This window comes from Synechococcus sp. N19 (assembly GCF_900474045.1).
Lineage (GTDB): Bacteria > Cyanobacteriota > Cyanobacteriia > PCC-6307 > Cyanobiaceae > Parasynechococcus.
This window is the reverse complement of the sequence record NZ_UCNR01000016.1, coordinates 1-55543: the sequence shown is the minus strand read 5'-3', so window position 1 is coordinate 55543 and position 55543 is coordinate 1. Positions and strand designations below refer to the sequence as shown.

The following is a 55543-nucleotide window of genomic DNA, read 5'->3' as shown; positions in this document are numbered from 1 at the left end:
AAGGTGGTTGGTCACAGGGTCCTGCACTCCAAGGTCAGGTGGAGTTGCTGCTGGCCCTGGGGGATGCCCCGAACCTCCGCAGCAATCCGCTGAAACGGATGGGCCAACAGCAGCTTCGCCTTCGCGCACGACCGGATCAATTGGCTCGTTTGGGTTGGCTCGGACCGGGCTGGCCGCGGGTGGTTGGCAAGGCACCTCAACTGGAGCTTGAGATGACGGCACTGCCGGAGCAGCAACAGCCCGGATGGCTTCGGCTTCAGCTGGACGTGCGTTGAGCCTGCTCTTCCAAGCGACGTTCCTTCTTGCGCTTCTCGGCAGCGATGGTCTCTTCCACCAGTTCAACGGCCTGATCCATCCGTTCACTGTTGGAGCCAAACAGCGTTAGATCCTTCTCAACGCGATCGGTGGGCAAACCGAGTCCCTCAGCAAGTTCCTTGCTCTGTTTGACGATGGCCTCGGTGTCCGTACCGGTGGCATCCGCTGCAGCCGCCTTGAGCAGGCTCATCAGTCCAACGGCCATCAAACGGGAGTAGTGGCTGCCCTCGTTGAGGCTGTGGGATGACAGCAAGCTTTTGAGGCTTTCGAGATCCTTCCCTTTGGCCTGGTCCACCAGAGAGGCGTTGGTTTTGCGCAGCTTCGCTGCGTCGAAGCCATTGCTGCTGCACAGGGCACTGAACAGTGCCTCGGTTTGCGCTTCAGGCCGATAGCCCTTGGTGAAGGTGTCGAACACTGTGCAGAGCCCAACGCTGAACAGCCCGTTGGCTTCAAACCGACTTTGATGGCTCAGCAGATGCAGCTCCACCAGCAGCTCATCAGCAAGGCGGCGGTACAGCGGCGCAATGACGTGGGGAAAGGCCTGATGAAACGCGCGTTTGCTGTCGGCGATGGTCTGACTTGCGGCCAACGTGCAGTCCAAGAATGAATGGCCGGAACCCTAGCGTCGCAGACATCGCCGTTAGGATTGCTCGACCCTAAAGATGCTCAGATGATCCCCATTGTGATTGAGGAGTCCGGCCGGGGAGAAAGGGCCTTTGACATTTATTCCCGGCTTCTGCGCGAGCGAATCATCTTCCTTGGTGAGGCTGTCACCAGTGACTCCGCCAACCGGATCGTGGCCCAGATGTTGTTCCTCGAAGCTGAGGATCCCGAGAAAGATATCTACCTCTACATCAACTCTCCCGGCGGTTCGGTTTACGACGGCCTCGGCATCTTCGACACGATGCAGCACATCAAACCGGATGTGCACACGGTGTGTGTCGGCCTCGCCGCAAGTATGGGAGCTTTCCTGCTCTGTGCCGGCACCAAGGGCAAGCGCAGCAGCCTGCAGCACTCCCGGATCATGATTCACCAGCCGTTGGGTGGTGCCCAGGGCCAAGCCAGCGACATCCGCATTCAGGCGGACGAAATCCTTTTCCTCAAGGATCGCCTCAACAAGGAACTGTCCGATCGCACCGGCCAACCCCTTGATCGGATCCAGCAGGACACCGACCGTGACTTTTTCATGTCACCCACCGAAGCCGTGAACTACGGCTTGATTGATTCGGTGATCGACAAGCGTCCCGTTCAGGCTGTTGCTTGAAGAAGGGAAGTTCTAAAAACAACCGTCCCAGCAAGATCTGTCCGGTCTGCGAGCGCCCCTTTGAGTGGCGCAAAGCCTGGAGAAATTGCTGGGATGAAGTTGTGTACTGCTCCGAGCGTTGTCGACGACGCAAGAACAAATCCAATCCATAAAAAAACCCCCGTCTGAGCAAGGCGGGGACTTTCTATTGCTGGACCCAGAATCAGTCGAGGGTTACGACGGTGCGGTCTTTCTCTGGAACAGCGGTGAATTCAGCCAGAACAGCCTTGAACTCATCACCATCCATGGTTTCCTTTTCGATCAGCAGTTCCACCAGGCGATCCATGGCTTCGCGGTTGGCAGCCACGATCTCTACGGTCTCGTCATAACAGCGCTTCACCATGTTGCGCACTTGAACATCGATCTGTTGGGAGATCGATTCCGACACGTCACTGCGTGACATCAGGTCGCGCCCCAGGAACACTTCCTGACTGCCGCCCTCGAGGGCTACTGGGCCGAGATCACTCATGCCGAGTCGGGTCACCATGTTGCGGGCCATCGACGCCACCTGTTGGATGTCGCCACCGGCTCCGGTGGTGACTTCCTGGTGTCCGAACACCACGTCCTCTGCGGCACGACCACCCAGGGCTCCCATGATGCGTGCCTTGAGCTGGGCACGGGTGACCAGGGTTTGCTCCTCATCCGGGGAGAACCAGGTCAGGCCTTGGGCCTGGCCACGGGGAATCAAGGTGACCTTCTGAACAGGGTCGTGGTCTTTGACCAATGTGCCGATCAGGGCATGACCGACTTCGTGGTAAGCGATCAGACGCTTGCTGCGACCGTCTGTGAGGGGACGACCCTCCATACCGGCGATGATCCGATCCACAGCGTCGTCGATCTCGCTCAAGCCGATGGCTTCCTTGCGGCGGCGGGCGGTGAGGATGGCCGCCTCGTTCATCAGGTTGGCCAGGTCTGCACCAGTGAAGCCAGGGGTGCGGCGGGCGATGCTTTCGAGGGACAGCTCCTCTTCGAGCCTCTTGTTGCGGCAGTGCACATCGAGGATGGCCAGGCGACCCTTGATGTCGGGGGCGTCCACGGTGACCTGGCGGTCAAAACGACCGGGACGCATCAGAGCTGAGTCCAGAACGTCGGGGCGGTTGGTGGCGGCAATGATGATGATGCCGCTGTTGCCTTCAAAGCCATCCATCTCCGTCAGGAGTTGGTTGAGCGTCTGTTCGCGTTCGTCGTTGCCTCCACCAATGCCGGCACCGCGCTGGCGGCCGACGGCATCAATTTCGTCGATGAAGATCAAGCAAGGGCTGTTTTCTTTGGCCTTCTTGAACAGATCGCGGACGCGGCTGGCACCCACGCCAACGAACATCTCAACGAACTCAGAACCAGAAAGGGAGAAGAACGGAACGCCCGCTTCACCGGCAATGGCCTTGGCCAGGAGGGTTTTGCCGGTGCCGGGAGGGCCGACCAGCAAAAGGCCGCGGGGAATCTGAGCACCCACTGAGGTGAATCGCTCGGGCTGTTTCAGGAAGGTGACCACTTCCTGGAGTTCCTGCTTGGCCTCGGTAACGCCGGCCACGTCATCAAACATGACGCCGGTCTCCGCTTCCATCATGAAGCGGGCTTTGCTCTTGCCGAACTGCATGGCCTGGCCAGGGCCGCCAGGCATGTTGCTGTTGCGACGGGCCAGGAAGATCAGGGCACCGATCAGGAGCAGCGGGAAGGCCAGATTGCCCAGCACGCCGAGGGCCGGAGGTGCTGTGCGGGGCGGATGGATATCAAAGCTGATGCCTTCGGTCTTCAGCGTGTTGATCAGCTCAGGGGCCAGACCAGGAAGGTCAACGCGCAGGCGTTGAACGCGGTTGTCGAGGTCGGGATCGACGGCTTCGATCACAGCGTTGCGGCCACCGTCGTAGATATCAACGGCTGTCACGCGACCGGCCTCGACGTAATCGAGAAAGCGGCCGTAGCTCATCCGTGCCACCGCAGCATTGCGGGGAGCGACGGTGGTGCCATTGCTGTCCTGGCTGAGGCCGTTGATGCCTCCGTTGCTCACCACCTGCCAGCCGATCAGCAACACGACGCCAATTGGCAACAGCCAGAGGGCAAGAAGGCGCCAGCGCTGATTCATGAGCTGAAGAAATTCGTTAACGAGTGTAAAGGAGTCGGACTGATTTCTGAGGCCTGCTCAAAGGCTTCTCAGGGCAACAATCGGGTCGAGCTTTGCGGCGCGTCGGGCTGGAACAACTCCGAAGAACAGCCCGATGGATCCTGAGAGTCCAACGGTGACCACCACCATCGTTGCGCCGATCGTCGCTGGCAGGGGCGTGACCGCCGCCACGAGGCTCACCGTTGCAAGACCCACCAGCGTGCCGATGGCGCCGCCAAGGCTGGCAAGCACCAGGGATTCCACCAGAAACTGCTGCAGAACATCACCGCTGCGAGCCCCCAGGGCTTTGCGCAGACCGATCTCCTCGGTGCGTTCGCTGACGGACACCAACATGATGTTCATGATCCCGATGCCTCCCACCAGCAGGGAGATCCCACCAATGGCCCCGAGCATCAGGGTGAGTCCTCCGGTGATGGTGCCCACGATGGTGAGAGCGTCCTTCTGGGATCGCACCACGAAATCGTCGTCCCGGAGAATCCGGTGCCGCTGCCTCAGCAGGTTGTTGATCTGAAAGCTGGCTGCGTTGATGCTTTTTTCATCCCTGGCTTCAACACTGATGGAGTTGAGGCTGACGCCATAAATCGGATCCCGACCGGTGATCCGGTTCACCATCGTGGTGATGGGGATATAGGTGTTTTCGTCCTGGTTGCTGCCGAACACGGCCCCTTTGGGGGCCATCACACCGACCACCTCAAAGCTTTGATTGCCGATGCGCACCTGCTGGCCAATCGCTGAGCCAGTGGGAAACAACTTGGTGCGTAGATCCGAGCCGAGCACGGCGATGGCTTTCGCACCGGCCACGTCCTTGGCGTTGATGAAACGGCCCTTGGCCACGTCGAATCCGCGCACAGGGGGGAACTCCGATGTCGCGCCGAAGACCGCACCCGTGGAGCTGCGGGCTCCGGCCTGCACCACCTGATTGGTGTTGATCACGGGCGCCACGCGCTTGACGCTGGGAACCTGGGTGGCGATGGCTTCGGCATCGTCCAGCACGAGCGTTTTCGGTCGCGTAACCCCTTGGCGTCTGGCATTTGTGTTGCCCGGAACCACAAACAACACATTGGCGCCGAGGTTGTTCAACTGGCCTTCAGCCAGCAATTGCGCTCCCCGTCCAACCCCAACAAGGGTGATCACCGAGGCATTGCCGATCACGATGCCCACCATCGTGAGAAGGCTGCGCAGGCGGTTGCTGCGCAGTGTGGACAGGGCCATCCGCACCGTTTCCGTTGCGGGCATGCGCCGGTTCATGGTGTGGCGTCGCTCAGATCAGTGTCGCCTCAGCTTCGTTGCCGACGATGCTCACCTTGACCAGATCTGTGGATCCGGAAACGCCGGTATGCGTGCCTGCGGACTGCACCACGAGATCACCCTTCTTCAGAAGATCGAGCTCCTTGGCTTTGACCATCGCCGCCTGGAAGGTCTGCGTGGTGCGTTCGCCCTGGGGAATCACCAGCGGTGTCACGCCCCAAACCAGTTGCAGACGACAGGCAACCGTGCGATCGGGAGTGATGGCAAGGATCGGTGCCGCAGGCCGGAACTTGCTCACGTTGCGAGCAGTGGCCCCGCTTCGCGTGAGGGGAAGAATCGCGGAGGCATTGAGCTGGCTGGCGATGGTGCTGACCGCACCGCTCAAGGCATTGGGGATGGTGCTGGGCAGGTGGCTGTCGATCGAGCGTTGGGGGTAGTCCTTCTCGATCCGTCGGGCAATGGTGGCCATGGTTTGAACGGCCTCCACGGGGAAATCCCCCACCGCGGTCTCGTTGGAGAGCATCACAGCGTCGGTTCCATCCAGGATGGCGTTGGCCACGTCGCTGACTTCGGCTCGGGTGGGCCGGGGGCTGGATGCCATGGAATCCAGCATCTGGGTGGCCGTGATGATCGGGATGCCCAGGCTGTTGGCCTTGCGGATCAGTTCCTTCTGCAGCAACGGCACTTCCTCGGCCGGCATCTCCACGCCAAGGTCACCGCGGGCAACCATCACGCCGTCACAGAGCGGCAGGATCGAATCGATCTGATCGATGGCCTCAAACTTTTCGATCTTCGCCACTACAGGGGTCTCATGGCCCTGTTCGCGGATCAGTCCGCGGATCTCCTCCATGTCGGAGGGATTGCGCACGAAGCTGAGGGCCACCCAGTCCACGCCCTGGCTGAGTCCGAAGGCCAAGTCGGTTTTGTCCTTGTCCGTGAGGGCGCGAACGGACAACTGAACGTCCGGGAAGTTGACGCCCTTGTTGTTGGAGAGAACACCGCCCACGGTGACGGTGCAATGCAGGGTCTGCTGCGCTTTATCGACGGTGTCGACCTTCATCTCAACGCGGCCGTCGTCGAGCAGGATCCGGCTTCCTGCGGTGACTTCGTCCGCCAGCTTGTCGTAGGTGACCGTTGCGATCGTCTTGTCGCAGCTCACCGGCCTTGAGGTGAGCGTGAACGGATCACCGTTGGCCAGGGTGATCGGCCCCTCAGCGAACCGCCCGAGCCGGATCTTCGGCCCCTGAAGGTCCTGGAGGATGCCGATGGTCTGCCCCAATTCCTCAGACACCTGACGAATCGTGGCGATGCGAGCGGCGTGTTCGCTGTGGTCCCCGTGGGAAAAATTCAGCCTGAAGGTGGTGGCACCAGCCTTCACCAGCTCCTTGATCCGCTCCGGGCTCTCGGTGGCAGGGCCGATGGTGGCCACGATCTTGGTCCGTCGGTTCAGGTCGAACTGGCCCATATCGCGGCTGAAAATCCTTGCGGAAACTACCATCCGGGCGTTTCCCAACTGGCCCTATGGAGATGAATTCCTATCAGGACGCCGCCCGAAAGACGGCTGCCTACCCGGATGTGGGCCGTAATCCCATCTATCCGACCCTCGGTTTGACCGGTGAAGCCGGCGAGGTGGCCGACAAGGTGAAAAAGGTGATTCGCGACCGTGGCGGTGTGTTTGACGCCGACACCCGCGAAGCGATCAAGTTGGAGCTGGGAGATGTGCTCTGGTACGTGGCTCAGCTGGCCAGCGAACTGGGTTATGACCTGAATGAGGTGGCTGACGCCAACCTGCAGAAACTGTCGAGCCGGGCTGCCCGTGGGCGCATCGGAGGCAGTGGTGACCAACGTTGATCTCCTGATGCTCCGTCGACTTTTTTCCGTGTTGTTCTGCCTGCCCCTGCTGCTGGGGCTGGCGCTTCCCTGTGACGCCGCTGAACTGCAGCTCAGTGAGGTTCGCCTGGATCCCTGCGGAGAGCTGGATGCCGGCAATCAACCTGAATTAAGACGCCCGGTTGGTGCCAGCTGTTATGTGTTGACGGGAGACGTTGAGAACCGCAGCAAGAACAGCGTCATCGACACCGATGTGTACGCACGGATCCTGGATGCCAGTGGTGAACCGGTTCTTCCCAACAGAACCCGGGTGGGTTCCATCGGGGATGTGAACCCTGGTCACTCCCCGTTCGCCCTGAGAATCTCAGTTCCGGCCGGAACCCCAGGACCGTTTGTGATCAAAAATCCCCGTGCCCGTGGATTCAATGCTCCGGTCCGCAGCCGCGTTGATGTTGACGAGGATGACCTGCTGCCGTTGGAACGGGGCATTAATCAGCAGTGATTACCCAGACGTGATCACCAGCTGGAGCCCGACATGTAGAAGGCGCTGATCGACTGCCCCACCAGGCTCTGCAACAGGTTCAGGGCCAGGAAGGCCAGGATGGCGGAGAGATCAATGCCCCCCAGGGGTGGGATCAAACCCCTGAAGGCGTTCAGGTAAGGGTCGGTGATCGCACTCACGCTGCTGAGCACCGGATTGCCCCAGTCCAGATTCGGGAACCAGCTCAGCAGAACCCGCACGATCAGCACCAAGGAATAGATCTGCAGGGTCTGGGACAGCACCTGCAGCAAGGTGACGGGTAGAGATTCCATGACGGGAGCTGATCTGCTCCGACTTTATGCAGCTTCCGTCAGATCGGTTGCTCCGAGATCAGGAAGCACTGAGAAGGTGCGGTGAAATTTTTCGGTGAGGGTGAGCCAGTAGGACCGCCCCTCGCTCTGACGACGCCGTTCGATGAAGTCCTGCGCCAGCAGCTCCTTGATGTGGTCGTAGGCCCCCGAGCCCCGCAGATCCACAAGATCCGATTGAAGAATGCGTTTCTTCAGGGCAATGGTGGCGAGGGTTCGCAGGGTTGCTGTGGAGAGGTTCACAGGCAGCAGGTCCTTGACCAGATCGCCCATGCCCGGACGCAGCTGCAGCCCATAGCGACCGCTCTGTTCAACGACCTCCAGGGCACTGTCCCGCTGGGCGTAGGAGGCCGTCAGGGCGACGAGAGCTTCTTCAACGGTTCGGCGATCGGCGTCGGCCAGCTCGGCCAGTTCGCCGATGCTGACGGGCCGACCCTTGAGATAAAGAATCGCCTCGAGCCTGGTGGGCAGGGATGGAGACGTCATCACAACCCCTTTAGAGCACTCAAGTTACCGCCCTGAAACTCAGAGGAACAGGCCATAGGCCGGGTTGTTGGTTTCATCCCAGTGGCGATAGCCCAGGGCATTGAGGAATTCGGTCCAGCCCTGCATGTCCTGTTCCGGCACCAGCACGCCAACAACGATGCGCCCCACGTCAGCACCGTGGTTTCTGTAGTGGAAGATGCTGATGCTCCAGCTGGGGTGGAGAGCATCCACGAAGCTCATCAAGGCACCCGGCCGTTCGGGAAATTCGAAGCGATACAGCAGTTCTTTGCATTCGCCGGCACAGGCAGTTCGGGCTGAAGCCGGCAGACGGCCGCCCACCATGTGGCGCAGGTGGACCTTGGCAAATTCGTTGTCGCTGAGATCCAGGCAGGGGAAGCCGCCACGCTCCAGCTGGCCCAGTAGGGAAGCTCGGTCGTTGTCATCGCTCACCTGCACACCGATAAAGATCTGCGCCGAGGCGCCATCAGTCATGCGGTAACTGAATTCAGTGAGACTGCGCTCCCGCAGCAGTTCGCAAAGCCGCCTCAGGCTGCCGGGTGATTCGGGAATCTCCACGGCCAGCATTGCTTCCCGCTCTTCCCCGAGCTCAGCCCGTTCGGCGATGAAGCGCAGCCGGTCGAAATTCATGTTGGCCCCGCAGGCCACCGCCACCAGATTGCGCCCCGCCAGCTGGCGCTCGGCTACATCCTGTTTGAGTCCTGCTACCGCCAGGGCACCGGCGGGTTCCAGGATTGAACGGGTGTCTTCAAAGACGTCCTTGATCGCGGCACAGATGGCATCGGTGTCGACCCGCACCATCCGATCGACGAACTGCTGGGCCAGCGCAAAGGTGTGCTCCCCAACCTTTCTCACGGCGACACCATCGGCAAACAGTCCCACCTGTTCCAGTTCCACCCGCTGCCCTCGCTCGAGGGAGCGGCTCAGGGCATCGGCATCCACCGGTTCCACACCGATCACCTCCGTTTCCGGCCACAGCCGTTTGACGTAGGCGGCGATGCCCGCGATCAGGCCACCACCACCCACTGCCACATAGATCGCGTTGGGTGGCTGCTCGGCCTGGCGCATGATCTCCATGCCTATTGTTCCCTGGCCTGCGATTACTTCCGGATCGTCGAAGGGGTGAATGAAGGTGAGCCCCTCAGCCTTGCAGCGTCGCTGTGCCTCTGCGGAGCACTCGTCGTAGGTCTCGCCATGGAGAACCACGTCACCACCCAGGGCACGCACGGCGCGCACTTTCACCTCGGGTGTGGTGCTTGGCATCACGATCACGGCCCGACAGCCAAGCCGCTGGGCACTCAGGGCGACGCCCTGGGCATGGTTTCCGGCACTGGAGGCAATCACACCGCGCTTGAGCTCGTCTCTGCTGAGCTGCGCCATGCGGTTGTAGGCGCCGCGCAGCTTGAACGAGAACACCGGCTGGAGATCCTCACGCTTCAGCCAGACCGTGTTGTTCAGCCGGCGGCTCAGATTGGGTGCAGGATCCAAAGGGGTTTCCCGCGCCACGTCGTAGACGCGGGCACGCAGGATCCGCTGCAGGTAGTCGGTCATCTCACCATTCTTCCAAGGGTTCGATCCAGACAGGATCCGGGTTGGTTCCCGTAGATTGCACGTATTGGAGTTGGCAGTGCATGCATCTCGGAGATCTGAAGCATCCGAATGAGCTGCACGGACTCAGCCCGGCCCAGCTTGAGGACGTGGCTCGGCAGATTCGTGAGCGGCATCTGCAGGTGGTGTCCACCAGCGGTGGCCACCTTGGGCCTGGCCTGGGGGTTGTGGAGCTGACCCTGGCGCTGTACCAGACGCTGGATCTCGACCATGACCGTGTGATCTGGGATGTGGGCCATCAGGCCTACCCCCACAAATTGATCACCGGCCGGTTCAATGATTTCGACTCCCTGCGCCAGCAGCACGGGGTGGCGGGTTACCTCAAGCGCACAGAGAGCGATTTCGACCACTTCGGAGCGGGTCATGCCAGTACCTCCATCTCAGCGGCGCTGGGCATGGCCATGGCGCGGGACAACCGGGGCGAGTTGTTCAAATGCGTTGCCGTCATCGGTGATGGAGCCCTGACAGGCGGCATGGCTCTGGAGGCCATCAACCACGCCGGACACCTTCCCAACACACCTCTCCTGGTGGTGCTGAACGACAACGACATGTCGATCTCCCCGCCGGTTGGTGCGCTCTCGAACGTGCTTAACCGTGCGCGGCTCAGCCCACCAATGCAGTTCCTCTCAGGGAGTGTTGAGGAAAGCGTTCGGCATCTGCCCTTCATGGGTGGTGAGATTCCTGCGGAACTCAACCGCCTCAAGGGCAGCATGCGTCGCCTCGCGGTTCCCAAGGTGGGTGCCGTGTTCGAGGAACTTGGCTTCACCTACATGGGGCCGATCGACGGCCACGACATCGGTGAAATGGTGCGCACCTTCCAGGCGGCTCACCGTGAGGGTGGCCCTGTGCTGGTGCATGTGGTTACCAAAAAGGGCAAGGGCTATCCCTACGCCGAGGCCGATCAGGTGGGCTACCACGCCCAATCAGCTTTTGATCTCGGCACTGGCAAGGCGATTCCGTCGTCCAAACCCAAGCCCCCCAGCTACAGCAAGGTGTTTGGGCAGACCCTGGTCAAGCTCTGTGAGCAGAACAGTCGGGTGATCGGCATCACTGCGGCCATGGCCACTGGTACCGGTCTCGATCTGCTTCAGAAGGCCGTTCCGGACCAGTACGTGGACGTGGGCATCGCTGAGCAACATGCCGTCACCCTGGCGGCAGGCATGGCCTGCGAGGGTTTGCGTCCTGTCGTTGCCATCTACAGCACCTTCCTTCAGCGCGCCTACGACCAGTTGATCCACGACGTGGGCATCCAGAAGCTGCCGGTCACCTTCGTGCTCGATCGTGCCGGCATCGTTGGTGCCGACGGGCCGACCCACCAGGGTCAGTACGACATCAGCTACATGCGGGCTATTCCCAACTTCACGGTGATGGCACCGAAGGATGAGGCTGAGCTGCAGCGCATGCTGGTGACCTGCCTGCAGCACGACGGGCCCACGGCGCTGCGGATTCCGCGGGGCTCCGGGGAAGGCGTGCCCTTGATGGAAGAGGGTTGGGAATCGCTGCCGATCGGCCGCGGTGAACTGCTGCGGGAAGGCGACGATCTGATGATCGTGGCCTACGGCTCGATGGTGGCTCCGGCCCTCGCCACAGCAACGCTTCTGGAGGAAGCCGGACTCTCCACCACCGTGATCAACGCCCGCTTCCTGAGGCCCCTGGATCAGGCGCTGATCCATCCCCTGGCACGTCGCATCCCCCGCGTGGTCACTATGGAAGAGGGAGCCCTGCCCGGTGGTTTTGGCGCAGCGGTTCTGGAGTCGTTGATCGATCAGGACATCAACGTGTCGATGTTGCGCATCGGCATCCCCGACCAGCTGGTTGATCACGCCACGCCGCAGCAGAGCAAGGAAGCTCTTGGCCTCACTCCTGCCCAGATGGCTGAACGCATCCTTGAGCGCTTCAGCAACACCTCTGGTGATCTGCCAGCCACCGCTTCGATCAAGGCCCTCCAGGCCTGAAGCTGAGGGCTCGGTGTCCGTCCTGATCGTTGGCGCGGGACCGTCCGGTGCCCGTCTGGCGATTCAACTGGCGCGGGCGGGTGCTGAGGTGACCCTGGTGGATCGCCTGGCTGATCCCCATCGCCATGCCTATTCCAGTGGCGCCCTGCCTCTGAAGGCTGTTCGTCGCTTGGGTCTTCCGGATGACGCCATTGCCGCCACCTGGCAGGGCTGGCAGCTGCACGATCCCTCGGGTCTGGTTCATCAGTGGTGGTCGTCCGGCGATCTGGGGGTGGTGCTCGACTTCGGCCGGCTTCGGTCCTGGCTCTGGGAGGAAGCGCGCCGCCATGGGGTCGAGTTGATCCAGGGCTGCCGGGCCGCGCTGAGCACGCTCACGGCCGATCAAGCCAGCGTGCGGTTGCAAACACGTGATGGGCGTTCGTCATTGCGCTCAGCGCGCTGGCTGATTGATGCCACCGGTGCACGCCGAGATCTGCTGCAGCAGGCCGGCCTCAGCCCCAATCCCGAGGATCCTCTGCTGCAGGGCATCGGCGTTGAGTGGTTGCTGCAGACCGATGATCGTCAGGCGGCTGCCTGGCGGGATCGGATCAGTTTCTTTCTAGGTACCGCCTGGATCCCTCATGGATACGGCTGGATCTTTCCCATGCAGGGGCAACGGCTGAAGGTGGGGGTCTGTCACCTCCCACCGGCGGATCGTCCGACTCCCGGCAGCCTGGCTGGACCCCTTCAGCGCTTGATTCAACGCTGCGGCTTGAGCGCCTGCCCGGTGCTGGATCGCCATGGCGGGCCGGTGTCCAGCAGCATCGCCCGCTCCGAACCTTTGGTGGCGGGTGCTCTGCTGGCGGTGGGGGATGCGGCCAGTTCCGCCAATCTGCTTGGGGGCGAAGGGATCCGCCATGCGATGGACAGCGCGGATCAACTGGCCGAACTGCTGATCGCTGAAGGGATGTCTGGGGACTCCCCGGCCATGGCCCTTCGCTACCAAGAGCAACTCAAGGCCCAACGGAGTTGGCGTTGGTTGGTGTCGGGCCGGCTGGCGCGGCGCACCTGGTGGGGCCTCGACAATCCAAGGGCGGACCGACGTCTGGCACGTTTGATAAATGGGCTGTCTGCGACCGCAGAAGCCCCCGCTCTCTCAGAGCTGTTGTTCAACTACAACTTCGAGCGTTACGGCCTGCGACTGCTGCCGTATCTGCTCTGAGCCAAGGGTTGTTTCAGGGAGGAGACTGGCTCCTCCCTCAAGAGATGTGCTTCAGAGCACGCCGCGGGCGGCCAGACCCTGGATGGCGCCGATGCCGATAATGTGGCCAAGGCTGGTGGTGCCGAGCAGGGCTGCGTGACCCATGCCGCCGAAGAAGGAAGCGTTAGGGAGTGCGGCGCCAACGTTGGGGTGCTTGATCGTGGCCTTGCCGACCATGATGGCAACCACATTGCAGAGGATCATCACCAGGGCGACCTTGGGAGACCAGGACACGGAGGCGGGAGCGATCGCGAAAAGGTGGGTCAGCATTCGAGCCAATGAGCGACACCTCATCTTCCGGCGCTAGCGACGCCTTGCCTGCCTCTCTTAAGAGTTGTTCACCCTTTTTTGGGGGTTGGGTACAACAAACCGATCACCAAAACAGTGTTGCTGAGGGTGAGGAAGGCTTCTGCTCCACCGTGCAACCAGTCAATCTCCACCAATTCCGCTGAGCAGCAGCGCAGGGCGGCAATGGCAGCACCAATCGTGACGGCCACAAACAGCAGGGTGAGCTGAAAGCCCCGCTCCGCAATCAACGGAAGCGCCTCACTTTTCCGCAGCCAGTGCAGAAACAGGAGATAGGGGATCAGCGAGGCGGCGAACAGCGGTGCGGGATCGAAGTTCATGGAGCACTGGCTCCGTCCACCTGCCGGCGACGTTGGAGCTGCCAGGCCGCCATGGCAAGGGTGCAGTTGCCGATCACGGTGAACAGGGCCTGAAGGGTGACAAGACCTCGCAGCGCTTCGCTGTTGTCAAACAGATGCCAGGTGCAGGCAGCCATGGCACTGACGAGGGCCGGAAGCATGGCCCAGGCCAGGCCCTGCAGCCCACGCCGATGCATCAACACGATCGCCACGCACCACTCCACCACGGAGGCGACATGGATCCACCAGGTTCCCAGCGACAACGCGTGCATGCCCTGAATCCTAGGAATCGGTTGATAATGCCCGGAGTGAACAGGCTGCTGCCCGTGGTCCGCCCCACTGCGCCTGTATTGCTGCTTTGCGGCTACTACGGAGAGCACAACCTTGGCGACGATGCCCTGCTTCAGGTGCTGGTGTCGTCCCTTCCCCAGCCGCAGCAGCTGTTGATCACAGCCCGCGATCCAGCCCCCGTTCTGGCCTTGGCTCCGTCGGCGCAGACGGTGAACCGCCGTTCCCTGCGGCGCTGTCTTCGTGCGGCCCTGAGAGCTGATGTTCTGGTGCTTGGTGGCGGGAGCCTGCTCCAGGACAGCACCAGCTTCAGCAGCCTCGTTTATTACCTGCTGCTGATGACGGTTGCCCGTCTCGGTGGCGCCGAGGTGGTTCTCTGGGGGCAGGGCCTTGGACCCTTGCGGCGTCGGATCAGTCGCCTGTTGGTTCGCACGGTGTTGCCCCTCTGCAAGGCAGCGAGTTGGAGGGATCAGCGCTCCCTTGATTGGGCCCTGCGCTGGGCCCCAAAGCTGCCGATGGTGCTGGCCGCCGATCCGGTCTGGCAGATGCCGGCGCGCCCTTGGCTTGGTGGCGACGCCATCGTGCTCAGCTGGCGTCCCACACCATTGCTGGATTCCGCGGGCTGGCGTTGCTTAACCGGAGCCCTGGATCGGCTCAGTGCCGACTTGGATGCGCCGGTGATCTGGCTGGCCTTCCATCACCATCAGGACGCCCCCCTAATGGAGCACCTTGGTGATCAAGGTCTGCTGTCGGCGCGATTGAAGGCGCGCAGCTCAACCCTGGTGCCCCAGTCCCTGGAGGCTGTGTCCGATCTGGTGCAGCGGGCGCGCCTGGTGCTGCCGATGCGGTTGCATGCCCTGATCCTGGCTCGACTGGCCAACAGCCCCATGGCTGCCCTCAGCTACGACCCGAAGGTGGAGGCTGCAGCGGCCATGGCCACGGTGCCCTGCATCCCCTTGCGCTCGCTTCCCTCTGTGGATGATCTGCTGACGCTTTGGTGGTCCGAAGTGGACCGTCCAGCCGATCCTGATCAGACCGAAGCCCTGCGCCGCCAGGCGTCAGCGCACAGCGAGCTTCTCAATCGGATGGCAGCCGATTTGACGGCAGACGACGGCCGCTGACGGCATCGAAGCGATGCTCACAAGCGCTGGGCCAACTGATGCGTGGCTCAGCCTCGATCGCTGTTTCGCCGGGGCAGACCAGCCGCAGGTCGCCGCGATCGCAGCGCACCACAAGCATCTGGTTGGCTCCGAACCATTCACGGCTGAGGATCGTGCAGGGTGAGCCCGCGGGATCGAGCCTTAGATCGTCCGGTCGGATGCCGGTGATCACTCCGTCTCTGGCTGGCAAGAGATTCATCTGCGGGCGGCCGATGAACTGGGCGACGTAGGTGCTGGCCGGTTGCAGGTACAGCTCGCGAGGTGTTCCGATCTGTTCAATCCTTCCCTCGCGCATCACAGCGATGCGATCCGCCAGCGCCATCGCCTCCTGCTGGTCATGGGTGACGTAAACCACAGGTTGCTCACCGCCGATCATCAGGCGGCGCAATTGAGGCCGCAGGTCCTCACGCAACTGGGCATCCAGATTGCTCATCGGCTCATCGAGCAGGTAAACGAGGGGGTCCCGCAACAGGGCTCGTGCCAGGGCGACGCGCTGGCGCTGGCCGCCGGACAGTTGTGAGGGTCGTTGCCGGGCTTGCCCGCTGAGTTGCAACACCTCCAGGACGCCGCGGATTCGTTCATCGCGGGCGGCGGCGCTGCCGCCCCGCATGCGCAGCCCAAGTTCGAGGTTGTCCCACACATTCAGATGCGGGAACAGGGCATAGCTTTGAAACACCATCCCCACCCGGCGACGTTCAGCGGGCACGTCGACCATCTCCGCACCATTGATGCGAATCGACCCTTGATCGGGTTGATCGAGCCCGGCGATCAGACGCAAGGCCGTGCTTTTCCCGCAGCCGCTGGCCCCAAGCAGAGCGACGCATTCGCCGTTGGCCACATCGAGGTCGAGCTGGTGGAGAACATGTCGCTCGCCGAAGCGTTTGTTGATGGCCCGAAGTTGCAGTGTCATCCCTTGATGGCTCCGTTGGTGAGTCCACTGACGATCTGGCGCTGAAACACCAGCACCAGCACCAGAAGAGGAATGGCACCGAGCACGGTGGCTGCCGCATAGGTGCCGTAGGGGACGGAATAGGTGGATGATCCCGCAATTCGGGCCATCGCCACCGGCAATGTGAGCAGATCGCTGCGGCTCAGCCAGGTGAGCGCCACGGGATATTCGTTCCAGGCGAACAGGAACACCAGGATTGCTGTGCTGGCGGAGGCCGGGGCAATCAAGGGGAGCAGCACCCAGCGCAGCCGCTGCCACAACGACAATCCCTCCAGCTTTGCTGCGTCTTCGAGGTCGTTGGGCAGTGCTTCAAAGGCCGCTGTGAGCAGCAGCAGGGCCAGAGGCATCGACAAAGCGCTGTAGGGAAGCGCGATGGCGATCAGGTTATTTCCGAGGGAAAAGGTGCGGGCCAGTTCGAGCAGCGCCAGAAACAGCAGCACATAAGGGAACAGAGCGGCGCCCACCACGGCAGTGCGGAGGATTCCTTTCAACCGCTGAGGAAGCTTTGCCAGTCCGTAGGCGGCGGGGATGGCCAGCATCAAGGTGAGCAGTGTGGTGAGGGAAGCCACCAAGCTGCTGTTGAGCAGGTAACTCCAGAAGGGCGGATCGGTGCTGAGCAGATCCCGGTAGTTGTTCAGCGTCCAACGGCTCCAGAAGCTCAGTTGCTCATTGACCAGAGTATCTGCGGTGGTGAAGGAACTCAGCAGCTGCCACAGCATCGGAGCGAGGGACCAGACCAGCAGCAGAGCAATCCAGAGGGAACGTCGTGTCATCGGTCCACGTGTCATCGATCCACGTGTCATCGGTCCAGGGAGCTCAACAGACCGAAGCTCCTCAGCAGCAACGTGCCCGCAAGAATCAGCGCGGTGAGCAACAGGAAGCCCGCGAGCATCACCGTGGCGCTGTAGCCGAAATCGAGGAAGCGCATTCCGTTGAGGTATGCATAGAGGGCGATGCTTTCGGTGCTGCCGGCGGGACCGCCACCGGTGAGCACCTGAACCAGATCGAACACCCCGAAAGCCTGGGCCAGACGGAACAGAAGACTCAGCAGGATGTAGGGGAGCAGCAGCGGCAGGGTGACCCTGCGAAGCGCCTGAAGGGGCGTTCCCCCTTCCAGGCGAAAGGCGCTGTAGAGGTCGTCGGGAATGCTCTGGAGTCCCGCCAGAAGAATCAGCGTGATGAAGGGCGTTGTTTTCCAGACATCCGCAAACACGGTCACCAGCCAGGTGATCGATGGGGTGGACAGCAGATCCAGGGAGTTGAGGCCAAGGCTTCGTGCCAGCACCTCAATCGGGCCGTAGGGGGTGTTGAAGATCCAGCGCCAGCCCAGGGCCATCATTGTTGTGGGCAGGGCCCAGGGCAGCAGGGTCAGGGCGCGAACAGCTCCCCTGCCGCGCCAGCGTTGATGCAGCAGCAGCGCAATGGCCAGGGCCAACAGCAACTCCAAACCCACTGAGATCAGGGCGAATCGCGCGGTTTGTCCGGCATCCAGCCAGAAGCGCTGATCGGCCGCCAGTCGCCACCAGTTGGCTCCGCCGTTGGCCACCGGTTCGAGGCCAGTGAGAACGGAATCAGCGTGGAAGCTCAGCCAGGCGTAGCGAAGCATCGGCCAGCCGAACACCACCGCGATCAACAGCAGAGCAGGTGCAGCCAGGAGCATCGTCATGGCGTGGCTCCCGCAGCCCGCAACAGAGTCTGGCTCCGCTGCTGACTGGTGGCCATGGCCTCATCGGCAGACCCGGCCGCGGTGAACAAACCGTTGAGTTCCCGCTGCACCACATCGCTCAGCTGGGCATACAGCGGGGTAGGCGGACGAACCACCGCATGGTTCAAGGCCACCAGCAGATCCGGCAGCACGGGAGAGGCCTTCAGCATCTCGGGGTCGTTGAACAGATCCGCATGGATCGGGGTGTAGCCGTTGTTGAGAAAACGCTGCCGCTGGGCGTCTTCGCTGGTGAGGTAGCGAATCGCTTCCACCGCTGCTTCCTTGTGCTGCGATTGGCGCATCAGGCTCAGCCCCCAGCTGCCGAGGGTGGCTCCGGGGCGTTCACCCGGTTGGGCCACCATCAGGCTGATGCCGACGTTGCCCTTCACCGCGCTGTCGTCCTTCTGGAGTTCAGCCCAGGCGTAGGGCCAGTTGCGCATCAGAGCGGCATCACCGGCCTTGAAGGCCTGAAGCGACTCAGCCTCGGCGTAATTGGTCACGGCATAGGGGCTGATGCCTTCGCTGATCAGACCGTTCAACCAGGCTGCTGCCGCCGTTGCCTCAGGCGTATCGAGCTCCATGGCGTTGGTGGTGGTGTCCATCCAGTCACCGCCGAAGCCCTCCAGCACTTCAAGGAAGTCGCAGCTCAATCCTTCGTACTGACGCCCCTGCCAGACAAAACCGTTGGCAACGGCCTGGCTTTCAACGAGGCGTCCGGCAACCTCCACCAGCGCATCGGGCGTTGCTGGTGGCTGTTCCATCAGATCCTTGCGCCAGTAGAGCAGTCCCACATCGGCCACCAGCGGCCAACGGTAGAGATGGCCGTCGAAGTCATTGCCGAGCCGTGCACCTTGCACCAGCTGCTCCTGGTCGCCCTGTCCAAACCAGGGATCCAGGGCTTCCAGCCAGCCGGCGGCGGCATATTTCGGCAACCAGGTGACATCCATCAACAGCGCGTCGAACGGTGCATCACCGAGCAGAAGACTGCTGATCGCCAGGTCTGAAATCGATTCCGTGTCCAACGGACCGCGAATCAACTTGAGATGAATCCGGCCGCGATGCTCGCGGTTGAAGGCTTTCACCAGATCGGAACTGGCATCGGTGAAGGAGGAGGGCATGAGGATGCTCACCTCCTCCGCGCGCGAAGAGGCTGATCCAACTAGAACACCCAGGGCCATCACCAGCGCCAAGGCGCCGCCCACGAGCCAGCGGCGCAGTTTCATTGCGGGGTGGAGGGCGACAGGCCACACATCTGCTCCTCGGCCCAGTCGCTCACCGTGTAGTTCTCCACGGCATCGGTCATGCGGCTCATGCGGTCGCGCTGCTCGTCTTCATCCATTTCCAGTGCCGATTCGATGGCCTCATCCATGCGGCGATTGGAATAGGGATTGGTGAGCACGGCGCCATCCAGCACAACCGAGGCTCCGGTGAATTCCGAGAGCACAAGAACGCCGCCACGGTTGCGTCGAGCAGCGGCGTACTCCTTGGCCACCAGATTCAGGCCATCCCGCAGCGGAGTGATCCAGCAGACATCGGCATGGCAGAACCAGGCGATCATTTCGTCGTAGGGGATCCGGCGGGTGGAAAAGCGGATGGGCACCCAATCGATCTGGCTGAAGCGGCCGTTGATGCGTCCGGCCATCTCCTCGATTGAGCGTTGGGTGTCTTCGTAGATCTTCATTCCACTGGCAGCGGCCACACAGGCCAGCATCAGCACCACCTGGCCGTGCAGATCCTTGCGTCGTTCCAACAGCCGTTCAAACGCCAGCAGCAACTCTTCGTTGCCCTTGGTGTAATCCACCCGACTGGCAGAGAGGATCAATTTTCGACCTTTTTTGGTGTCTTGAACGATCAATTCGCCATGACTTTCAACCGACGGGCTCCAGCACAATTCCTGAATCAGATCCGGTGAGGTGCCCACCGGAGAGCTGAGCAGCTGAATGGTGCGACCGTTGTGCTCGAGGTGACTGGTGACCGTGCCTTCCGAAAGGGCGGTTCCGACCTCAATGAATTTCTTGTCTACCGGCACTTTGGGCCCACGTTTGGCGCCCACCAGGGTTGTGGCGGCACGGGCAAAGTTTTCGGTGTAGCGGGGAATATGGAAGCCGACGACATCACAACAGAGCAAACTTTCCAGGATCTGCTCGCGCCAGGGAAGGATGGCGAAAACATCATTCCCCGGGAAAGGAGTGTGATGGAAAAAGGCAATCTTTAGGTCTGGACGTTCGGCTCGGATGTATCCGGGAGCCAGCCAAAGGTTGTAGTCATGCACCCATACCGTTGCACCCTCGGCGGCTTCAGCGCATGCCGCCTTGGCGAAACGTTTGTTGACCTCTTCAAAGATCTTCCAGTTCGCGTTGTTGACATTGAAATACGTTGGAAACGTATGAAGAATTGGCCAGAAGCATTCTTTGGAAGTGATGTGATAAAAACTGGAGATTTGTTCATCTTCTAGAGGGATTCGGCACAGAGTGAACGGAGAAGGGTGTTCCATCTCAAACCGTTCTGTGCCTTCATTCGACTGATCGTCTACCCGTCTCCAGGCAATCCACGTGCCTTTTTCGTAGCTACGGAAGAGGTTGCGAAGGGTTGGAATAATTCCGTTAGGGCTTTTCTGATCGACCCATATTCTTTTCCCGTTCTTGTCTTTTGATTCGTCGAACGGCGTGCGGTGATAGAGGATTACAAATGAACTCTGACCCGCACCCATTTATTCGAACAACGCTTCGTTCGGTCCACCATTCAGCAAAAGCCCTCTTTTGTCAAACGGCAGCTTTGGTCTGAAAAGACACCAACGAATCCAGCACCTCGCGGGCGTGACCGTTGGGTCGAACAGCCACCCAGCGTTCACGCAAGACCCCGTCCGGATCGATCAGAAAGGTGTGGCGCAGCGAGTACGGCGCCATCCACGACCCGTAGGCCTTGCTCACGGTCCCGTCGGGATCAGACAAAAGGGGGAAGCTCAATCCTTCGCTCTCACAGAAGGATTCATGGTCGTCAACGCTGTCGGCGCTGATGCCGATCACTTCCGCACCGGCCTGAAGGAAGTCGTTGTGAAGGCTTTCGAAGCCCCGGGCTTCGATCGTGCATCCGCCGGTGAAATCCCTTGGATAGAAGTAAACCGCGAGCCAGCGGCCGCGCAGATCACGGCTGCTCCATTGCTTCCGATCGGGTTCGGACTGACTGGATCCGGGCAGATCGAAATCAGGCACAGTTGTACCCGTTTCCAAAACAACACCCCCGAGGGCCGAAGCCCGCGAGGGTGTGAGCGTCAAAGCTGCAAGGAAAAGGCCGGACTTGACCAGTAATTCCCGCCGATTCACCAGTTCAAGATCTCAGATCTTGGCCAGGTTAATGCCCAGAGACTTGGCGTAGGCGCCCAGGCCTTTCTTCTGGATGGTTTTGAGGGCGCGGGTGGTGACACGCAGCTTCACCCAGCGGTTGCCTTCCGCCCACCAGAGGCGACGCTGCTGCAGGTTGGCCTGCTGCAGCTTCTTGGTGCGGATGTGGGAATGGCTCACGGCCATGCCGTTGTTGGCGCGAGTACCGGTGAGCTGACACACCCGTGACATGACGATGTCCTTCTACTGAGAGGTTGTTTGGAGCTGAAAAGCCAGTTCCAAACGACCAATTTAGCAAAAGGTCTTCAGCTCAGAGTCCTCTCTGCATCAAGGCACCCATCAATTCAGCGCTGCGGGTCTGGAAACCGGCTAGTTCATTGGGCTCCAGACCTCCGACGCCCAGGCGCGCCATGTCATACAGATGGCGGGCCACATCTTCGGCCAGGCTTGCGGTCGGCGATGTTTCTGCCGCTCCCACCAGCACGCCACCGGCACGCAACTTCAGCATCCCCTCCACAAGAGGGTGGCGCCGGTTCACCAGCAGGACGTGATGCTCGGGAAGGCCCGGCAGGCGTTGTTCCATCAAGGCGCCCATGTCGTTCAGCCGGCGCATCTGCTCCGGCAGAAGAATCATGGCCGGCGGTGCCCCCTCGGCTTTAAGGGCCTGCACCTGAACGGTCACTTTGTCGTTGGCCAGGGCCGCTTTGATCAGATCACGCAGTCGGTCTGACTCCGTGGTGCCGTCCTGATCGGTGAGTTCGGCATCGTTGTCCTTCAGGCTTTCGTCCAGTTCCGAGTCGACGCGCTGGAAGTTGAGTTCCTCATGGCGATGTTCAAGCCAGGGGATGAACTGGGTGTCGATCACCGTCTCCAGCTTCAGCACTTCCGCGCCCTGGGAGGTCCAGAGGTTGAGCGCACCGGCCTGGGCAACGTCATCGGTGCTGTAGAGCACACGCTTGTTTTGATCCGCGGCCAGTCGGCTGCGGTACCCCTCCAGGGTGGTGAAGGCACGGCCATCGCAGGCGATCGGGTCAGCGTCGTCCCCTTCCCCTGCTGCAGCAGTGGTGGCGAACAGGATCAGTTCAGACACCTGTTCGGCGAACTTCTCGTCCTCCATGGCGCCGATCTTCACGAAGGGTGCCAGGGCATCCCAGGCTTCGGCGTAACCCTTGGGATCCTCCTTTTGCAGGTTCCGCAGCCGGTCGGACACTTTCTTGGCGACGAAGTTGCCGATGGAGCGAACGCGTCGGTCGGTTTGCAGAGCACTGCGGCTCACGTTCAGGGGGATATCGGGTGAGTCGATCACTCCCCGCAGGGGCAACAGGTAGCGCGGAACGACCTCCTTGATCGAATCGCTAACGAACACCTGGTTGCAGTACAGCTTGATTTCACCCTTCTCCCAGTCGGCACGTCCGGTCTGCTTGGGGAAGAAAAGAATGCCCTGGAGGTTGTAGGGATAGTCGGTGTTGAGGTGAACCCAGAGCAGGGGATCGCCCTGGAAGGGATAGAGGTAGTGGTACAGGTCGATGTAGTCCTGATCACTCAGATCTCTGGCGCTTTTGCGCCAGGGGGCATCCATCTTGTTGATGGTTTCCCCTTCCAGCTGCACCGGCACTGCCATGAAGTCGCAGTAGGTGTTGATCAGGGTGCGGACCCGAGCCGGTTCGAGATATTCGAGCTCGTCCTCCATCAGATGGAGGATCACGTCCGTGCCGGGCTGGTCTTTCTCGGCGGCAGTGAGGCTGAAGTTCGGGGAGCCATCACAGCTCCAGCGCACGGCCTCAGCCTCGGGCCGGGCTGAACGGGTCAGCAGCTCAACCCGCTCGGCCACCATGAAGCTGGAATAGAAGCCCAGGCCGAAGTGGCCAATGATGGCGTCGTTTTCCTGCTTGTACTTCTCCAGGAAATCCTCGGCGCTGGAGAAGGCCACCTGGTTGATGTAGCGCTTCACCTCATCGGCGGTCATGCCGATGCCGTTGTCGCTGATGGTGAGCGTTTTGGCTTCGCGATCCACACTGATCCGGATGGCCCCGTCATCCCCTTCACTGCAGTCGCCTGCCATCGCCGCCATGCGGCGCTTGCTGATGGCGTCGACGCCATTGCTCACCAGCTCCCGCAGAAACACCTCATGGCCGGAATAAACGGCCTTCTTGATGATCGGGAAAATGTTTTCGGTGTGGATCTGAATCTGACCCTGTTCCTCCAGCACCGCCATTCCTTTGCTGTGAAAACCAGACACTAGGGACAGGTTTTACCCGGGCTCAACGGCTGTTTCAGGGGGTTCTCCGTACCTTTTACCTACGTCCCTTGGTCCAGATCAGGGTGTCTTCTGCAGGTCGGGGCGCTCTTCAGCAACGATGGCCCCCTCAACGGGACACACCTGCAGGCAGATACCGCAATCGATGCAGGTGTCGAAATTGATCCAGTAGAAGTCAGTGCCCTTCTTGTTCTTTCCTTTGCCTTGGTCGATACAGGCCACAGGGCAGGCATCAACACAATCAGCGATCCCCTCGCAAACGTCAGTGACGATGGAATGAGCCATGGAGGTCCTGCTTCACGGCGGGATCCTAAGGATCGACCCAATCCAGCTGCAGACCACCCTGGACCTTCGCCTGCTGCTCAGCCTCCTGCTTGGACGCCAGGGGCTCCAGGGCCATCACGGCGGTGCGTCCCTGCTCGTGCCAGCCGCGCTGACGCTCCATGGCGGATTCCAGATTCGAGGCCGTTGAAAAAGCAACGAGAACATCGGACTGCTCCTGTTCGGCAGCATCCAGGTCTGAAATCAGTTCGCGGATCGGATCGATCGCGAGGCTGAACCCTGCGCCAAAAGCCCGGTCATCCGTTGCGCCGCAACGGCGCACCAGATCGTCGTAGCGGCCGCCGCGGGCAATCACCACCGGTGAACTGCGGCCATCACAGACCAGCTGGAACACCAGGCCGGTGTAGAGCTCGAAATGGGGTTGAAAGGTTGGATCCAGCTGGATCGTCACCGCCTGAGCCTGAGCTGCCGAGGCGAGATGCGCACAGAGGCGCCGCAGCTCATCGAAGACCGGCTGTTCCCCGCAGAGACTGCCGAGCTGCGTCAGCACCTTGTCGGGGGTGCCACGGCAGTCCAACAAGGAGAGCAGCCTGGTCTTCTCAGCGTCGGCCAGATCGAAGCCCTCTAGGGCCAATCGGTCGAAATCGATCAATGCCGTGCGGATCTGATCACGCAACGCACCGCTGAACGGACGGAGCACCAGATCCATCAGAGCGGTGTGCCCTAGCAAAAGCCTTGGTTTCTGGCTGGCCTGCAGCCCCAGGGTCTGAACGGAGGCCATCAGCAGGCTGAGCAGCTCCATCTCCGCTTCGCTGCCACTGACGCCAAACAGTTCAACGCCGCTCTGAAGGTTTTCCTCAATGCACTGACCACCCTCATCGGCGGAACGGGTGCGAAACACCGTGCCAGAGGCCCAGAGCCGCAGCGGTCTCTGGCGATCCGCAAATCGGGTGCAGGCGGCTCTGGCGATGGATGCCGTCATCTCCGGGCGCAGCCCGAGGGGGTCATCAGCCACCAGACGAACAATGTCTGAGCTGTCGATGGCACCGCCGGCCATCAGTGTGGCCAGGCGTTCCACCCGGGGTGGCGAGACCTCGTCGTAGCCCCAGAGGCGGTAAACCGACGCCAGACGTTCCGTCAGCAGTCGGTTGGTCTCCACCTGACGTGGATTCAGATCCTTTGCGCCAGCTGCAGGTTGCAGCGCCATCTCACGTCCTCTCGGCCACGCCTCAGGATCCCATGGCCGTGACCTCGGGCGCTCCGAAGGCGGCTCCAGGCAGTGGTTGCACCTGAGACAGCCCCTCGGTGATCGCCGCATGCAGGCTGGCGCCAGCGGCAACGACCCGGCCACTGGAGAGATCGAAGGGTCGATTGCCATAGCCGGTGACGGTTCCACCGGCCAGATCCACCAACGCCACGCCAGCGGCCAGATCCCAGGGAGACAGGCCCCGTTCCCAATAGCCGTCCTGGCGGCCAGCGGCCACGAAGGCCAGGTCCACCGCTGCAGCACCGCCCCGGCGCACGCCGTGGGTGCGATGGGTGAACCAGCAGAACTCGGCGTAGTTGTTGTCGAGTCGGGTGTGCCGGTCGTAGGCGAACCCGGTGACCAGTAGGGAGTCTTCGATCCGATCACAACTGCTCACCTGCAGTGGTCTGTCGTTGCAGAACGCTCCGACCCCCGGTGCCCCCCAGTACATCTCCTTCAGAAAGGGCACAGCGATGGCCCCGAGGATGGGCTGCTGGCCCAGGGTGAGTCCGATCGAAGTGGCAAAAAAGGGGTAGCCGTGGGCGAAGTTTGTGGTCCCATCGAGGGGGTCAACACACCACCTCAGGCCGTCCTGCTGACCGGCTGCCCCGCTTTCCTCCGCCAGCACGGCAATCTCAGGGGTTTGCTCCGCCAGCAGCTCCAAGACGATGCGTTCGGCAGCAAGGTCGGCATTGGTGACCAGGTCGCCGATGCGGCCTTTGCTTTCGATGGACGACAGGCGCCCGTAGTGGCGCATCAGTTCCTGGCCACCGGCATCGGCCGCTGAGCGGGCCACGCCGACAAGACGCTCCAGATCGCTTGAGGTGAGACCGGCTTCGTGGGCGGCACGGGTGCAGATCGATTTCGGCATGTTCACTCCTCCTCGAGGGGAATGCGAGCAGTGACGCGCCCTTTGCCGAAGTGGCGACCGAACTGGAGCTCGTACACCTCATCCTCATCCTGGGTTTCAGCCTCCAGGGGCCCGATGGCGCGGGCCACGCAGAGCAGGCCGTAGCCCTTGTCCCTCAGCTCCCGCGACAGACCCATGGCTTCGCGCTGGTCGAGGTTGCCGCTCTGCACGCGAACGGCGCACTCCGTGCAGCATCCGTTTCTGCAGGAGAAAGGAAGTGGGTCACCCTGCTCTTCGAAGCTGTGAAGGATGTAGTCCCCCTCAGGCACGTCGTGGGTGATGGTGCGACCCTCTTGGCGCCAGTGAATCGTGATCCTGTGGCTGGGACGCATGAAGGTCTGCTGGCAGTGCCCTGCTACATTCTCACCTGCCCCATTTAGCCGGTGGAGAGCTGGCCGAGTGGTCGAAGGCGCAGCACTGGAAATGCTGTATAGGGGCAACTCTATCGAGGGTTCGAATCCCTCGCTCTCCGCTTCTCCGGTCCTTCAGGACCGGATTTTTTTTGCCCTTTTCTAGGCCTGAAGGCCCAATCACGGCCTTGCCTGGGGCCGGCTCGGCGATCAGCCGAAACGACCGGAGACGTAGTCCTGGGTGGCCTGCTGTTGGGGGGCGTTGAAGATCTTGTCGGTCTCGTTGAATTCCACGAGGTAACCCACCTTTCCGGTTCCTCCTTCAACGGCCTCTGCGTTGTAGAAGGCGGTCATGTCGCTGACGCGAACGGCCTGCTGCATGTTGTGGGTGACGATCACGATGGTGAAGCTCTTCTTGAGCTCATGCATCGTCTCCTCGATCTTCAACGTTGAGATGGGATCAAGGGCTGAGCAGGGCTCATCCATGAGAATGACCTCTGGCTGAATCGCGATAGTGCGCGCGATGCAGAGGCGCTGCTGCTGTCCGCCGGAGAGCGAATACCCGCTTTCATTCAGCTTGTCTTTGCACTCATCCCAAACCGCCGCCTGGCGGAGGGAGCGCTCAACGAGCTCATCCATGTCTCCGGTGTAGCCATTGATGCGAGCGCCGAAGGCGATGTTTTCGTAGATGCTTTTCGGGAATGGGTTGGGTTGTTGGAACACCATTCCGATCCGGCGGCGCACCTCCACGGGATCAATCCTAGGCCCGTAGAGGTCTACACCTCCAAACAGGATGCTTCCCTTCAGTGAGCAGCCTTCGATCAGATCGTTCATCCGATTCAATGAACGAAGCACCGTGGACTTTCCACATCCGGATGGGCCAATGAAGGCTGTCACCTTGCCGCGGGGAATCTCGCAGTAGACGTTTTTGACGGCTTCGAAATTGCCGTAGCTGATCGTGACGTTCTGCAGGGAAAGGGCGACGTCTGCGTTGTGGGACTCGGTGGCTTGGGGCTGTTGAAGAGTCGTCATTGTTTTATGCAGAAAAAGGTTTATTTGGCAGCAAATCGCGCCAGCCAGCGAGAGAACAGGTTCAGGGCCAGGATCATCACCACGAGCACAAACGATGCGGCCCACGCCAGCTCGTTGTGAAATTCGTAGGGCATGATTGCGAAGTTGTAGATCATCACCGAGAGGGTCGCGATTGGAGCGAAGATCCCTTCGGGCGTAAGCAGATCCGACCAGAACGGTGAGAACAGAGCGGTGAAGATCAAGGGAGCTGTTTCCCCTGCTGCTCGGGCGATGCCCAGCACAACCCCTGTGGCTATCGGGGTTAATGCGGCAGGCAGGGTGATGCGAACAACGGTGACGAACCGGGATGCCCCCACGCCGAGGGCGCCGCGCCGGAGATCGTCGGGCACCAGCTTCAGACCTTCATCGGTGGTTTTGATCACTGTGGGAAGCATCAGCACCGCCAGTGCTATGCCGCCGGCCACGGCGCTGTAGGCGTTTCCAAACAGGATTCGACTGGTGACGATCGTGCCGTAAATGAAAACGCCGGCAATGATCGATGGCACCCCGGCCAGCACATTGGTCCCGAAGCGAATGAACTGAGCGAACCATCCCGATCGGGAATATTCAGCCAGAAAAATGCCGCCGCCGACGCCCACCGGAACAGCGATCAGTGCAGCGATGGCCGTCACCACCAGCGTTCCAAAGATCGCATTGGCGATGCCGCCGTCTTCGAGGCCTGGCGGTGGTGGAAGTTGCGTCAGCAGGGCCAGGCTGATCTTGCTGCCCCCCTGCACGAGCACGTAGCCCAGCACAAGGATCAGGGGCAGAACAGCAATCGCGGCAAACAGGGCTGCCAGAAACGAGAGCGCCCTGCTGCTGATGTTTCTGCGTTGAAAGGGTTTGTAGCTGAGGTCAGATGCTGACTCGGCTTTGTTGTGGGTGAGCGTCTGTGTCATGTCAGTACTTCAGGCTCAAACGCTTCACGATCCACTGGGCAAAAATATTCACGCACAGGGTGAGAACAATCAGCACGAATGCTGCGTACATCAGTGATGACACCTGGGAGCCATCCGCCTCACCAAATTGATTGGCCAGCATCGCTGCGATGGTGTTGCCAGGGGCCAGCAGCGAAACGCTGAAGTTGTTGGAATTTCCGATGATCATGGTCACGGCCATGGTTTCGCCCATGGCCCGGCCCAAGGCCAACATCACACCACCAATGATTCCGGAAATCGCTGCCGGGAGAATCACATTGATGATGGCTCCCCAGCGGGTTGTGCCTACCCCATAGGCCGCCTGGCGCAGTTGCGGCGGAACCTGATTCAGGCAATCACGGGAAATCGCCGTGATGATCGGCAGGATCATCACCACCAGGATCAACACGGCGGGAATGGTGCCAGGACCCATCGGTGGGGTGCTGAACAGGGGGAACCAATTGAACAGCTGATAAAGAAGTTCCAGCCCAGGCCTAATGAACGGTTCCATCACAAAAATGGCCCAGAGGCCAAGCACCACAGATGGAATCGCCGCGAGCAGTTCCACCATCAGGCCGATCACGTCCCTGATCCGCTTGGGAATGATGTTTTCGGTGATGAAAATGGCTGTGCCAACACCGAGGGGCACCGCGATCATCAACGCGAGCATTGATGTGATCAAGGTGCCGTAGATCGCGGCTCCGGCCCCGTACTGATCGTCCACGGGATTCCAGTCTGAGGTGACCAGAAATTGCCATCCGTAGCGGGCCATGGAATCCAGGCTCCCCTGGAAAACCACCACGAGGATTGAGAACAGAACGATCGCCACAACGGAGGCCATGGCGATGGCGAGGTTTCTGAAACTGATGTCCACCAGCTTTTCCGCTGGTGGACGGCTTCGGAGCAAGTAACGACTGTCCGGGTCGGACATGCATCCAATGGCGTGCCCTTACAACGTATGACCCGAACGGTTTGGGGGCATTAACAACCGCTTAAGGGAGGGACTGGAGCCGGTTTGAACCTGCCGTTAGCGTGGGGATCAAGTTTTCAGGGATATGGGGCGGATCGTCGGAATCGATCTGGGGACCACCAATTCGGTTGTCGCTGTGCTGGAGGCAGGTCGTCCCCACGTGATCGCCAATGCCGAGGGCGGCCGAACCACCCCATCCGTTGTCGGATACACCAAGGATCAGGAACTGTTGGTGGGTCAGCTGGCCCGGCGCCAGCTGGTGCTCAGCCCCCGCAACACCTTCTCGAACCTGAAGCGGTTCGTCGGCCGGGACTGGGACGAACTGGAGGACAGCAGCCTGTCGGTTCCCTACACGGTTCGTGCCAACGACCAGGGGCAGGTTCGGGTGCCCTGTCCGGTGACCGAGCGGGAATACGCGCCCGAAGAACTGGTGGCCAGCATCATTCGCAAGCTTGTCGATGACGCATCCACTTATCTGGGTGAACCGGTGGAAGCGGCAGTGGTGACCGTGCCCGCTTACTTCAACGACGCACAGCGCCAGGCCACCCGTGACGCCGGACGCCTGGCGGGCATCTCAGTGGAGCGCATCCTCAATGAGCCCACTGCAGCTGCTCTGGCCTATGGCTTTGACCGCAGCGCCGTCAAACGGGTCCTGGTCTTCGACCTTGGTGGCGGCACCTTTGACGTGTCGCTGCTGCGCATCGCCAACGGCGTTTTTGACGTCAAGGCGACGAACGGTGATACGCAACTCGGCGGCAACGATTTCGATCAACGCATCGTCAACTGGCTTGCCGATGCCTTTGAAGAGGAGCACAAGGTTGATCTGCGCCGCGATCGCCAGGCCCTGCAGCGGTTGACGGAATCGGCTGAGAAGGCGAAGCAGGAACTCTCTGGCGTGCTGAGCACCCCGATTTCGCTTCCCTTCATTGCCACCGGCAGCGATGGTCCGCTGCACATCGAAACCCGCCTGGACCGCGCCACCTTCGAAGAGCTCTGCCCCGATCTGCTGGATCGTCTGCTGAGTCCTGTCCAGGCAGCGCTGCGCGACTCAGGCTGGTCGGCTGACGACATCGATGACGTCGTTCTGGTGGGTGGTGCCACGCGGATGCCGATGGTTCAGCAATTGGTGCGCACCCTCGTGCCGATCGATCCCTGCCAATCGGTGAATCCCGATGAGGTGGTGTCCATCGGTGCTGCTGTACAGGCTGGAATCCTCACCGGTGAACTCAGGGATCTGCTGCTCAACGACGTCACCCCCCTGTCACTGGGACTGGAGACGATCGGCGGATTGATGAAGGTGCTGATTCCCCGCAACACACCGATCCCCGTGCGTCAGTCCGATGTGTTCAGCACCTCGGAAGCCAATCAGTCGTCCGTTGAAATCCATGTCTGGCAGGGGGAGCGCCAGATGGCGACGGATAACAAATCCCTCGGACGTTTCCGGCTCTCCGGGATTCCACCGGCTCCGCGGGGGGTGCCGCAGGTGCAGGTGGCCTTCGACATCGATGCCAATGGCCTGCTGCAGGTCAGTGCCACCGATCGCACCACTGGCCGCAAGCAGTCGGTGTCGATTCAGGGCGGCTCGAACCTCAATGAGGAGGATGTGACCGCTCTGCTGGCGGAAGCGGAGGCGAGGGCTGATGAGGACAGGCGCAAACGCAACCAGATCGAGCGCCGCAACCGGGCTCAGACCTTGCTTGCCCAGGCGGAACGGCGGCTGCGGGATGCCTCACTTGAGCTGGGGCCTTTTGGCGCTGAACGGCAGCAACGCGCCGTTGAAATGGCCATGCGTGACGTGCAGGACTGCCTCGCCAATGACGACCTCCAGGAGCTTGATCTCTGCGTGAGTGGTCTCGAGGAGGCGTTGTTCGGGTTGAACCGCCGGCTGTCGGCGGAACGTCAGGCCGATGGCAGCCCGCTTCAGGGCATCCGCAACACCCTGGGCTCCCTCAAGGATGAGCTGTTCGCCGATGACTGGGACGACGACCCCTGGGGTCCCCCCAGTCGTCCTGGTGAACGTGGCCGTGGTCTGAGCCGGCGTGACCCTGCACCTTGGGACGATGACATCTACCGCTGAGCCTGATTACTGGTCTCTGCTGGGGGTTGATTCCGACTGCACCGATCAGCAACTGAAACGGGCCTTTCGCCGGGAGGCGCGCCGCTGGCACCCCGATCTCAACAGCAACGATCCCGTTGCTGAAGAGCGCTTCAAGCTGGTCAATGAGGCCTATGCGGTGCTCAGCGATCCCCGCCGGCGTGAGGCCTGGCAGAGAGGGGGTGGTTCCCGTGCGGATGTTGTCGATCCCTTTGCCCAGGGTTTCCCTGATTTTGAGGATTACCTCGATGTGATCTTCGGCGGTGGAACAGGACGTTCCTCAGTTGAGGTTGAGGACGAGCCCGATCCCCCCTTCCGCGGTGATGACGCGAGTGGTGATGACGCCAGCCGTGAAGCCAGAGGCCATGAACCTCCGGTGTCGGCACCGCCGCCGCCGCCGCCGGTGCGTGCCGTGGAAGATCTTGAGTCGGTGGTTCATCTCACTCCGGATCAGGCTCTCCAGGGAACCGTTGTGGAACTGACGCTCGATGACGGCACAGTGATCGAGCTGAACACGCCCCCCTTTGCAGGGGATGGCTGGCGTCTGCGGCTTGAGGGCGTTGCCCCCGGCGGCCGTGATCATTTCCTGCAGCTCCGGGTCGTGACCGACGACGGCCTGCGGATTGATGGTCTGCGGGTGCTCTACAAGCTGATGCTGTTCCCGCCTGATGCAGCCCTCGGCTGCGCTGTGGATGTGCCGACCCTGGATGGTCCTGTGACGCTGCAGGTTCCTCCAGGCTCATCCAGTGGACGTTTGCTGCGACTGCGGGGGCGCGGTTTGCAGCTGGATGACGAGCGGGGTGACCAGTTGGTGGAGATCGTTGTGGTGATTCCGTCTGATCTGGGTGATGCGGAACGGGCTCTCTACCGACGTCTTCAGGAACTGGCGAGCGAATCCGAGCAGGGTGGTTGACGATGGGTGAGACTCCGGTCCGGTTGATCTGACGGTTTTCCCGATGCGCGTCCACGTCCTGCTCTTTGATGCCGGTACGGATAGCGAAGGCATCCACTCGCTTGAAATCGCCGGACGAACCGTGGTTCTGCTGTTTGAGAACCCCGACGATGCCGAGCGTTATGCCGGTCTTCTGGAGGCCCAGGACTTTCCGGTTCCGACGGTGGAGGCCCTCGATCGGGAAGACGTTGATCTGTTCTGCCGTGAGGCCGGCTACGAGGCAAGGCTGATCGAGTCGGGCTTTGTGCCCAGTAATGACGAGGAGCGTCTGTTCATGGCGCCGCCCCAGAGCAACCGCGATGTGAGCAACTGGAAGGACGACTTGGTTTCGAACGACGCGGTTTCGAATGACGGTGTGGCAGAGCAACAGGGCGTGGAGCCCGCGCGCCAGGGATTGGAGACCGAACCGGAATCGAATCCTGAACTGGATGAGCTGCGTCGGCGCCTGGAGGGTCTGCTCTGAGCCATGGCCGTGTTCGACCCCGATCTGCAGCCCTCCAGCGACCGCGGCCACCTGCTCACCGAGCAGAGCAACCGGCGCAGTTCACGCCTGGATCAGCTCGACACCCTGGCGCTGGTGGAGTTGTTTGCAGACGAGGATCGTCGCCCTCAGGAAGCTGTCGCCGCGGTGGCCCCAGCGCTAGCCCAGGCGGTTGATTCTGTTGCTGAGCGCCTCCGTGCCGGCGGCCGGCTCTTCTACCTGGGTGCTGGTACCTCCGGACGGCTGGGGGTGTTGGATGCCGCGGAATGTCCGCCCACCTTCTGCAGTGATCCCCAGCAGGTGCAAGGTGTTCTCGCCGGTGGCTCCGATGCGTTGCTGCGCAGCTCGGAAGGGCTTGAGGACATTGAGGCCTCCGGACGTGCCGATCTCGAGGAGCGGGGCTTCTGCGCCAAGGATTGTCTGGTGGGCATCGCCGCAGGCGGCACCACCCCCTACGTGCGCGGTGGGCTGGCCTTCGCCAAAAGCATCGGAGCCCTCGCCATCGCTATGGCCTGCGTTCCAACGGAGCAGGCGCCCCTGCCCTGCGACATCGACATCCGCCTGCTCACGGGCCCTGAGCTGCTGACGGGATCCACCCGGATGAAGGCTGGAACCGCCACAAAACTGGCCTTGAACACCCTCTCTACCGCCGTGATGGTGAAGCTGGGCAAGGTCTACGGCAACCGCATGGTGGATGTGGCCGCCAGCAACAGCAAGCTGGTGGACCGGTCCCTACGGATCCTGCGGGATCTTGCCGGTGTGGAGCGTGAGCAGGGGCTGACGCTGCTGGAGGAGGCCGGCGGATCGGTGAAACTCGCCCTGTTGATGGCCGCTGCAGCCTTGTCGGTGGACCAGGCCAAGGCTCTTCTGCAGCAGCACAACCAACAGTTGCGGCCGGCCTTGGCCGCCTGCGGCGCTCAGCTGGCGGAAGCCTGATCGAACGGTCCCCAGTAGGGGGCGGTGAACAGATCAAGGTTGGACCGGGTCTGTTCTGGGACTTGATCTTTGGGGGTGATCAGGGCGTTGGCGAGGGCTGTGTGGGCCGGCGAGGCGGGTGGGTCCTGTTTGAGCCGCTGCATCAATCCACTCAGGATCGGTTCGGTGGCTGAGGCATTGGCCTGAAGGTTGCCGATCACCATTTCCACTGAGACGGCGTCGTGATTCTCGTGCCAGCAGTCGAAGTCGGTCACCATGCTCAGGGAGGCATAGGCCAGTTCGGCTTCCCGGGCCAGACGGGCTTCGGTGTGATTGGTCATCCCGATCACCGAACAATCCCAGGAGCGGTAGAGCTTGCTTTCGGCGCGGGTGGAGAAGGCGGGGCCCTCCATGCAGAGATAGGTGCCACCGCGGTGCAGCCGTCGACCCTCCGGCAAACCCTGTTCGGCGGCATCGGCCAACAGGGCACTCAAATTGGGGCAGAAGGGGTCCGCAAGGCTGACGTGGGCCACGCAGCCGTCCCCGAAGAAACTGGCGGGCCGGTCACGGGTGCGGTCGATGAACTGATCGGGCACGACCATGTCGCGCGGCTGCAGATGTTCCTGCAGGGACCCCACCGCCGAGAGCGAGATCAGCCAGCACACCCCCAGTGAACGCATCGCCCAGATGTTGGCCCGGTAGGGCACTTCACTGGGAAGCAGATGGTGATGGCGGCCGTGGCGGGCCAGGAAGACGGTTTCGACGCCCTCGAGCTCTCCCAGGCGCAGTTGATCGGATGGTGCCCCGAAGGGTGTGTCGACCGTGCGTTCCTCCACCTGCCGCAAGCCGGGGATCGAATAGAGGCCGCTGCCGCCGATCACACCGACGCGGGCTCGGGAGAGGTCAGGCATGGTCGGCGTCTCTTTACACTCCAATTTTGCTCGCGCCACCATGACCAAGGCCTTGATGGACACTGAAGCAGGCCTGATCGAGCTCGAGCTGTTCGAAGCCGATGCCCCGAACACCGTCGCCAACTTCGTGAAGCTGGCCAAGGATGGCTTTTACGACGGTCTGGCCTTTCACCGCGTCATCCCCGGCTTCATGGCCCAGGGGGGCTGCCCCAACAGCCGTGAAGGCGCCCGCGGCATGGCCGGTACCGGCGGCCCCGGCTACCAGATCGATTGCGAGATCAACCAGCAGAAGCACCAGGCCGGCACCCTGGCCATGGCCCATGCCGGTCGCAACACCGGCGGCTCGCAGTTCTACATCTGCCATGAAGCCCAGCCTCACCTCGATGGCGTGCACACCGTGTTCGGCCACACCGGCAACATGGATGTGGTGCTGAAGCTGGCCAACGGCTCCAAGATCAACAAAGTGACGATCCAGGAAGGCTGATCAGCTCCGGGTCCAATGCAGCAGTGACGGGCTGTTTTCCAGCAGTTCGTCACTGCCCAGGTTGATCAACTCATCGAGTTGATGTTCCACCCGTTCCAGGGTCTGGGGCGGGTGCAACGCCATCCGCTCCGTAGGAACGCGCATCAGACCCACCCGCTCGGTGGCCGCCAGGGCCGCCAGGCTCTTCAGCAGGGGGGCTGCATCGGCGCCGTCGGGAATCAGTTTCCAGACGAATTGCGGTCGATCCCACAGCGCTAACAATCGGGGTTCATGCAGGGCCTCAAGGCTGAAGCCAAGGCGCTGGGCGATGGTTTCTACTTCCTGGCGAATGGTGGGCCAGCTTTCGGGGCCCACGTTCACCGCCAGAGCCAGCACCACGCAGGGACTCTCGGATTCGAACAGATGCCCGAGCTTCTCCCGTTTGGCCGCCAGGTAGTCGGCGTTGTGGGCACCGGGGTCCATCACCAGAGGTACCCGCTCCTCCACCTGCAGGCCATAGCCGCCAAGGCCGGCAATCTTGCGGGGGTTGTTGGTGAGCAACCGCAGCCGATGGATGCCGAGGTCGGAGAGGATCTGTGCGCCAACGCCGTAGTTGCGCAGATCCGCCGGGAAGCCAAGCCGCTCGTTGGCTTCAACGGTGTCGAGCCCGGCTTCCTGGAGGCTGTAGGCCTTCAATTTGTTGATCAGGCCGATGCCCCGCCCTTCCTGGCGCAAATAAACGACCACACCCTCGCCCTCCGCTTCGATCTGACGCAGGGCTGCCTCGAGCTGGGGCCGGCAGTCGCAGCGCAGTGAGCCGAAGGCATCGCCGGTGAGGCATTCGGAATGCATGCGCACCAGCACGGGTTCGCTCAGGGCATTGGGCTCACCCTTGATCAGGGCTACGTGTTCTGAGCCATCCAGTTCGTTGCGGTAGCCCACCGCCTGAAAGCTGCCGAAGCGGCTGGGCATCTGGGCCTGGGCCATGCGGCGAACGAAGCGCTCGTTCTCCAGCCGGTAGCGGATCAGGTCAGCAATGCTGATTAGCTTCAGCCCCCAGCGATCGGCGTAGCTGCGCAGCTCGGGCAAGCGGGCCATCGAGCCATCGCTGTTCTGGATTTCACAGATCACTCCGGAGGGGCTGAGGCCCGCCAGCTGAGCCAGATCCACGGCGGCTTCGGTGTGACCGGCCCGTTTGAGCACGCCGCCGGGACGGGCGCGCAGGGGAAAGATGTGCCCAGGGCGGCGCAGTTCCGCTGGCCGTGTGGCTGGGTTGAGGGCCACCTGAATCGTGGCGGCGCGGTCTTCGGCGGAGATGCCGGTGGTCACCCCATGTTCGATGCCGGCATCGATGCTCACGGTGAAGGCCGTTTCGTTGGCATCGGTGTTGCGGTCCACCATCAGCGGCAGATCCAGTTCGTCCAGCCTCTGCCCCTCCATGGCCAGACAGATCAGGCCCCGTGCCTCGGTGGCCATGAAGTTGATCGCTTCCGGGGTGGCGAACTGGGCCGCGCAGATCAGATCGCCTTCGTTCTCCCGTTGTTCGTCGTCCACCACGACAACGCATTCCCCATTGCGGATCGCCGCCAGGGCGTCGCTGATGGCATCAAACGCGATCGGTTCGTTCGCGGGGTCGAGGGAACTGGGGTTCAGGAGCCTGGTAGCCGGGATATGACTTCATTATTGATCTCTGTACGATCGACCGTTGGCTGGTTGGTTCAATGGCAGGCAGGACAACGTCGGCGGTTGAAGCGATGGCAACGGTGAAGGGCGGACGGGTTGCTGTGATCGGCGCCTCAGGCTACGGCGGCCTGCAGACCATCCGTCTGCTTCAGGGCCACCCCGGCCTGTCTGTGAGTTTTCTTGGCGGTGAACGCAGTGCTGGCCAACGCTGGAGCTCCGTCTGCTCCTTCCTGCCCCTGCCGGATGACCCAACGGTGGAATCAGCGGATCCGGATCGGATTGCGGCCTGTTCCGATTTTGCTGTTCTGAGCCTCCCCAACGGCCTGGCCTGTCAGTTGGTACCGCAACTGCTGGAGCGGGGTGTGCGGGTGGTGGACCTCTCCGCCGACTTCCGCTACCGCTCCCTAGAGCAGTGGCTGCAGGTGTACGCCAAGGAGGCCGGCTCCCTCAACCGTCAGGACGCTGAACTCTGCAGCAGTGCCGTCTACGGCCTGCCGGAATGGAACGGCCCTGCCATCGCTGACGCGAAGCTTGTTGCTGCTCCGGGTTGCTTCCCCACCGCCAGCCTGCTGCCCCTGCTGCCGTTCCTCAAGCAGGGCCTGATCGAGACCAGCGGCATCATCATTGATGCCAAGACGGGCACCTCCGGCGGAGGGCGCGTGCCGAAGGAGGCCATGCTGCTGGCGGAGGCCTCGGAATCCATCGCGCCCTACGGCGTGATCGGCCATCGCCACACGTCTGAGATAGAGCAGATGGCGATGGAGGTAGCTGGCCAGGAGGTGCGGCTTCAGTTCACCCCGCATCTGGTGCCGATGGTGCGTGGTCTTCTGTCCACGGTGTATGCCCGCCTTCGCGACCCCGGTCTCACCGCCGAGGATTGCACCACGGTTCTGGAGGCAATTTACCGCCACCACCTCTGTGTTCAGGTTCTGCCGGTGGGCACCTATCCCGCCACCAAGTGGGCGCGCCACACCAACCGTGCTCTGCTGTCGGTTCAGGTGGACACCCGCACCGGCCAGCTGGTGTTGATGAGTGCCATCGACAACCTGATCAAGGGTCAGGCCGGGCAGGGCGTGCAGTGCCTCAACCTGATGGCGGGCCTCGCTCAGGAGACGGGGCTGCCCCTGCAGTCGTTCTATCCCTGACGCCAGGTGGGCTTCAGCTCAGCCAGTGCCCTGGGCAGGAGCAGGTGTTCCTGCTCCTGAATCCGTTGGGCGAGCCTGGCGTGGTCATCCCCATCGAGAACGGGAACGGCAGCCTGGGCCAGGATTGGACCGGCATCCAGTTCCTCGGTGACGATGTGCACCGTGCAACCGGTGACCTTCACCCCGGCCTGCAGGGCCTGCCCGATGGCATCCAGGCCACGGAAGCTGGGCAGCAGTGAGGGGTGGATGTTGATCAGGCGATCGGAATAGCCGCTGACCAGCACCTCGGTGACGATCCGCATCCACCCTGCCATCACCACCAGTTCCACCTGGTCGGCGCGGAACAGGCGCACCAGTTCGCCGTCCAGCTCGCGCCGGTTCTTGATCAGGCGATGGTCAAGCACCGTCACCGGAATGCCGAGACGTTCCGCCCGCTGCTGGGCACCACAGCCCGGATTGTTCACTACCAGCCGCTGGATCCGTGCATTGAGATCCCCCGCCTGAATCGCCTGGGCCAGGGCCTCGAAGTTGCTGCCGCTTCCGGATGCCATCACCCCCAGCTGCAGCGGGGCCTGGTCAGCTCGATTGTTGTGGCTAGGGTCTGTCAAAGCGGGGTTCGGTCCATGTCCCATCTCTCCATCCTGCCGACTGTCTTCACCGACCTCGAGCGTCTGGTTCAGGCTCTTTGTGATGAGGGCTTCACGGTGGAGCGATCGACAAAATTGCAGGGATTCGTGGACGACTCCCATGCCGTGGATGTGCTCGCGTTTCAGGGCTCAGCCATGCCCCTGGGCTGGACCCAGCGGGAGGACGGAACAATCGTGATGCATGGCGACATCCAACGCATCAGCCGCCAGCCCGGGCTTGAACAGCGCTTGCAACGGGTGACCCGCCGCTACGCCCTGCTCCACGCCATGGACGAAGTCCGCCTTGGTGGCATGGGTTCCGCTGAGCTGATCCTGCAGACCAACTGACGTGTTCGAACCGGTTCAGATCCGGCTCGATCTGAGCCATCCCGAAACACAGACCATCGCCGTGTCCATCGAGTGGACACCGCAGACCCAACGCCAGACCTTCCAACTACCGGTGTGGACACCGGGGTCGTACACGGTTCGTGATCACGCCCAGCACCTCCACAGCCTGCAGCTGTTGGCCAATGGTGAGGAGCTGCCGGTGCGTCGCATGGCGCCGCACCAGTGGCTCTGTGATCTGCCGGACCTGAGCCCGCTCACGCTCAACTATCAGCTTGAAGCCCGGGATCTCACCGTACGTACCGGGTTGCTGGATCCTGATTGCGCATCGCTCTGTCTCGCTGCTGTGGCGATGGACATCGACGGTTGCCGCTGGTCACCACACCACGTTGCCGTCACGGCTCCGGAGCACTGGAGTGTGCATCTGCCGCTGGAGCCCAGCGCTGAGGGCTGGGTTGCTGCCGATTTCGATGCCCTCGTGGACAGCCCGCTGCATGCGGGGCCTTTTCAGGCAGAACCCTTCATGGTGGAGGGCAAGACCCATGAGCTGTTGCTGATCGGAACGCCACCGATGGGTTGGCCGCCGAACTTCATCAGCGACATCGAAAAGGTGTGCAGTGCCACCTGTCGCTTGCTGGGAACCCCTCCCCCGGCGGGGGACCGCTACCAGCTTGTTTTGCAACTGCTTGATCAGGGTTACGGCGGCCTCGAACACGACCACAGTGCTGTGCTGCAGTTCAGCTGGTCGGCTCTGGCCAAGCCCAAGGGGTACCGGCAGCTGTTGCAGCTGATCGGCCATGAATACCTGCACCAGTGGAATGTGCGGCGGCTGCGGCCTGTTGAGCTTCGCCCCTACGACTACGGGCAGGCGGTGATCACCGAAGGCCTCTGGTTTGCCGAGGGAATCACCAGCTACTTCGACCTCAGCCTCCCCCTTTTGGCGGGCTGTTCGGATCGACCGACCCTGCTCAAGGATCTGGGGGAGGAGCTGTCAAGCGTGCTGATGTCACCCGGTTGCTCGATCCAGTCGTTGGCGGCCAGTGCCCGTGAGGCGTGGATCAAGCTGTACAAAGCGACGCCAGCCTCACGGGACAGCCAGATCAGCTACTACCGCCTCGGTGCAGCGGTGGCCTTCTGCCTCGACGTGCGCCTGCGGCAGCGCGGCCACTCCATGGCCGCGATCCTGCGGGAGTTGTGGCAGGGCCCCGGCCGTCAGGCCCGTGGCTACAGCCGTGATCACATCAAGGCGGCAGTGGCTCGATGGGATCGCGATCTTGCCTCGGATCTGGATCAATGGCTTGACCAGCCCGAGGCCGTTCCCCTGCTTGATTGCGTGAAGGCTTTGGGGCTGCGCATGGACCCTGTGCCGCTCAAGCATCCCGACCATGGACTCACCCTCAAGGATGCTGAGGGCGCCGCTTTGATTCAGCGGGTGCGGCGTGACAGTCCCGGACAACAGGCAGGGCTTGTGGTGGGTGATGAGCTGTTGGCGATCAATGGCTACCGGGTGCGTCGCAGCAGTGACCTCGCAGTTCTGCTTGAGAAGCAGGAGTGTGTGCGCGTCACCTATTCACGACGCAGCCTGCTCAAGGAGACCCAGCTCTTCCCTGATGCGGGTGTGGACCATTGGGCGTTGGATTGGGATCCTGGGTGCACGACGGAACAACGGCAGTTGCGGGATCGATGGTTCGAGATCGTTTAAGCCGTTTCTGCACCGGTTTGTGGAACCGCGTTGAGCAGCACCGTCCGCTCTCCATCAGCGTTGCTGCAGCGGGGATGTTGGCTCTGGGGCTGACTAGCTGGTCGTTGATGGAGCAAGGGAAGCTCTCTTCTGTGAGGATGGAGCGTGGTCGCCAACGGGAGGACAACCCCTCCGCTTCGGTGCCGTTACCGCCGAAGTCGCGCTCTTGGCGCTCGCCCCTGGCCCGGCAGTGTTCGGGTGTGGACAGGGCGTTGCGGTCGCGTTTGAACCAGCTCGATGCCCGTTCGGGTTCCTGGCGGACGTTCGTGAAGATCGATCCCACCAATTTTGGTGAGCGCTACGACAAGGACGCCTACGGCCGTTTGATCGATGCCACGCCGAGGGTGGTGGTGCTGCACGAAACCGTCTACTCCTTGAGCTCCGCTCTGAACACCTTCATGACGCCCCACCCCCGCGATGAGGATCAGGTGAGTTATCACACCCTGGTGGGCCAGGACGGACGCGTTCTGGATCTGGTGGATCCCTTGAGCCGGGCCTATGGCGCAGGTTTTTCGGCCTTTCTGGGGGAGTGGGCGATCACCAACAAGAAGCTCAAGGGCTCCATCAACAACTTTGCTCTGCATCTGAGCTTGGAGACTCCACCATCAGGCGCGAATGCCAACCGTTCCCACGTTGGCTACACCTCCAAGCAATACGACGCGCTGGCCCTTGTGTTGTCGGGTTGGATCCGCTCCTTCAATCTGCCGCCAGCGGCGATCACCACCCATCGCCATGTGGATCTGGGCGGAGAACGGGATGATCCCCGCAGTTTTGACTGGTCGAAACTTCAGACGCGGCTGGCGGCCCTCGGCGACCTCTGCGTGAGCTGATGCGTCGTTAGCGTTCGCATTCCTGTGTACTGCGTCGGTGACAACTCTCCCCAGCGAGGATCTTGATCGCATTATCGAAATGGCCTGGGAAGACCGAACGCCCTTCGAGGCGATCGAGTTTCAATTCGGACTCTCCGAGCCGCAGGTGATCGCAGTGATGCGGCAAGAGATGAAAGCGTCATCGTTCAAGCTTTGGCGCAAGCGGGTCAGCGGCCGCAAAACCAAACACGCCGCCACCAGCCGCTCCAATCGATTCCGGGCGAGCTGCCACAAGTGAATGGAGCCCGATTGGGTTCAGCGCAGGACGCCCCGCAGGATCCCTTCAACAAGACCAGCCGGATTCATGCCCCGGGGGAAAGACGTTGGAGCGTTGCGGTAAGTCGGGCTGTACATCAGAGCTGCAAGTAGCTAGATAACGGTTCAAGAAAAATTTTTGGCTAAAGCACTCCAGGAGTTGTTTCGTTGATCTCCTGTGGTGGATCGATATCCCACCCATTAGCGCACCTCTGAATTCTGCATGGGGGGGATGCGGAGCTGTTTGTCTACCTGTACCGAGTGATTTGATCATGTTTTTGATTTTCTTTGGCGATTAAATCCTTAAAACTTTTGTGTATAAAGGCATGGCTATGGTAAATATTTTAGAAAAAATTGAATAAAACCATTTTTACTGCACTTGCTGCTGGGTTGGGTATTGTCGGTTAAAGCCCATAGGGCTTACATCCGCCGGCAAGTGTATTCATGATCTTATCTTTTACCAAAAAAGACCTATGGCTTGAAGAGTTCGCCTGAAGCTTGTTGAGCTTGTTGTTTAAACGTGTAGAAGCCATCCTCAATTCCAGGCAAGCCATTTTGTAATTATCAAGACTGCCGGATTTTGAAAATTCTTCGAGGTGATTATGATACCTGAGCATCGCATGTTCAGCTTGTGCTGATACCTCAGAAGCTGCCAATGGAAGCGTTGGCAGGTTAAGCAGCAATACGAAGAGTGGAGGCCTCATTCGATGGGGCTTCAAATCTTCTCTAGATACTGGGTCTGGACTCCGCTAAATGTTGGTGTGTTGGAGATTTTGCAAGAATTTGAAATCCTCTGGTGGTTTGCGTTGTCGGCCACCCTTTGTTGTCTGGCGCTTAGCAGAAATAAAACTGGAGCCTGAGTATTTATCTTAAAGTGAAATCATTTTGCAGACTGGCTGTTAATCTATGGCTTTATTGGAGCGAAAATAGCGTTTAAAGTAGGTCGATGTTGCCCGAATTTAATCCTTTCGTGCAAAGGGAATGGCAGGACAAAGGTGGGGCTTGACGACTTTTGTTGAGGCTAGAGAGGTCTTGTAGTGGCTTGAAGTTTTAGTGTTTGCTTGTGGCAAAGATGCGTTAGGGCTTCTTGTTTAGTTTGATGATATTCATTTCTAGTCCCCAGGCAAGTAAGTTATTAGTGGTATCGCATAAGAATAAATAGCGGTCCCATGCTTCAATTATGCTATCTGCTTCTTTTATATATGTGGCCATAGCATGATGTGATCGCACAAACTCGCACGAGGCTTTAACACTTTGGGGTGTCATCTCATTTTCTTTGATCTTAGTTATCAATTGAAGACCCCAGAAAGCCTGTGCTACACCATTCGGCTGGCAAACTGCGCGATCAAGAAGGTCGAGGATGGGTCTTAGTTCTGTCGCTCGTGGGCTGTCCATTCCATAGGCATAACACACTTAATTTTTTGCAGGCAAGAAAAAAGCCGGCTCATGCCGGCTTGTCGTTTAAATGGTTTGAATTTGTTGATCTGCCTATGCTTCTTGTTGCGATACACAGTTTTTGTATTCCTCCCAATTCTCCACCACTTCTCCGCATCCATTCACGACGCAGTGAAGCGGATCATTGGCCACCATGGTCCGAAGACCTGTGCTTTCAGTGATCAACTCGCTGATGCCTGGGATAAGTGCGCCTCCTCCAGCGAGAACAATTCCATTGGTGTAGACATCAGCAGCCAGTTCTGCAGGGACATTGTCGAGAACTTTCTTGATCGCATCATTGATAAATCGCAGTGGTTCCTGGATCGCTCCGCATATTTCTCCAGAGGTGACGGTAACGCTTTGGGGTAATCCTGTTTGGCAGTTCAAGCCGCACACTTCGATTTGATTTATTTCTCCAGATGCGCTTTGGTGCGCTGATCCAATGGTCAATTTGATGTCTTCAGATGTTGTTTCACCCACGATCAATGAATATTTCTGCTTTAGGTATGCAGCAATGCTTTCAGTGATCTCATCGCCTGCCACTCGTACCGACTCACTTGTAACCGGAGCACCAAGGCTGAGAACGGCTACATCTGTTGTTCCACCACCAATATCCACGATCATGCTGCCCGTTGGTTCATTGATCGGCAATCCTGCGCCAATCGCTGCTGCAACCGTCTCATCAATCAGGTGAACTTCACGTGAGGCCAGTATTCCAGCTTCGCGAACGGCAAGTCTTTCAATATCGGTGATACATGAGGGAACTCCGATCACCATGCGAGGAGCATTCGCATTTTGTGTATTACTGTTTTTCATGAATGACTGCATCATCAAATCTGTTGCTGCTTTATTGGCAATAACACCGTCTCGTACAGGTCTTACTGTTTCAATATTTTCAGGCGTTTTGCCTATCATTTGTTTGGCGGGTTTTCCTGACTTGAGTAGTTCGCCACTCTTCTTGTTGATGGCGACAACAGATGGCTGGTCAAGGACAATTCCCTGCCCCGAAAGGTACATCAAAGTATTGGCTGTGCCGAGGTCAATGCCGATCGAAGCGGGCTTCCGGAAAATGCCGAACATTTGAGGTTTGGGTATCCATTTCGAACATGCCCAGTTTGAGTTTTTACTCCCATCGGCTTAATTAATTTTTTGGTTTTCTAGCGTTGCCCTTCTCTTGCGCCGCTACCTGTGGTGGTTGTGTTGTTTGTCTTGTGCACTCGACTGAAGCATCCTTTCGACTTTTCTGCTGTTGCCCGGAATGAGTATTTTGCTGTCTTGATCGATTGGTGTTCTTGGTGGTGGCTTTTGATGGTTTGTGGCTATCGGTTGATTAGTCATCGAAGTGCCCATGGATGACATAACGCTGTACGGGTTCAAACGCGGAATCGTTCGCGTTTGAAGGGTCATGTCGGTTCACTGCGAGGCTCTTTGTCCCGGCAGAGGGCGCCATTCGATCTACATCGTCTATGGCGCAACAATGCAAAACATCCCATGCAGGTCTCGGTTCAGGCGCTTCCTATCAAGGCGATATCGGCCCACGCCTCCTTCGCGACACCTGGTGATGACGTGGCTTCTTTCTCTCGGAGTGGCAACGTTTTGCGTCTTGGTTAACGCTCTTACATCGACTAGATAATCAAGAGTTGGACCCGCATCAAGCTCTCGAAGGGACTGAAAGCCCTCTTCGGCCACTGTTACTTCGCCGCCATCAGCCGCTTCGATCGGTTTAGCGCAGGACGCCCCGCAGGATCCCTTCAACAAGACCAGCCGGATTCATGCCCCGGGGGAAAGTCTGGGGTTCGTTGCGGTAGCTCGGGCCTGAGATCAAGCCTGCAGCCATCTGCCCCATCACGCCGTCAAAAGAGGCAGTGTCATCGGAACGCAGTACTGGAGTGATGAAGGCCCTGACGCAGCCATAGAAATCCCTGGCGTCTCTGCACTGTGCCGCTACTTCGGCGTCCACCTGAGCGAGTGCGGTTGATGGGACAAGCAGGCCAAATGCCGGCAATGGAAGGAGCTGTTTCATCGGTTTGCCCTGCTGGATCGATGCTTCAACAGAAAGGGGGGCGTCCACATCCCCCATAAGGGGGAGAGGCAGAGCTGACGAACTCCCTCAACTGAGGGATAAGGAGACGAGGGTTTGGGTTGGGCCGCTCATGCAGCCAAGTGCTCGTCGTAGATCCCTAAACCGTGATGTCGGGATTTGGCTGGCGACCGCCGTAAATCAACCCGTGCAGTTCAGGGTCCTGCATGTAGCCCAATACCCGTGCTGGGTAATCCAATTTTCCGTTGTGGAGATAGTTGAGGGTGGCGATCGCCTTGGCATCCAAATATGAACGGCTCGCCTGAAGCATCAAGCTCTCCGGCAGACCAAGGGCCAGCTTCAGCCGTTGAAACTTTGCCGCCAGCAGGGTGATGTTCATCTCGGGGTCGAGCAATTGATTGCGGGCCCAGGTGATCTCCTCCTGTGTTGGCTTCGCCGGCAGTCGGTTCTGATGGATCAGTTCCGAGACGCTGATCTGGGCCGGCCCATGGGTCTTCACAAGACCGGAATGGGCGATGAAGGGGAGGCTCTCCCCCGGCTTGGAGTGCTGAATTTCGTCGAAAAGAACGGCGGTGATCAGCATTGGATTCATCTGATGCGCCGCTGCTTGGCGCAGGATCACCGGCTTCAGCTCGCGAAGACGATCCACGGTGGATGCGCGCAATGGTTGGAGCTGATCCATCCCGCTGGTGAACAGCTGGGCCAGCTGCGTCTGGGGGCCGTGCACCCCGAAGCGCCGTTGCAGCAGCTTCAGTTCTTCGGGTGAGAAATCTGTGGGCTCAAGACTGTCCTCCACCACAAGTGGGGCTTGATCCCCAACCTCAGCAACCGGGTGTGACCACTGACCAACCAGGCACAGGCTCGCTGCCGTCGCCAAGAGGGCTGTTGTCCATCGCAATGGCTCAGCCATGGGGGATGGAAATCGGGTCAGCGGAAGATGACATGAAACTAGCTGTGGTGTCCTTGTATGCGGGCATCCCGTCAGATTCTGGATACGTTCGACAGGACTGCACCGTCCGCCCGGCATGAGCTTTCCGGATTTCAACGCTTCCGACGCTCATATTCAGTGGCAGAGGTTCTGCGATCTCAGCTGGTATCACGATGATCTGGGCGTCTGGCTCGACATCAGCCGGATGCATGTGAACGCCACCGACCTGCATCAGCTGCAGCCGCGAATGGACAAGGCGTTCGCAGCGATGAAGGAGTTGGAAGCCGGTGCCATCGCCAATCCCGATGAGCAGCGCCAGGTGGGGCATTACTGGCTTCGTACCCCTGAACTCGCTCCCTCGTCAGAGCTTCAACAGCACATCTCCAGGAACATTGATCTGATCGCAGCCTTTGGGCGCGATGTGATCAACGGAACGATCAAGGCCCCCAACGGCGAAGCCTTCACCGATGTGCTCTGGATCGGCATCGGCGGCAGTGGCCTGGGACCCGCCTTGATGATCAAGGCGCTCCAGAACCCCGGCGAGGGGCTTCCGTTTCATTTCTTCGACAACGTCGATCCCAATGGGATGAGCAACGTTTTGGCGGGGTTGGAGGGTCGTCTCGACCGCACCCTGGTGGTGACGGTGAGCAAGTCGGGGGGAACGCCCGAACCCCACCTCGGCATGGAGCAGGCTCGCCATCGCCTCGAGGCCGCTGGGGGCCAGTGGGCCGGCCAGGCCGTTGCCGTGACGATGCTTGACAGCAAGCTGGATCAGCAGGCCCAGAAGGAAGGTTGGCTCAATCGCTTCGACATGTTCGATTGGGTGGGGGGGCGCACCAGCATCACCAGTGCCGTTGGTCTGCTGCCCGGTGCCTTGATTGGCTGTGACATCCGCGATTTCCTCACCGGCGCCTCTCAGATGGATGCCGCAACCCGCGCAGCGGATCTGCGCCGCAATCCAGCCGCCCTGATGGCCGCTTCCTGGTTCGTGGCCGGTGGTGGTCGCGGTCAGCGCGACATGGTTGTTCTGCCCTACCGCGATCGTCTGGAGGTGTTCAGCCGTTACCTCCAGCAGCTGGTGATGGAATCCCTGGGCAAGCGCCTGGATCGCAACGGTGACGTGGTGCATCAGGGCATCGCTGTGTACGGCAACAAAGGCTCCACCGACCAGCACGCCTATGTGCAGCAGCTGCGCGACGGTGTCGACAATTTCTTCGCCACCTTCATCGAGGTGCTCGAAGACGTGAGCGACATCCCCACGCTTGGCGGGGAATGCCCCGGCGACTTCCTCGATGGTTTCCTGCAGGGCACCCGCTCAGCCCTTACCGAGGGTGGCCGCCAGAGCATGACGATCAGCATGCGTCGCTTTGATGCCCGCCGTCTCGGCGCCTTGATCGCTCTGTTCGAGCGTGCCGTCGGTCTCTACGGCGAACTGGTGAACATCAACGCCTACCACCAGCCCGGCGTGGAAGCCGGCAAGAAGGCAGCGGCGGCGATTCTCGACCTTCAAGGTCGTGTGGAAGCGATCCTGGCCGACGGTGTGGCCCGCTCCGCCGATGAAATCCGCCTGGCCCTCGGGGATGGCACCGATGAATCCATCTTTTGGATTCTGCGTCACCTCACCGGCAACCAGCGCGGCTTCAGTGCCCAGGGCGACTGGAGCCAGCCCGCCTCGATGCGTTTCAGCAAAGGCTGATCCAGCCTGGGATCAGGGCACCAGGTTCACCAGTTTTCCGGGGACCACGATCACCCGACGGGGGGCTGCGCCCTCCAACCATTTTTCGGCCACATCACTGGCCAGGGCGAGCCGTTCCAGCTCCTCCTTGTCTGCGGAGGCCGGAACCTGCAGCTTGCCCCGCACCTTGCCCTTCACCTGGATCACCACTTCAACGCTGTCCTGCACCAGTGCCGTTGGATCCAGAACCGGCCAGCTTTGACGGTGCACGCTGTCGGATCCCCCCAGACGGCTCCAGAACTCCTCCGCCAGATGAGGCGCGAACGGAGCCAGCAGGCGAACCAGTCCGGAAAGAGCTTCCTGCAACACAGGTGCACTCAGAGCCTCGATGCCGGTGGAGCTGATGGCATTGGAGAGCTTCATCAGCTCGGAGATGGCCGTGTTCAGTTGGATCTCGTCGCTGAGGTCCTCGCTGACGGCTTCGATGGCCAGGTGCAGCGCCCGACGTACGTCGCTGTCGGCATCGCTCAGATCGGCTGGCCGTTGCATCGGCTCGAGTGAATCGATGCGGGCAGCACCCGCCTCAACAAGGCGCCAAAGCCGTTGCAGGAAGCGGAACTGGCCCTCCACATCGGCGTCATCCCACTCCAGATCCTTCTCAGGCGGTGCCTTGAACAGGATGAACATGCGGGCTGTGTCTGCGCCGTAGCGATCGATCACCGCCGCGGGGTCAACGCCGTTGTACTTCGACTTCGACATCTTCTCGAACAACACCTCAAGCTTGTCGCCGGTGTTGGGGTCCCGGGGATTTTCGGGATCTGCCACGTCCGCTGGAGCGATGTACTTGCCGGTTGTCGTATTGCGGTAGGTAATTCCCTGCACCATGCCCTGGGTGAGGAGCCGTTCAAACGGTTCGTTGATGTCGACCAGGCCGCGATCCTTCAGCGCCTTGGTGAAGAAACGGGCGTAGAGCAGGTGCAGGATCGCGTGTTCGATGCCGCCCACGTATTGCTTCACCGGCAACCAGCGGTTAACCGCCTCCTTGCTGAAGGGTTTCTCGGTGTTGTGGGGATCGGCGAAGCGCAGGAAATACCAGGAGGAACACATGAAGGTGTCCATGGTGTCTGTTTCCCGCTTGGCCGGCTTGCCGCAGCAGGGGCAGGTCACATTCACCCAGTCGCTCTGCTGGCTCAGGGGCGAACCGCCCTTGCCCGAGAGATCAATGCCCCGGGGCAGCTCCACCGGAAGGTCCTCGCGGGGCACCGGAACAGCACCGCAGTCATCGCAGTGGATGACGGGAATGGGGCAGCCCCAGTAGCGCTGGCGTGAGATCAGCCAGTCGCGCAGGCGATAGGTGACCTTGCTCCGGGCCCAGCCCTTCTCGGCGCCGTGGCCGGTGATGGCGCCCTTGGCTTCGCTGGAGGCCGTGCCATCGAAACTGCCGGAGTTAACCAGTGTTCCGGCATCCGTCCAGGCCTGACCGGCCGCGATGGCTTCAGCAGCTCCCTCGGCGTCGATCACCTGCTGGATCGGCAGACCGTTCGACTGGGCAAAGGCGATGTCACGTTGGTCGTGGGCCGGTACGCCCATCACGGCGCCCGTGCCGTACTCGGCCAGCACGTAGTCGGCGATCCACACCGGCAGCACCGCCCCCGTCAGGGGGTTGATCACATGACTGCCGATGGGTACCCCCCGTTTGGGCCTGTCATCACTGGTGCGTTCGATCGTGCTCAGACGAGCCACCTCTTTGCGGAAGGCCTCCACCGTGTCCTTCTGATCAGCGCTGGTGAGGCTGTCCACCAGCTCGTTTTCCGGTGCCAGCACCACGTAGCTCGCCCCCGCGAGGGTGTCGGGTCGGGTGGTGAACACGGTGATCGTCTGATCCTGTGCTCCCTCAACGCTGAAGCTGATCTCCGCCCCTTCCGAGCGACCGATCCAGTTGGCCTGCATGGTGCGCACCCGTTCCGGCCAACCCTTAAGGGCGTCCAGGTCGTTGAGCAGCGGCTCGGCGTAGTCAGTGATGCGCAGGAACCACTGATTCAGCTGGCGTTGTTCCACCAGAGCTCCGGAGCGCCAGGAGCGGCCGTCACCATCCACCTGCTCATTGGCCAGCACGGTCTGGTCGACTGGATCCCAGTTGACGGTGGCGTTCTTGCGATAGGCCAGCCCTCCTTCGAGCAGTTCAAGGAACAGCCACTGGGTCCAGCGGTAGTAGTCGCTGTGGCAGGTCGCCTGTTCGCGGCTCCAATCGATCGAAAGGCCAAGGCGATCCAGCTGCGCCCGCATCTGATCGATGTTGCGGTCGGTCCACTCGCCAGGGTCCACATTGCGTTCGATTGCCGCGTTTTCAGCGGGGAGTCCGAAGGCATCCCAGCCCATCGGATGCAGCACGGCATGGCCCCGCATGCGTTGAACCCGGGCGATCACATCGGTGATCACGTAGTTGCGCACATGGCCCATGTGCAGGCTTCCCGAGGGGTACGGGAACATCGACAGGGCAAAGAATCCGGGCTTCTCACCACCTTCTTCTGTGGTGTCCACCCCATCCGCCTTCCAACTCTCCTGCCAGCGCTGCTCCAGCGCAGTGGGGTCATAACGACCGGTCTGGGCACTGGCGTCGACGGCAGGGTTGGCAGCGTTCACGGAACCAGCGCTCGGCAAGGTTGCGATCGTGCCACATGCCTGGCGTTCAGCCGAGGGAGCGGATCACGCTGATCTGCCGACGGTTGATCAGCACGGGCCGGCTCGCACCCGCCCGTTCGATGGCCAGAAATTCAGGGTCCTGCCAGATCAGACGCCCCTCGATGGGCTCCTGTCCCACCACACCAATGCTGAGGGGGAGCTGTTCACGAATCCAGCTCTGCAGCAACCGAACCCCCGGAAGGCTTGGATCGAGTGGAGATGTCTCCATAGGATTCGGGGGCAATACCGGCCACGCATGCTGCAGTTCAGCAAAGATTGGCAGAAATGAGCCTATAACTGGGTATTGGGCGTTGAAAACGCTCAATACCAACCAAATACCAACTTTATTTCAGGTCCGTGCCGCGGATTTCGCAAAAACAGGCTGTCCTAAATGGGCGAGGAGCTGTTGTTCAGTACGCCTCAGGAAGCAGTGCTGGCGGTTGGTTCTACAGGGAGCTGGTTCCTGGGACTAAGTCCTACAGAACAAGGCGCATAGAAGGAGCCCAGACGCTCGAGGAAGCCGTCTCAGCAGCCACTGATTTGGCATTCCAGCTGAACTCCGCTTCAGCAGGCTCTCAAGCGGTTCTAGGGGGTGTTCTTAAGAGGCGAACCGGAGCAGACAAGCAATACGTCACTTCTTCGGTCCGCACGCCAAGGTCCTTGTCCATGGAATCGGCCTTAGGGGGATTCGAAAAGGAGGAGCTTCTCCGGGTTAAAGCAGGTCACATCACTGAGGGGACCCACCGGAACAAGATCCGAACGCTCAGGAAGCACCTCATCCCTTTCCTGGAATCCAAATACGTCGTTCAAACCAATCAGATCAGGCCTGACAGCTTTCAGGACTACGCACTGTGGCGAGCGAATGCGTCTCCTTTGAGCATCAATCGTGAAATCGTTCAAATTCGCGACTTCCTAAGGAACTATCTGGTCAGGCATCGCCTGATGCCAGCTGAACTCCTGGCTGACAAAGGACTCTTTAGGAAGCTTCCGATCCGACAGACAGACCTAATGGCAAACCCAGCCATTAACCCTGAAGACTGGAAGCTGATCATTGACTGGATACGTGGTCCGTTCCGTAAGGAGGTGGAAGAGGACTCAAATCACAAGTGGCATTACTGGAGAACTGCTTTCTGGCACTTTGCTCTTTTGTTGAAGAACAGCGGTATGTCGCCTGAGGAGGCGATCAAGCTGAAGTGGAAGCAGATTGAGTTCCGCAATGAACCCAGAAGAACATCAAGAGGAGGTACCGAAGATTGGATTGTTACCTACATCAATACAGTCAGATCAAAGACGAAGCAGGCCAGGGAGATCCCTTGTAATCAGGGGAGAGAATTACAGCGATGGCTTGAGTTCCAACGCCAGTACATCAATGACCACAACATTTCAACAGAGATAACTTTGGATACGCATGTGTTTGGGCAGCCAATGAAAGATTGGCGGCCTTGGGAGCGGAATCAATTTGGTAAAGCATGGATCAAGGCAAGGAATGCCGTAGGACCACAACTCAAAGGTCATAAGTTTTCAAAAAAGCCTTATACGCTTTATTCATTACGATCTACCTTCATCGAAGATCACCTTGTTAAAGGTACTGACATCTTTTTGTTATCTAGGATTGCTGGTCACGATGTGAAGATCCTCCAACGTCACTACGAAAGAATGGACATCCGATTGAGATCACGCGAAATCACACAGATTGAATTTGGAAAACAAAGGATGAGTCACTGCTAATAAATCCATTTGAATAGAGTCCACTCAGAATCGCCTGCAAGGCGTCTCAAATAGCTAAAGCAATGAATCCCTTATTCACACTCACCAACACGCCTTGTAGAGGCGTATAGCACCCATGCAGAAGAAAACAAAAGACCAAAAGTACTATCGAAAACTAAAAAAAGATGGCCAAAAAGACTTCAGAAAAGTTAAGCGGGATAACTCGCCCTATCCAGGCATCCGCGTAACCAAGAAACAGATCACCTTTCGAGTAAGTCAGGAAGCCGCAGATCGGCTCAAAGCCCTGGCTGATCAAGCAGAGGTGACTCAGTGGGAAATGGTTAGCCGGGTGATCCTCAAAGGATTCCCAGGCATCGTGGAGGCTGGATGGGCAAACCACGGTGAATTGCCAACTCGTAGGTACGAGTGGGATTGGTCACTGATCTACGGAGCCGGCGCAAAGGTCAAATACAAAGGCAGCACAGGCGACAAGCAGCTGAACATGCGGATCACGAGCACCGCATGGAACAAGATCCACTGCGCCAGGACTGCGCTTGGTAAGTCGATGAGCAGGCTGATGCAAGACCTGCTGCTGCACTACAAGCCACTTACCCCAGAGCGACTCGCCAAGCAGAGGGAGTACCAGCAACAACGCGCAGCCACCAACTATGGAGTTGGGGTTCAATCTCCAAAGGATCCCGACTACAAGCCAAAGTCCAACAAGTTCTTGGATGTCGGAGACCGCATTATCCATGTCAAAGAAATCCCAATTGAGAAATGGGACCCCGAGGAGTACGAGGAATGGGAGCAGTTGATGCTCGAGAAGTACGAACGCCAGTTAGCTAACGCGGTTAATGAAGGAAATTCAGACAAGGCTGAACACCTGCAGCGACTGGTCAATCAGATGCGTGAATCAATCCTCGATTAATCGCCTATCACAAATGAGGTCAGATCACCTGAGAAAACTGGGCTGGTAGTCAGGTCACTCTTGTATACAGGAGGGAGGAAGACAAGGAACAGGCTGAATACCCCTTACCCGCTTGTTCCATAAGAGAACAAGCCGTGTAAGTACGGACCACAAACGACACATCTACTTATTGATATTGGATTGCTGAACGAAATTCTTTTGATTACGACTGAACAACTACTTATCAATTCTTGGATGACTGAACATCATCAACTACAACACACGACTAATGACTGAACCAATCACTAACCTAAATGATGCCTTTGATCTCTTCTTTGTAGGAGGCACTGTCCGACTTCGACTAAAAGAGTGGATCACCCGCGAGACTCTGCTTGATGAAAAGCTCGAGAAACTTAAAATCTTGATTCCGGAGAATCACCCATGACCGCCTCTCGAAAGAAGAGCAAGGAAGTCAGCCATCCTTCCAAATTTTGTATATCAGGTACCCACCAGGGGCTGACACAGCCAACGCATTGATTGGCGGCACTATCGCCATGAAGAGGTTATGCATGATGCTTCCACTTGGTGTGATGTATATGACAGTCGCTAGCCACTGCATCAATCTCACACCAGCCACCATGTAGACAGCACTAAAGAGAACAGTCCAGACTGCTTTTTGAAAGTCAGTCATCTACCACCTCACCAACAACAGCAAGCCTCATTAGCTCGTCATAGACGATCGTCGCAATACCCAGCCAAGAGATATGACGCTCAGAGAGCCGCAGGGTCCGATGAACAGATGCCAAATGGGATCTCCACTTCCTACAAGGAGTATTCCCATCGTTGTGGTCAATACCACTCCAAAAAGAACGTAAAGCCACAGACGCGGATCCGCAAAGCGTCGCCACCACTGGCACAGCATCAGTACCAATAGAAGTGACTGCAAACTGATGGCAACTGATTTGCCTACGAGCGGATAAGCCGCAAGTGTCGCGGTGGTAATGAGAAGCAGCGTCAACCGCCATCTACGTGAACGACTAACCGCTGCCGTCAGCAGAGCCAGACCGGTGGCTAGTGCGCCATAGAAGACACCATTGAAAAAACTGTTGTGGTTCACGTAAACCCAGTCGGTGTTGGTGTGATCGACCATCTCCGCTAATGACGCCAAAGCGAAAAACATGAATCCAGATCTCAGCCACCATCCTCTGCAACGTGTCGCTACCCACAGGGGTACGAGAACTGCTTGTAGGTGAACAACGATCAGTGCTGTCAGCATGCTTTAAGTGCGGGTTGATGGATAATCAACGAGTCCTTTCAACAGCAGTAGGTCTCCTCAACTCATCCTTGATGAACCCAGCAACTCCCGCAACTAACGGAATCGTCATCCCAGCAACAGCAAGCAAAGCCATGGCTTGGATGAACCATTTTGGTGAGAGTGGTTTGTCTTTCATTACCGCAACGGGTTGATAGTTTCAGCCCGAACTGGCTCAGTGCTCTTCAGCAGCTCCGAGAGAGAGTTCCCAACAAACGTCCCGCCGGCCATCACTGCTGATAAGCAAGCAAGCCCAAGACCTACAGCCACAACGATATGAGTCAGTGGGATTGAAGCAGCCTCGGGTTCACGGGAGCTGGATGCCATCGGTATTCCTCTTCCTGAATCCGTTTTGGCTCAGACAGCCAGGTTGTTTCAACAACACACCAGATCAATATAGATATCCGTCACACAGATAATTCAAGTTGCTGATCAAAGATGGTTTGCTCGTAAGCCACTTGCTCGCCGTGAATCTCATACCACTCACCCAGAAGGTCAAGCCACTTTTGTTGATACTCAAGGAGCAGGTTGCCTTGGGTAGAAACAACAGTGACAGGCTTGCCATCCTCTGGATGTGCAAACAAGAGACTTGTCCTCGTTACCGGGGAGGGGAGCTGGTCTTCGTAGAGATGGCTTATCGCAAGTGAATACGCAGCCAATTGCAAACGCTGCTGCTCGCAGAACTTAGGTAAGACATTTTTTCCGTGACGCTTGGTCTTGTAGTCGATGAGAACTACATCGTCATTGACAAGCATGAGCCCATCACAACTACCGGCATACGCGCCAACACCATCAATCGAATGATGCAGCGGGACCTCAACTGCCAGTGTTTTCGAGGCTCGTGAAACCAACCTCTGAAGGGGGTTGATCCACTGCAAATGCTCCTCAACCGGTGTGTGGTCTTTACTCTGCAACCACTTCTCCATTGCCAGGTGGACTGCCGTTCCACGTTTGGCGGATTCTCTAGTGACTGCGTCGTGATCGATGTCGGGTTCAGACTTTTTCCACTTCGCTTTATCGAAAGGAAACTTCCAACCCAGAATCGAAGTGACGTTCGGCGCTATACGTCCACCACACTCATACAAGCCAAATCTCCGACCCTTCGGGAACCAACGCTCACTCACCTTGATGGGAGTGATTGGATCAAACAAGGGAGGCTGCATCACTCCTGAAGTCTGGGCTTTAAGCGTTCGACGAATTTTGGCTGGATTGCTCGTATCGGGCACGGACTACTTACAGCTCGTCATCCCTAAAAAGGGAGGCCGCCCCTCCCAGGTGGAAGAGACGGCCTAGCTCGCTCGCTTGTGCATGG

General features: G+C 59.9%; 57 protein-coding genes and 1 tRNA gene (1 of these 58 cut by a window edge). 22 read left to right on the top strand and 36 right to left on the bottom strand.

What is annotated here, in order from left to right:
* A protein-coding gene (locus DXY02_RS10280) for a hypothetical protein (protein ID WP_206749640.1) crosses the window boundary here: on the top strand, positions 1-275 show its 3' portion. 256 nt of this gene lie to the left of the window's left edge; 275 of the gene's 531 nt are visible here — the last part of the coding sequence; the start codon falls outside the window, past its left edge; the stop codon is at positions 273-275.
* Here DXY02_RS10280 and psb29 read toward each other — a convergent pair.
* Positions 257-904: a photosystem II biogenesis protein Psp29 gene (psb29, locus tag DXY02_RS10275; RefSeq protein WP_114989368.1), complete on the bottom strand. Its 648-nt coding sequence runs from the start codon at positions 902-904 to the stop codon at positions 257-259. The two genes, DXY02_RS10280 and psb29, sit on opposite strands and share 19 nt — an antisense overlap.
* An 18-nt stretch (positions 905-922) precedes the next feature.
* Between psb29 and clpP the strand changes: the two genes are divergently transcribed.
* Both clpP and DXY02_RS10265 read left to right on the top strand, forming a co-directional pair.
* Positions 923-1579: an ATP-dependent Clp endopeptidase proteolytic subunit ClpP gene (gene clpP / locus DXY02_RS10270; RefSeq protein ID WP_256377319.1), complete on the top strand. Its 657-nt coding sequence runs from the start codon at positions 923-925 to the stop codon at positions 1577-1579.
* On the top strand, positions 1576-1731 hold the full coding sequence (locus DXY02_RS10265) for a DUF2256 domain-containing protein (protein ID WP_114989259.1): 156 nt from the start codon (positions 1576-1578) through the stop codon (positions 1729-1731). The genes clpP and DXY02_RS10265 overlap by 4 nt, the downstream gene beginning before the upstream one ends.
* Before the next feature lie 50 nt (positions 1732-1781).
* Here the strand turns inward: DXY02_RS10265 and ftsH are convergent, their stop codons facing one another.
* From ftsH to pyk, 3 genes are read right to left on the bottom strand one after another with little or no spacing between them, the layout of a single operon-like run.
* The gene (gene ftsH / locus DXY02_RS10260; protein ID WP_114989258.1) at positions 1782-3701 is read right to left on the bottom strand and encodes an ATP-dependent zinc metalloprotease FtsH; all 1920 of its coding nucleotides are present in this window, start codon (positions 3699-3701) and stop codon (positions 1782-1784) included.
* A gap of 57 nt (positions 3702-3758) precedes the next feature.
* Positions 3759-4988, bottom strand: coding sequence for an ABC transporter permease (locus tag DXY02_RS10255; RefSeq protein WP_114989257.1), 1230 nt, complete (start codon positions 4986-4988; stop codon positions 3759-3761).
* A 13-nt stretch (positions 4989-5001) separates the two neighbouring features.
* Positions 5002-6453, bottom strand: coding sequence for a pyruvate kinase (gene pyk / locus DXY02_RS10250; protein ID WP_114989256.1), 1452 nt, complete (start codon positions 6451-6453; stop codon positions 5002-5004).
* A 56-nt stretch (positions 6454-6509) separates the two neighbouring features.
* Between pyk and DXY02_RS10245 the strand changes: the two genes are divergently transcribed.
* Complete coding sequence (locus DXY02_RS10245; RefSeq protein ID WP_006850816.1) at positions 6510-6839, top strand: nucleoside triphosphate pyrophosphohydrolase family protein; 330 nt, start codon at positions 6510-6512, stop codon at positions 6837-6839.
* Positions 6840-6846: 7 nt separating this feature from the next.
* Positions 6847-7320 (top strand): hypothetical protein, encoded by a 474-nt coding sequence (locus tag DXY02_RS10240; protein WP_114989367.1) that lies wholly within the window; start codon positions 6847-6849, stop codon positions 7318-7320.
* A gap of 14 nt (positions 7321-7334) precedes the next feature.
* Here DXY02_RS10240 and DXY02_RS10235 read toward each other — a convergent pair whose 3' ends face one another.
* The 3 genes from DXY02_RS10235 to ilvA are packed head-to-tail and all read right to left on the bottom strand — an operon-like array spanning position 7335 to position 9722.
* Positions 7335-7631 (bottom strand): YggT family protein, encoded by a 297-nt coding sequence (locus tag DXY02_RS10235; protein WP_114989255.1) that lies wholly within the window; start codon positions 7629-7631, stop codon positions 7335-7337.
* A gap of 24 nt (positions 7632-7655) precedes the next feature.
* Positions 7656-8153, bottom strand: a complete 498-nt coding sequence (gene scpB, locus DXY02_RS10230; RefSeq protein ID WP_114989254.1) for an SMC-Scp complex subunit ScpB — start codon at positions 8151-8153, stop codon at positions 7656-7658.
* 39 nt (positions 8154-8192) lie between these two features.
* Entirely contained in the window at positions 8193-9722 is a 1530-nt protein-coding gene (ilvA, locus tag DXY02_RS10225) for a threonine ammonia-lyase, biosynthetic (RefSeq protein ID WP_114989253.1), read from the bottom strand.
* Between the two features lie 80 nt (positions 9723-9802).
* On the opposite strand from ilvA, the gene dxs reads away from it, so the two are divergent.
* Positions 9803-11734: a 1-deoxy-D-xylulose-5-phosphate synthase gene (dxs, locus tag DXY02_RS10220; protein WP_114989252.1), complete on the top strand. Its 1932-nt coding sequence runs from the start codon at positions 9803-9805 to the stop codon at positions 11732-11734.
* Between the two features lie 13 nt (positions 11735-11747).
* Complete coding sequence (locus tag DXY02_RS10215) at positions 11748-12935, top strand: NAD(P)/FAD-dependent oxidoreductase (protein ID WP_114989251.1); 1188 nt, start codon at positions 11748-11750, stop codon at positions 12933-12935.
* A gap of 51 nt (positions 12936-12986) precedes the next feature.
* Here the strand turns inward: DXY02_RS10215 and psaK are convergent, their stop codons facing one another.
* From psaK to DXY02_RS10200, 3 genes are all read right to left on the bottom strand, one after another.
* Positions 12987-13244 (bottom strand): photosystem I reaction center subunit PsaK, encoded by a 258-nt coding sequence (psaK, locus tag DXY02_RS10210; RefSeq protein ID WP_041434789.1) that lies wholly within the window; start codon positions 13242-13244, stop codon positions 12987-12989.
* 68 nt (positions 13245-13312) lie between these two features.
* Complete coding sequence (locus tag DXY02_RS10205) at positions 13313-13600, bottom strand: DUF3593 domain-containing protein (protein WP_114989250.1); 288 nt, start codon at positions 13598-13600, stop codon at positions 13313-13315.
* Complete coding sequence (locus DXY02_RS10200) at positions 13597-13890, bottom strand: DUF2499 domain-containing protein (protein ID WP_114989249.1); 294 nt, start codon at positions 13888-13890, stop codon at positions 13597-13599. Before DXY02_RS10200 ends, DXY02_RS10205 begins: the two co-directional genes overlap by 4 nt.
* Positions 13891-13944: 54 nt before the next feature.
* Between DXY02_RS10200 and csaB the strand changes: the two genes are divergently transcribed.
* A complete protein-coding gene (gene csaB, locus DXY02_RS10195) occupies positions 13945-15027 on the top strand; it encodes a polysaccharide pyruvyl transferase CsaB (RefSeq protein ID WP_114989365.1) in 1083 nt (360 codons plus the stop codon).
* Here the strand turns inward: csaB and DXY02_RS10190 are convergent.
* The 12 genes from DXY02_RS10190 to DXY02_RS10135 form a co-directional block, all read right to left on the bottom strand.
* Positions 14984-15976, bottom strand: a complete 993-nt coding sequence (locus tag DXY02_RS10190) for an ABC transporter ATP-binding protein (protein ID WP_114989248.1) — start codon at positions 15974-15976, stop codon at positions 14984-14986. The genes csaB and DXY02_RS10190 overlap by 44 nt on opposite strands.
* Entirely contained in the window at positions 15973-16788 is an 816-nt protein-coding gene (locus tag DXY02_RS10185; protein WP_114989366.1) for a carbohydrate ABC transporter permease, read from the bottom strand. Before DXY02_RS10185 ends, DXY02_RS10190 begins: the two co-directional genes overlap by 4 nt.
* A 26-nt stretch (positions 16789-16814) precedes the next feature.
* On the bottom strand, positions 16815-17681 hold the full coding sequence (locus DXY02_RS10180) for a carbohydrate ABC transporter permease (RefSeq protein WP_114989247.1): 867 nt from the start codon (positions 17679-17681) through the stop codon (positions 16815-16817).
* The gene (locus DXY02_RS10175) at positions 17678-18943 is read right to left on the bottom strand and encodes an ABC transporter substrate-binding protein (protein WP_114989246.1); all 1266 of its coding nucleotides are present in this window, start codon (positions 18941-18943) and stop codon (positions 17678-17680) included. Before DXY02_RS10175 ends, DXY02_RS10180 begins: the two co-directional genes overlap by 4 nt.
* Positions 18940-20430 (bottom strand): glucosylglycerol-phosphate synthase, encoded by a 1491-nt coding sequence (gene ggpS / locus DXY02_RS10170; RefSeq protein ID WP_114989245.1) that lies wholly within the window; start codon positions 20428-20430, stop codon positions 18940-18942. The genes DXY02_RS10175 and ggpS overlap by 4 nt, the downstream gene beginning before the upstream one ends.
* 52 nt (positions 20431-20482) lie before the next feature.
* Positions 20483-21043 (bottom strand): peroxiredoxin, encoded by a 561-nt coding sequence (locus DXY02_RS10165; RefSeq protein ID WP_114989244.1) that lies wholly within the window; start codon positions 21041-21043, stop codon positions 20483-20485.
* A 12-nt stretch (positions 21044-21055) separates the two neighbouring features.
* Positions 21056-21292 (bottom strand): 50S ribosomal protein L28, encoded by a 237-nt coding sequence (rpmB, locus tag DXY02_RS10160; protein ID WP_006850205.1) that lies wholly within the window; start codon positions 21290-21292, stop codon positions 21056-21058.
* A gap of 79 nt (positions 21293-21371) precedes the next feature.
* A complete protein-coding gene (gene htpG / locus DXY02_RS10155; protein ID WP_114989364.1) occupies positions 21372-23276 on the bottom strand; it encodes a molecular chaperone HtpG in 1905 nt (634 codons plus the stop codon).
* Positions 23277-23378: 102 nt separating this feature from the next.
* Positions 23379-23603 (bottom strand): ferredoxin family protein, encoded by a 225-nt coding sequence (locus tag DXY02_RS10150; RefSeq protein ID WP_006851587.1) that lies wholly within the window; start codon positions 23601-23603, stop codon positions 23379-23381.
* Between the two features lie 25 nt (positions 23604-23628).
* On the bottom strand, positions 23629-24807 hold the full coding sequence (locus DXY02_RS10145) for an ATP phosphoribosyltransferase regulatory subunit (protein ID WP_114989243.1): 1179 nt from the start codon (positions 24805-24807) through the stop codon (positions 23629-23631).
* A gap of 22 nt (positions 24808-24829) precedes the next feature.
* Positions 24830-25717, bottom strand: a complete 888-nt coding sequence (locus DXY02_RS10140; RefSeq protein ID WP_114989242.1) for an inositol monophosphatase family protein — start codon at positions 25715-25717, stop codon at positions 24830-24832.
* A 2-nt stretch (positions 25718-25719) separates the two neighbouring features.
* Positions 25720-26088: a 2Fe-2S iron-sulfur cluster-binding protein gene (locus DXY02_RS10135; RefSeq protein ID WP_114989241.1), complete on the bottom strand. Its 369-nt coding sequence runs from the start codon at positions 26086-26088 to the stop codon at positions 25720-25722.
* Positions 26089-26141: 53 nt separating this feature from the next.
* Here DXY02_RS10135 and DXY02_RS10130 point away from each other — a divergent pair.
* Positions 26142-26228: transfer RNA gene (locus tag DXY02_RS10130), tRNA-Ser, on the top strand.
* A gap of 88 nt (positions 26229-26316) precedes the next feature.
* Here DXY02_RS10130 and pstB read toward each other — a convergent pair.
* Genes pstB through pstC form a run of 3 tightly spaced genes read right to left on the bottom strand, consistent with a single transcriptional unit; the run spans position 26317 to position 29025 of the window.
* Positions 26317-27138, bottom strand: a complete 822-nt coding sequence (gene pstB / locus DXY02_RS10125; protein WP_114989240.1) for a phosphate ABC transporter ATP-binding protein PstB — start codon at positions 27136-27138, stop codon at positions 26317-26319.
* A gap of 20 nt (positions 27139-27158) precedes the next feature.
* Positions 27159-28076 (bottom strand): phosphate ABC transporter permease PstA, encoded by a 918-nt coding sequence (pstA, locus tag DXY02_RS10120; protein WP_114989239.1) that lies wholly within the window; start codon positions 28074-28076, stop codon positions 27159-27161.
* Position 28077: 1 nt separating this feature from the next.
* Positions 28078-29025 carry a phosphate ABC transporter permease subunit PstC gene (pstC, locus tag DXY02_RS10115; RefSeq protein WP_114989238.1) on the bottom strand — a complete coding sequence of 316 codons (948 nt, stop codon included), beginning with the start codon at positions 29023-29025 and terminating at the stop codon, positions 28078-28080.
* A gap of 124 nt (positions 29026-29149) precedes the next feature.
* Between pstC and dnaK the strand changes: the two genes are divergently transcribed.
* From dnaK to murQ, 4 genes are read left to right on the top strand one after another with little or no spacing between them, the layout of a single operon-like run.
* Positions 29150-31141 (top strand): molecular chaperone DnaK, encoded by a 1992-nt coding sequence (dnaK, locus tag DXY02_RS10110; protein ID WP_114989237.1) that lies wholly within the window; start codon positions 29150-29152, stop codon positions 31139-31141.
* Entirely contained in the window at positions 31125-32072 is a 948-nt protein-coding gene (locus tag DXY02_RS10105; protein ID WP_114989236.1) for a DnaJ domain-containing protein, read from the top strand. Before dnaK ends, DXY02_RS10105 begins: the two co-directional genes overlap by 17 nt.
* 43 nt (positions 32073-32115) lie before the next feature.
* On the top strand, positions 32116-32574 hold the full coding sequence (locus tag DXY02_RS10100; protein ID WP_114989235.1) for a DUF3110 domain-containing protein: 459 nt from the start codon (positions 32116-32118) through the stop codon (positions 32572-32574).
* Between the two features lie 3 nt (positions 32575-32577).
* Complete coding sequence (murQ, locus tag DXY02_RS10095) at positions 32578-33528, top strand: N-acetylmuramic acid 6-phosphate etherase (protein WP_114989234.1); 951 nt, start codon at positions 32578-32580, stop codon at positions 33526-33528.
* Here murQ and mtnP read toward each other — a convergent pair.
* Positions 33510-34460 carry an S-methyl-5'-thioadenosine phosphorylase gene (gene mtnP, locus DXY02_RS10090; RefSeq protein ID WP_371640132.1) on the bottom strand — a complete coding sequence of 317 codons (951 nt, stop codon included), beginning with the start codon at positions 34458-34460 and terminating at the stop codon, positions 33510-33512. The genes murQ and mtnP overlap by 19 nt on opposite strands.
* On the opposite strand from mtnP, the gene DXY02_RS10085 reads away from it, so the two are divergent.
* A complete protein-coding gene (locus DXY02_RS10085; RefSeq protein WP_114989232.1) occupies positions 34459-34902 on the top strand; it encodes a peptidylprolyl isomerase in 444 nt (147 codons plus the stop codon). The genes mtnP and DXY02_RS10085 overlap by 2 nt on opposite strands.
* Here DXY02_RS10085 and ribBA read toward each other — a convergent pair whose 3' ends face one another.
* The gene (gene ribBA, locus DXY02_RS10080) at positions 34903-36498 is read right to left on the bottom strand and encodes a bifunctional 3,4-dihydroxy-2-butanone-4-phosphate synthase/GTP cyclohydrolase II (RefSeq protein WP_114989231.1); all 1596 of its coding nucleotides are present in this window, start codon (positions 36496-36498) and stop codon (positions 34903-34905) included. It lies immediately after the preceding gene.
* Between the two features lie 137 nt (positions 36499-36635).
* On the opposite strand from ribBA, the gene argC reads away from it, so the two are divergent.
* Positions 36636-37709, top strand: a complete 1074-nt coding sequence (gene argC, locus DXY02_RS10075) for an N-acetyl-gamma-glutamyl-phosphate reductase (protein WP_114989363.1) — start codon at positions 36636-36638, stop codon at positions 37707-37709.
* Here argC and purN read toward each other — a convergent pair.
* The gene (gene purN / locus DXY02_RS10070) at positions 37700-38260 is read right to left on the bottom strand and encodes a phosphoribosylglycinamide formyltransferase (RefSeq protein WP_244276262.1); all 561 of its coding nucleotides are present in this window, start codon (positions 38258-38260) and stop codon (positions 37700-37702) included. The genes argC and purN overlap by 10 nt on opposite strands.
* A gap of 72 nt (positions 38261-38332) precedes the next feature.
* Here purN and DXY02_RS10065 point away from each other — a divergent pair, with 72 nt between their 5' ends.
* From DXY02_RS10065 to DXY02_RS10050, 4 genes are read left to right on the top strand one after another with little or no spacing between them, the layout of a single operon-like run.
* Complete coding sequence (locus DXY02_RS10065) at positions 38333-38683, top strand: DUF1257 domain-containing protein (protein WP_114989229.1); 351 nt, start codon at positions 38333-38335, stop codon at positions 38681-38683.
* Between the two features lies 1 nt (position 38684).
* On the top strand, positions 38685-40382 hold the full coding sequence (locus DXY02_RS10060; RefSeq protein WP_114989228.1) for a M61 family metallopeptidase: 1698 nt from the start codon (positions 38685-38687) through the stop codon (positions 40380-40382).
* Complete coding sequence (locus DXY02_RS10055; RefSeq protein WP_114989227.1) at positions 40364-41251, top strand: N-acetylmuramoyl-L-alanine amidase; 888 nt, start codon at positions 40364-40366, stop codon at positions 41249-41251. The genes DXY02_RS10060 and DXY02_RS10055 overlap by 19 nt, the downstream gene beginning before the upstream one ends.
* A 37-nt stretch (positions 41252-41288) precedes the next feature.
* Positions 41289-41528: a TIGR03643 family protein gene (locus DXY02_RS10050; protein ID WP_114989226.1), complete on the top strand. Its 240-nt coding sequence runs from the start codon at positions 41289-41291 to the stop codon at positions 41526-41528.
* Positions 41529-41949: 421 nt separating this feature from the next.
* Here DXY02_RS10050 and DXY02_RS12640 read toward each other — a convergent pair whose 3' ends face one another.
* From DXY02_RS12640 to DXY02_RS10035, 4 genes are all read right to left on the bottom strand, one after another.
* Positions 41950-42228, bottom strand: coding sequence for a hypothetical protein (locus DXY02_RS12640; protein ID WP_206749639.1), 279 nt, complete (start codon positions 42226-42228; stop codon positions 41950-41952).
* An 805-nt stretch (positions 42229-43033) separates the two neighbouring features.
* The gene (locus DXY02_RS10045) at positions 43034-44059 is read right to left on the bottom strand and encodes a rod shape-determining protein (protein ID WP_114989225.1); all 1026 of its coding nucleotides are present in this window, start codon (positions 44057-44059) and stop codon (positions 43034-43036) included.
* Between the two features lie 643 nt (positions 44060-44702).
* Positions 44703-45002, bottom strand: a complete 300-nt coding sequence (locus DXY02_RS10040; protein WP_114989362.1) for a hypothetical protein — start codon at positions 45000-45002, stop codon at positions 44703-44705.
* A 157-nt stretch (positions 45003-45159) separates the two neighbouring features.
* Positions 45160-45930, bottom strand: coding sequence for a helicase DnaB (locus DXY02_RS10035; RefSeq protein WP_114989224.1), 771 nt, complete (start codon positions 45928-45930; stop codon positions 45160-45162).
* 115 nt (positions 45931-46045) lie between these two features.
* On the opposite strand from DXY02_RS10035, the gene DXY02_RS10030 reads away from it, so the two are divergent.
* Complete coding sequence (locus DXY02_RS10030) at positions 46046-47644, top strand: glucose-6-phosphate isomerase (protein ID WP_114989223.1); 1599 nt, start codon at positions 46046-46048, stop codon at positions 47642-47644.
* Between the two features lie 12 nt (positions 47645-47656).
* Here the strand turns inward: DXY02_RS10030 and leuS are convergent, their stop codons facing one another.
* Entirely contained in the window at positions 47657-50266 is a 2610-nt protein-coding gene (leuS, locus tag DXY02_RS10025; RefSeq protein WP_114989361.1) for a leucine--tRNA ligase, read from the bottom strand.
* A 46-nt stretch (positions 50267-50312) separates the two neighbouring features.
* Positions 50313-50534: a hypothetical protein gene (locus DXY02_RS10020; RefSeq protein ID WP_114989222.1), complete on the bottom strand. Its 222-nt coding sequence runs from the start codon at positions 50532-50534 to the stop codon at positions 50313-50315.
* Between the two features lie 437 nt (positions 50535-50971).
* Here DXY02_RS10020 and DXY02_RS10015 point away from each other — a divergent pair, with 437 nt between their 5' ends.
* Both DXY02_RS10015 and DXY02_RS10010 read left to right on the top strand, forming a co-directional pair.
* On the top strand, positions 50972-52033 hold the full coding sequence (locus DXY02_RS10015; protein ID WP_114989221.1) for a tyrosine-type recombinase/integrase: 1062 nt from the start codon (positions 50972-50974) through the stop codon (positions 52031-52033).
* Positions 52034-52148: 115 nt separating this feature from the next.
* Positions 52149-52940 carry a hypothetical protein gene (locus DXY02_RS10010; protein ID WP_114989220.1) on the top strand — a complete coding sequence of 264 codons (792 nt, stop codon included), beginning with the start codon at positions 52149-52151 and terminating at the stop codon, positions 52938-52940.
* Positions 52941-53640: 700 nt separating this feature from the next.
* On the opposite strand, the gene DXY02_RS12275 is transcribed toward DXY02_RS10010, so the two are convergent.
* The gene (locus tag DXY02_RS12275) at positions 53641-54099 is read right to left on the bottom strand and encodes a hypothetical protein (RefSeq protein ID WP_137024508.1); all 459 of its coding nucleotides are present in this window, start codon (positions 54097-54099) and stop codon (positions 53641-53643) included.
* A gap of 539 nt (positions 54100-54638) precedes the next feature.
* The gene (locus DXY02_RS10000; RefSeq protein ID WP_244276260.1) at positions 54639-55457 is read right to left on the bottom strand and encodes a PD-(D/E)XK nuclease family protein; all 819 of its coding nucleotides are present in this window, start codon (positions 55455-55457) and stop codon (positions 54639-54641) included.
* Positions 55458-55543 lie beyond the last annotated feature (86 nt).

Coding starts and splice junctions, on each gene's coding strand:
- clpP (WP_256377319.1), top strand. CDS start 923: ATGGCCGGAACCCTAGCGTCGCAGACATCGCCGTTAGGATTGCTCGAC.
- ftsH (WP_114989258.1), bottom strand. CDS start 3,701: ATGAATCAGCGCTGGCGCCTTCTTGCCCTCTGGCTGTTGCCAATTGGC.
- DXY02_RS10255 (WP_114989257.1), bottom strand. CDS start 4,988: ATGAACCGGCGCATGCCCGCAACGGAAACGGTGCGGATGGCCCTGTCC.
- pyk (WP_114989256.1), bottom strand. CDS start 6,453: ATGGGCCAGTTCGACCTGAACCGACGGACCAAGATCGTGGCCACCATC.
- DXY02_RS10245 (WP_006850816.1), top strand. CDS start 6,510: ATGGAGATGAATTCCTATCAGGACGCCGCCCGAAAGACGGCTGCCTAC.
- DXY02_RS10240 (WP_114989367.1), top strand. CDS start 6,847: ATGCTCCGTCGACTTTTTTCCGTGTTGTTCTGCCTGCCCCTGCTGCTG.
- DXY02_RS10235 (WP_114989255.1), bottom strand. CDS start 7,631: ATGGAATCTCTACCCGTCACCTTGCTGCAGGTGCTGTCCCAGACCCTG.
- scpB (WP_114989254.1), bottom strand. CDS start 8,153: ATGACGTCTCCATCCCTGCCCACCAGGCTCGAGGCGATTCTTTATCTC.
- ilvA (WP_114989253.1), bottom strand. CDS start 9,722: ATGACCGACTACCTGCAGCGGATCCTGCGTGCCCGCGTCTACGACGTG.
- dxs (WP_114989252.1), top strand. CDS start 9,803: ATGCATCTCGGAGATCTGAAGCATCCGAATGAGCTGCACGGACTCAGC.
- psaK (WP_041434789.1), bottom strand. CDS start 13,244: ATGCTGACCCACCTTTTCGCGATCGCTCCCGCCTCCGTGTCCTGGTCT.
- DXY02_RS10205 (WP_114989250.1), bottom strand. CDS start 13,600: ATGAACTTCGATCCCGCACCGCTGTTCGCCGCCTCGCTGATCCCCTAT.
- DXY02_RS10200 (WP_114989249.1), bottom strand. CDS start 13,890: ATGCACGCGTTGTCGCTGGGAACCTGGTGGATCCATGTCGCCTCCGTG.
- DXY02_RS10190 (WP_114989248.1), bottom strand. CDS start 15,976: ATGACACTGCAACTTCGGGCCATCAACAAACGCTTCGGCGAGCGACAT.
- DXY02_RS10185 (WP_114989366.1), bottom strand. CDS start 16,788: ATGACACGACGTTCCCTCTGGATTGCTCTGCTGCTGGTCTGGTCCCTC.
- DXY02_RS10180 (WP_114989247.1), bottom strand. CDS start 17,681: ATGACGATGCTCCTGGCTGCACCTGCTCTGCTGTTGATCGCGGTGGTG.
- DXY02_RS10175 (WP_114989246.1), bottom strand. CDS start 18,943: ATGAAACTGCGCCGCTGGCTCGTGGGCGGCGCCTTGGCGCTGGTGATG.
- ggpS (WP_114989245.1), bottom strand. CDS start 20,430: ATGGGTGCGGGTCAGAGTTCATTTGTAATCCTCTATCACCGCACGCCG.
- rpmB (WP_006850205.1), bottom strand. CDS start 21,292: ATGTCACGGGTGTGTCAGCTCACCGGTACTCGCGCCAACAACGGCATG.
- htpG (WP_114989364.1), bottom strand. CDS start 23,276: ATGGCGGTGCTGGAGGAACAGGGTCAGATTCAGATCCACACCGAAAAC.
- DXY02_RS10150 (WP_006851587.1), bottom strand. CDS start 23,603: ATGGCTCATTCCATCGTCACTGACGTTTGCGAGGGGATCGCTGATTGT.
- DXY02_RS10145 (WP_114989243.1), bottom strand. CDS start 24,807: ATGGCGCTGCAACCTGCAGCTGGCGCAAAGGATCTGAATCCACGTCAG.
- DXY02_RS10140 (WP_114989242.1), bottom strand. CDS start 25,717: ATGCCGAAATCGATCTGCACCCGTGCCGCCCACGAAGCCGGTCTCACC.
- DXY02_RS10135 (WP_114989241.1), bottom strand. CDS start 26,088: ATGCGTCCCAGCCACAGGATCACGATTCACTGGCGCCAAGAGGGTCGC.
- pstB (WP_114989240.1), bottom strand. CDS start 27,138: ATGACGACTCTTCAACAGCCCCAAGCCACCGAGTCCCACAACGCAGAC.
- pstA (WP_114989239.1), bottom strand. CDS start 28,076: ATGACACAGACGCTCACCCACAACAAAGCCGAGTCAGCATCTGACCTC.
- pstC (WP_114989238.1), bottom strand. CDS start 29,025: ATGTCCGACCCGGACAGTCGTTACTTGCTCCGAAGCCGTCCACCAGCG.
- dnaK (WP_114989237.1), top strand. CDS start 29,150: ATGGGGCGGATCGTCGGAATCGATCTGGGGACCACCAATTCGGTTGTC.
- DXY02_RS10105 (WP_114989236.1), top strand. CDS start 31,125: ATGACATCTACCGCTGAGCCTGATTACTGGTCTCTGCTGGGGGTTGAT.
- DXY02_RS10100 (WP_114989235.1), top strand. CDS start 32,116: ATGCGCGTCCACGTCCTGCTCTTTGATGCCGGTACGGATAGCGAAGGC.
- murQ (WP_114989234.1), top strand. CDS start 32,578: ATGGCCGTGTTCGACCCCGATCTGCAGCCCTCCAGCGACCGCGGCCAC.
- DXY02_RS10085 (WP_114989232.1), top strand. CDS start 34,459: ATGACCAAGGCCTTGATGGACACTGAAGCAGGCCTGATCGAGCTCGAG.
- mtnP (WP_371640132.1), bottom strand. CDS start 34,460: ATGGTGGCGCGAGCAAAATTGGAGTGTAAAGAGACGCCGACCATGCCT.
- argC (WP_114989363.1), top strand. CDS start 36,636: ATGGCAACGGTGAAGGGCGGACGGGTTGCTGTGATCGGCGCCTCAGGC.
- purN (WP_244276262.1), bottom strand. CDS start 38,260: ATGGCATCCGGAAGCGGCAGCAACTTCGAGGCCCTGGCCCAGGCGATT.
- DXY02_RS10065 (WP_114989229.1), top strand. CDS start 38,333: ATGTCCCATCTCTCCATCCTGCCGACTGTCTTCACCGACCTCGAGCGT.
- DXY02_RS10055 (WP_114989227.1), top strand. CDS start 40,364: ATGGTTCGAGATCGTTTAAGCCGTTTCTGCACCGGTTTGTGGAACCGC.
- DXY02_RS10045 (WP_114989225.1), bottom strand. CDS start 44,059: ATGTTCGGCATTTTCCGGAAGCCCGCTTCGATCGGCATTGACCTCGGC.
- DXY02_RS10040 (WP_114989362.1), bottom strand. CDS start 45,002: ATGAAACAGCTCCTTCCATTGCCGGCATTTGGCCTGCTTGTCCCATCA.
- DXY02_RS10035 (WP_114989224.1), bottom strand. CDS start 45,930: ATGGCTGAGCCATTGCGATGGACAACAGCCCTCTTGGCGACGGCAGCG.
- DXY02_RS10030 (WP_114989223.1), top strand. CDS start 46,046: ATGAGCTTTCCGGATTTCAACGCTTCCGACGCTCATATTCAGTGGCAG.
- DXY02_RS10020 (WP_114989222.1), bottom strand. CDS start 50,534: ATGGAGACATCTCCACTCGATCCAAGCCTTCCGGGGGTTCGGTTGCTG.
- DXY02_RS10015 (WP_114989221.1), top strand. CDS start 50,972: ATGGAATCGGCCTTAGGGGGATTCGAAAAGGAGGAGCTTCTCCGGGTT.
- DXY02_RS10010 (WP_114989220.1), top strand. CDS start 52,149: ATGCAGAAGAAAACAAAAGACCAAAAGTACTATCGAAAACTAAAAAAA.
- DXY02_RS12275 (WP_137024508.1), bottom strand. CDS start 54,099: ATGTTTTTCGCTTTGGCGTCATTAGCGGAGATGGTCGATCACACCAAC.